Raw genomic sequence first — 55843 nt, 5'->3', positions numbered from 1 at the left:
AGGCCAAGACCTTGTCCGACGATGGTGCCAAGAGCGGTCCGATCAAGTTCAGGGGTGCCGTAGGACCCGGTTCCGACGACGGCGAATGCGACGCCGAGGTAGAGGAAGGTAACGATCAGAATGGTCAGCAGGGTGGCCCGGGGGAGGGTGCGGCGCACGTCGCGGAACTCCGCCGAAAGGTGTGCGATGGCTTCCCAGCCAGCGAAAGCGAAGAATAATACGATGACCGCCTGGCCGATGCCCTGCAGCCCGCCCGGAGCGAAGGGAGTCAGATTCTCGAAACGAATCTGCGGAATCGCGACGATGATCACGGTCAGCAGGATCAACGCGACGCCGCTGGCGAGAGCGATCTGCACGCGCGCGCCGAGCTTGAGGCCGACAAGGTTCGCGGCGACTGCGGCGATCAGTACGACGGCCGCAATTGCTGGTGCCCAATGCTGTCCGATACCCAGTGCGGCGGCTACGTAGTAGCCGGCGGTGAGTGGAACAATTGTTTGCCCGATCGATCCAGCAATGAAAAACCACCATCCAGCGATACCTCCCGCTGAGGGTCCAAAGGCTCTTGCTGCGAAGGTCGCCACTCCGCCGGCATCAGGAAAGCGTGACGCAAGTGCAGCGAAGGTAAACGCGATCGGAATACCGAGTAGAGCACTGAACCCCCAAGCGACCAACGACGCCGGACCTGCAAGGGATGCCGCTTGTCCGGGGAACACCAGCACTCCAGCGCCGAGAATCGCGCACACATACAGTGCGACGCCCTGAAGGACCCCGATTGATCGCGGATGAACGTGCTGAAGGGTCTGGAGTTTGCTCACTAACTCATTTCACTAGCACTCCTGGCAACTCACCAGTGGCATGATGGACAACATGCGCAACAGAACAGACATGCACCAGGTAGCAGTTGCGGTGATGCCGGGAGCCCCGATCTTCGAACTCGCCGTGCCCTGCGAGATCTTCGGGATTCCACGGCCTGAGCTCGATGGGTCGTGGTACGACTTCCAGTTATGCGCCACCGAGCCCGGCGCTACGATCGCTGGTGGGTTTGCCTCCACTACACCGTTCGGGCTCGACGAACTCGTTCAAGCAGACACGGTGATCGTGCCCGCCTGCAGCGACATTCACGCGGTGCAGCCAGCCAACCTCGTGGAAGCGGTCCGGGAGGCGCACAGGCGAGGTGCTCGGATCGCCGCGATCTGCTCTGGCTCGTTTGTGCTCGCCCAAGCCGGGATCCTCGATGGACGCCGCGCGACTACGCATTGGATGCACGCGGATGAACTACGCCGCCGCTTCCCCCTGATTAAGCTGGATGAAGCCGTCATCTATGCTCAAGACGATCGGATTCACACCTCCGCCGGTACCGCCGCGGGCATCGATCTCTGCATCGAACTCGTACGCCAAGACCATGGCACAGCCGTTGCCAATGAACTCGCCCGCCGCATGGTCACCCCGCCGCACCGCACTGCTGACCAAGCGCAATATGTGCTTCGGCCCGTCCCCGGGCCACACCCACCAGCGGTTGCGGAGGCTGCGGCGTGGGCCATCGCTCACCTGGATCAGCCAATCCTCATCCGGGACCTCGCCTCGCGCGCGCATCTCAGTGAACGACAGCTAACCAGGCGTTTCCTCGAAACGTATGGGCGGACGCCAGGTGACTGGCTGGTACGAGAACGCGTCCGACGTGCACAGGAACTGTTGGAACGAACTGACCTGTCTATCGACGGCATCGCAAGTCAAAGTGGGTTCGGCACTGCCGCAGGACTGCGTGCCGCCTTCGGCCGGCACCTACGTATTTCGCCCAGCAACTATCGCTCCACCTGGGCAGCCTGAAAGACCCCGATGCAGTATCAACAACCCGCCATATGACACACCTAAGCTCGTAGACACGAGACTCTGATCGGCTAGCGGGAGGTGTTTCGTTGCAGTCTCGTCGTGTGCTTCACTGTCGAGGCCAAGGACTTCAAGTCGGTGAAGCGGGTCAGGCAGGGGTGATGTGTCGGGCCAAGATGGGGCTCGAGTAAACGACGCCGGCGGTGATGCCGCCGAGAATGACGAGCCGACCGGTGATGCGCTCAAGGTCGCTCACGGATCGGGCGAGGACTGTGATGGTGAAGCAGTCCGCGCCGGTTCTCCCTCTCCAACTCCCTGATCCGGGTCTGATCGGCACTGCTGACACCGGGGCGTTCGTCCGCGTCACTAAGGTGGTCCAGGACCATCCGCCCGGAACGCTCATGTTGATCTGGGGGGTATCGCGTGGGCATAATCGCTATCTTCACAACAAGAGAGCGGCATCAAACCTGATACGGTGCACGGTGTGACAGCCCCGACATCAATTACGAAGGTGGCCACGATCGAGGAGTGCGACGCGATTCGCGCCCTGGTGGAGGCCCACATCGACTATGAGCGAAGCAACGTCATCCTTCCGGTGGATTGGGCGGACAAAACCGTACAGTTCATTGGCGCGGGAAGGATGACCATTTTCGTTGCTCACGCCGGGAGTGGACCTGTCGGGTACGCGTCGATCACCACGGACGTCGCTACCTGGAAGGGCGAGCCCTTCGCGCACCTTGACTGTCTCTACGTCTCGGGTACTTACCGCGGCGCCGGAATCGGCCGCCTACTCCTAGACTCAGTCGCGACCGACGCGCGGGCACGGGGTTATGGAGAGTTGCAGTGGCAGACACCAGCATGGAATACACGAGCAATTCAATTCTATGAACGGGTCGGAGCCACCCATCAACCCAAGGAGCGTTTCACGCTCGAACTGCCGCTTGCCTAGGAACTGCAAGCGAACCAGAACTGCCGGGTCATCGCCGCCCTTTGCTGGCTACAGCATGAGCTGACGTCACCGCATGCGGCGACCGATAACTTGCGGAACGATTGCCAAAGAAGTAACGACAACCTTCACTGCCATCTTCACCAGGAAGACCACGGCGGGGGATCGGAGTGCTCCCGTGACCGCAATGTTGTCAGCGTGGGGAGCCTTCGTGGTGCGGGGCTCGATGATAGGGTCTTGTGCTTTGGGGGCCATATGAAGATTGGCCGTGGATGAATGGGGATGCACGGTGCAGCGGTTGTTTTCCTACGGAACGCTTCGGCTGCCGAGTGTCCAGATCGAGCACTTCGGGCGCCTTTTGGTAGGCACCGAGGACCGGTTGCCCGGATATCGGGTCTTTCCGCTGCGCATCACTGACTCCGCGGTGATTGCCGCCAGCGGGGCCGACGTCCACCCGATCCTGCGTGCTTCGCCGGAGGCCTCGGATGTGGTCGAAGGAACCGTGTTCGAGCTCTCCGATAAGGAACTCGCGGCGGCCGACCGATACGAGGTCGGGGACTACGTTCGGGTGCTGGTGCGGCTGGAATCCGGACTCCCTGCCTGGGTCTACGCCGAAGCAGCAGCTCCGGGGGACACTGCCGGTCCCGGGTCCGGCCGGGACACCGGAGTGACCGGCTCAGAAAAGCGCGTGGAGCGCATTGTCGTGGTCGGGGACAGCATCGCCTAGGGAGGTTTTCTCGAAGAGCAATCCCGGGATTAGAGTGGCTAGATGCTTGAGATCCGGCCCAATTGCGAATGTTGCGATCGCGACATTGCTCCCTTCGAGGAGGCATACATCTGCACATTTGAATGCACTTGGTGCCCCGATTGCGTTGAACGCTTCCAGGACCGAGCTTGTCCCAACTGCGGCGGCGATCTTCAACGGCGGCCTGTCCGTCCGGCTGCGGCGCTAGCGACCAACCCCTCGAGCGCCATGAGGGTTGTCTCTCCCAGTTGCCGAGAGCATCGCGCCGGAATTTAGTGGCGCGTCTTGAGGATGCGCTGAGGGATCGCTCAGCAGGCCCTTCTCGGGTGGGTCTACCGCAATCACCGAGGTCGTTTACACCGGAAGCTGAGGCCTTGGGCTCAGCGGTGTTAGACCCAAAAGCCTGATTCGCTGTACATGCCTTGGCCCTTTTCGATGTTTGTAGAAAGGGCGAAGAGGCCCCCGTCAATGACGTAGGTGCCGGTTTTGGGGAAGTCCAGTCCCGTCCAGACCTGTCACTCGGCGACCGTTCCGGTCCTGGTTTGGGACACCCCGATGGGACAAAGCACTGTCGCTCCCACTCGTAGATGAGTCTATGATCCTGCCCAGATCAAGTGTCGTTGCAAGGGGACAGGATCAAGAGCGAGTGCAGCTTCCGGGGTTCAAATCAGCATGGGCACCGTCCCACAGAACCATCCCTCACCGTTCATTGAACGGGTGACGGTTACAATCGAGCTAGAGCTGGTTGGTGCGGCCAAGTGCTCGCAGGCCGACAACGGTGACGAGGGCGGCCAGTATCGCGCCGGCAGTTCCTAGGACCAGCGCGGCCGTACTGTCGAACTGAGAGACGAGAGCTCCACCGCCGCTTGCACCGAGAGCTATGCCGAGGGTTATAGCGCTTGATAGCCAGGCAAGGCTTTCCGTCAGTGAGCGCTCTGTCACCAGGTCACCGACAAGGGAGCTGGCAGATATGAGTACCGGAGCCAATCCCAAACCGGCGATGACGACAGTCACTGCCATCACGGTGAGTGATTGCGCGGCCAGAAGGGGCAGTGACCCCACGGCCAGGGCGACGACGGCGATCAGCAACTGAATGGGCAGGGTTATTGGCCAACGTCGAGCACCGTAGACGAAGCCGGAGACGGCACTCCCTGCCGCAAGTAGGCCAAGGAGGACGCCCGCACTGACGGGGGATTCTTGTTCTTCGGCGAAGGCGATGATTCCGATGTCGAGGGTTCCAAGGTAGAGGCCCGCAAGGAGGAACACCCCCATCAGTACAGCCATGCCGGCGGGGATCGATCTGGTGCGAGGCGTGGTTGCACTGGTGGCTTGGATCGGGGGTTCGGTTCGTCGTAGCGATGAGAAGACAAGGCTGCCCAGAACGTACAAGGCCAGAGCCCCAAGAAGACCTGCTGCAGGGTTGACTCCCACGGCAAGGGCAGTGACGACGACGGGCCCGACAATGTAGATCAACTCATCCAGTACGCTTTCTAGCGCGTAGGCGGTGGGCCTGTATCCGGTGTCCGCGGTTGCGCCGATCCAGCGGGTGCGAACGAGGGAGCCGATCGGAACGGTGGCCAGCCCTGCCAGCGCCGCCGCGGGAAAGAACGTCCATATCGGGGCTTGCTGCGATACAAGGAGCACCAGGGCCACGGTGGCGAGGGCGTGAACGGGCAGGGTCCAGTAGATGAGGGTTGATTGCCTGTGCTTGCCGGTCAGTCTCCCGATTGCTGGTGCTGCGACAGCGGTAGCGATCGTCAGGGTGGCTGCAACGGCACCTGCAACAGCGAACGACCCGGTGAAAGCCGCCACGAGGAGGATCGTCCCAACTGCACGCATGCCAATAGGGACTCGTGCCACCAGGCCGGCTGACATGAACTGGGCAGCACCTGGAAGACTTAGGACAGCCGCATAAGCTCGCATCAAACCCCTCTGCCAATCCGCTAATTCGGGGCCAATAAGCCCCGTCGAAATTGTACTGGCATCATCTACGCCTACAACGGTGCCCCTGTCCGTTCGAGGATCCCTCACCGGGTCGGTTCGGACCCAGGTTGTGTCAGGGAGGCCCCGCGCTGTCCCATCGAGAACCGACCGAAGGAAGCCGCGCATGGTGATTATGTTCGCGCGGATGCCTCCCGCGGGGGCGACGGCTTCACCAACCCATGCGGGCAGGGCTTGTCCGAAGCGACTGGATCCTGTCAAGTCCGCCTCCCCGAGGTCCTCCGCGCGGAAGGGGGTTGAAAACCCGGGCCCAAAGATGTCCTGCAGAAGCTGTTCGTAACTGCTTCCGGTGGCTCAAGGTGAGCTGAAGCACGTGCCCCGCTTGTGCAGTTCTCATGTCCTCCGGGTTGGACCTCCTGGAGACCTTCAGAGCTTCCTTTGGCGTCGATTGCTGGGCCGTTACCAGTTCTACGGAGCCCTCACCCCTTTCCACCCGAACTCCGCCGAGACGACGGACTCTCGGGATGCCGCTTCCGACTCACATGGCCGAACAATGCCCGTTTGCGAGGGACCCCTATGATCAGCAGCGCACCGCGCCTACGAGGGGACATGGTTGAGGTGAGAACCAGGCGGTGATCATCCGGCGGGGCTATAGTGAATTGCTCATCCTGCCGCCCATAGACCAGGGGTGCGGTCAGACATCCACGGGCTATGGGGTTCCCCATTGTTGGACCGGCCCGGGGAGCTTTGGCCAGCGGCGGGTCGTTTTAGAGCCGGTGTTGGGCGTAAGTGGTGATGGCCGGGACGAGGAATTCGACCAGGTCCTGGTGGTAGCCGTTGTGGAACATGCGCATGTCCTCGTTCTCCCGATAGAACAGCGCCATGCCGATGTAGGCCTCCTTGCTGGGGGTGTAGAACCGGCAGGCGATTTGGTAGTGCCGGTGGATCAGGTCCTGGGTGGCGTCGTTCTGGGGGTTGCGCTGTTCGAGGTCCTGGGCGAGTTCGCGGTAGATCTCGTCCCAGTCGGCGTGGACCTGGTCCCGGTCGACGTGTTCCCATCCGTTGGTCGCGGCGAGGCTTGCGGCCTGTTCCTGGGCGAGGGCGTCACGGCAGGTTTGAAGGTAAGCGGGGGAGAGGCTGTTGGTTTCGGTCATGGTGGTCCTTTCGGGGACTGTGGGGTTGTTTGATTGTGGATCGGGAAGCGTATCCGGATGCATCATTCGTACCGGAGGGCGTCGATGGGGTTCTGGCGTGCTGCCTTGCGGGCAGAGAGGGGACCCAAGGCCCAGCGCTGCGGCTGGTCCGTGAACCTCACCGACAGCACAGCTACCAGGGCCCATCCCACCGCGAAGCCCAGCAGGATCCCCCCGGTCACACCGCTCTCCGTCGCCGGGATGAAGGGAGCCGCAGCCAGCAGGAGAGCGGCGACGACCCCGACCATCAGGGCGCCGGCTACCAGCCAGCCAATGTGGCCCTTGCCCAAGGGAACAGAGCCGAGGGGACGACCGGGCCCCCTCGGAGCGGCCGCTGTCGTCTTCTGCGCCCCGGAAATCATCATGCGATCATGCTGTCATTCGCCGGTAGTGAAAGTGCACCGCAAAAACACCTTGTATGAAAAGGATTCTGCCAAATCCCGGCCAGCCGGACGACGACGGGAGTCTCATGTAGCGGCCGGATGCCCTGAGGGTCGATGACTTAGAAGAAGTTGTTCCCGACGACAGACTTGTTTCGCCGCCCTTGAAGTCCTGCGCGAGGACCGAAGCGCTCGAAGCAGTGAGGTCCTTGATGAAATCACCTGAAGCTCATGAGTGCCCTACGGGATATGGTAAAAAATTACAAAAGGCCCCGGATTGGGTATCAAAAAGGACTTTGGACGACGAGGTTCGCGCCGTCAGCGCCTATCGTAGGCACCCTCCTTCAGCAACAAAGCACCCAACCATCGGAGTTTGAGATGTCAGACTTAGCTGCACCGTCGGCCTCGCACAGCTGGCTCGCGCTTGTACATAAACTTATCGCGACAGCACAGTTCATAGTGGTTATGGATACACAGATATATGGATTATCTGTGTCGCTTTGCTGGGGAATGCATCTACCCCGACGGACGGCTTCTCAGCCGCCTTTATATACGACGGAACTATCGCACTCTTGGGCGCACTCGCAGCCCTTCTAATACAAGGAAAGGCGCGACTACATTTTCTGACTCCGCGGGTGATAAATGCGTCCTACAAGAGTATGCGGATTCGTGACGATCTGGAAGCCACTTTGATTACCCGCAGACCGATGCAACCACAACTTCTGTAACGGGATCAACCATACTTCAGCACGGCCACGTGATGGGGTGGCTCGGCTTTGCCGGCTCCCAGCCCAGCCGTACTTCCGGCAATCCGATTGCTTGCTCTACCAGCTCCGAAGCAAGTGAGTAGTGGACTCACCCGGTGACAGTACGCGCACATCTCGCCTCGCAACAGTAGGTGCATGTCGCTTTGCGACGGAACGTACACATCGATTTTAGTGGCCGTACATATACATTTATTTGGGGATAGCGATGATCGCGCGCCTGCAAGAGCCCGTGAATGGTGGCAAGCATGTCATCGAGGGATGTGTGCATCCAAAGGAGTGCAGTTTGGTCGTCCCCGTGTAGTTCATCGTGAGGGATCTGTTCGAGCGCCTCGGTGCTAGTACTAAGGCAGAGTGCCACCGACTGGAGTACCCGAAAATACTGAATTTCCTGGTCGGTGTGAGTCATTTTCTGGGCATATCCATGTTCTTTTCTCTCATCAGTGCAGAAGAAATACTGGTTTAAGGACGTCATGGTAGGGTGCTCAATTCTGTTGAGTCTCATCTCTGGTGCTGCTTGATCTAACTTGCTGATCTTTAGCCCACTGTGACTGCGCGTGCTTATCCCCTTCCCATTTCAGCTCGCACCGACGAAACCGACGGTGAAGGGTGCTGCCACGGCGAGCAGGCACGCAAGCGAAGCCTGAGTCGTGACAAGGACGAGCACGCGAAGTGCTGCGACGAGCTGCACCCCTTCGGGGCGATGATGAGACGTCCCAATTGCGCCGGTTCTTGGAGATTGCAGTCCTGTCTCCTGCGGACTACACAGGATCACGCATTGGTATTCACTACCTAAGGAGAAGTACTGCAAGAATCGTCGCGGCGACGAAGTCGACAGTGGCGCAGAACGGTGGCCACCACCGTGTGTTACGTACGAACTGCGTGCGATGTTGCCACAGGTCTTTCAGTCCGTGCGCGGTCAGCGAGGCGACTATGGTCCATGCTGATCCCGTGATCCCGTGATCCCGTGATCCCGTGATCCCGTGATCCCGTGATCGCTGTTGCAGCGACCACGACGAAGGCTGCGGCGACGCCGATTTCGACTAAGAGCACACGGATACGCCCGTCGGCCACAGCGAATCCGATATAGGCCGAGACGATCACGGCAAGACCCAAAGCATAGACAGCGGACGGTGGGAGCCACCATGCCACCAGCGGTGAGGCGGCTTGCCCTGTTCCGACGACCGCTCCCCACACCATGGCGGCCGTTGGCACGTCTGTCGGTGAGCGGATCGGTCGTGGCGTGGCTCGAACTTCATGGGGTGGCATTTGGCTCTTCCCTATTGGTGCGGTGTGGGTCAAGGTCGTTGAGCCCATCGGCGAGCAAGTTAGCCATCATAGGGTGATGCGTGTAGGTGGTGGTGCTACAGAGGCGCCGGCACTGGTTGCCCCGCCGTTGCCGGGCATTTCAGAGCGCGCCTGCGTTGATGCAGGCGCAGCACCCGAGTGCTCAGAACGGTGAGCGCAGCCAGTCCTGTTGTGAGGACGAAGATCACCAGGGCTGGCCAGCCGTAGGCGGCGGCGACCCAGGTCACTTCCCGGCCGTAAGCCAGCTGGGCTATGCGCGGAAACGCCGCGCATAGCCCCAGCACCGCAACATATGGGACAGTGCTTAGCGCCAAGTGTGTCTGGGATGCACCGCTCCGACTGGCCCAGCGCCGAGAAAGCATCGTAAGACGAGTTCCTAGAGCCACGGCGCCGACGGTGAGCAGGGCAAGAATTGCATTCGTAACGTCGGTGCGTGTCAACGTATCGCTCGGTGGGACGTCAGCGCCTTCAATAAGGTCGATGACGCGGGAGATGATGGTTGATTGCTCGTCCAGGAATGCAGTGCTGCTATTGAACAGCACCGCGACACCGATGTCGTCGGAAGGCAACAGCACCTGAAAAGCGCTAAACGTGAGCAAGTTGCCGCTGTGTTCCAGACGAGTCGGTGCCGCGACTGGTCCGTCCGTATCCCATCCGAGCGCGTACCCGTTTGGTGCGCTCGGGGTGTGCATCGAAATCAGCCCTTGCTTAGATAAAATGCGGCTGCCGTCGGCAGTCATCCCGTAATTCGTGTGCACAGCAAGCCACCGAGCCATGTCGGAGGCCGTACTGACCACGCCCCCGGACCCCGCAGCAAATAGGCCCGGCCCCCGCGTCCCGACTGGCGTCCCGTACAGTACGACATGCCCGTCTGCGAGCCCTTCGACTCGTTCGTTGTCCGTTCTCGTCGTGACACTCGAGATCATTCCGAGGGGTTGGAAAACGTGGCGTTGAAGATAGTGCTCGAATGTCTCTCCACTGACGACTTCCACGAGGCGTGCGGCGATTTCATAGTTCGGGTTGTGATAGTTCCACTGGGCGCCGGGCGTGGCGACGAGTTCCACAGCGGTGAGGGCTGCAGTTGCCTCGGCGAGAGAGTCCGGCTGGTTACGACTGAGGTCGGGACTGGTGCCGTCGGCAAGTCCTGTCGTGTGGTTGAGCAGTTGCCGGACGGTGATGTCGGACCCGCGTGGGTCGTTCAAGCGGAACTCAGGGAGATGTGCGACAACAGGGTCGTCCAGCGAGACCAAACCGGCGTCGACGAGCTGGAGTACCGCCAGTGATGTGAACGACTTGCTCAACGAAGCGATCCGGAACGGGGTGTCGCCCGTCACCGGCCGTCCCAGCGAGTCATGGCCGAACCCGCGGACGTGCACTACCTGATCGCCCTGCGTGATTGCCACGGCAAGACCCGGAATCGCTGCTGCGCCCATCTGGTTCTCGAGGAACCCGTCGATCGCCGCAATGTCCAGGGTGTCCGGCCCGCCCGCGTGAGCTCTGGTGGTCGACAGCGTCAGTGCAACGCAGATCAGGACGCCGATTACGACCAGCCACATCCCCGCTCTTTGCCCGCCGGCGCCGGGCAAACGGTAATCCTTTACTCGTACATGACCGCCCGACTCGGAAACTCGTTCGCGTTCTCTGTCATCCCTATGGGAGTAGGTCCAATGAGCTGGGTATGGCGGAGCGCACGCTGGCGCCGTTCGATTCACTCTCACTTGATGAGCGACCGAGCGGGCACGGTGGCGGGAGCGGTGAAGTCCTCCGCCGTGATGATGTTGCGAGGACTCCGGTTCGGTTCGTCGACGATGGCGGGTTGGCGTTGTTGCCGTTTGTGATCAAGCAAGTCCCGTCCCGCTCGTGTCGTGTAGACCCGACTTAGTCTTGTTTGGCGAGCAAGGGTGTATGTGTTGAGGCCATTCACTGCAAACCCGCTTCATTCCGTACTGCGGTGACGGCGTCGAGGATCCCCCGGGCGGTCTCGGCGGCGTCCTGTTCATCGCCGATCAAGGAACCGTGGGTGGCTCCGTCGACGACGCGGTGCAGCGTGTTGGTCGACAGGGTGGCGAGGGCGTCCTGCGATTCGGCCCATCCGGATCTGGTGCCGCTGCCGGCCGTCAGGACGACCAGGGGCTTGTCCGTGAAGGTCCTCAGCGCGGCAGCCTGATCCATGGACGACCCCGCGAGGAGGTACTCGTCCACCGCGCTCTTCAGGTGATCGCCCGACTCCACTCCGAGGAGCGGGCCGATGCCGAACCGCCCTGCGGCGCCGACCAGTGCCGACAGCCGGCTCGTGGTGTCATCGGGAAGCGCGGGCTCCGCCGCGTCGGGCGCCGGCGCCGGCGCCGGTGCGGTCGAGTCCACCAGCACCAATCCGGCGACCTGTTCGGGATAGCGGGCAGCGAAGGTGAGGGCGTACAGGCCACCGAAGGAATGACCGGCCAGTACGAAAGGTCCGGGCTCGTTCCCGCGCTGCAGCAGCGTGTGCAGGTCGGTGGCGATCTGCGCGCCGTCCTGCACGACGTTCGCCGGATCGCTCGACCCGCGCCCCGCCCGGTCGTAGACGCATACCCGGGTCTCACGGGCGACGGTCGGCGCGATCAGGGTGAGGTCCGACGACGTCAGGCCTGCGCCCGGTTCGATCACCACCGTGGGGCTGCCCGAGCCGGTGCAGTTCAGGTACAGGCGGTGGCCGCCGACGTCGATCAACTGCCCCTGCCCCGGAGGACTCGCCGCCGGAACGGCTCCGCGCACTGTTTCCAGGCCCCCGCCCAGCGACGCCAGGACCAGCAGCACGGCCACCGGGTAGAGCAGCAGGCGGCCGGTCCGGCTGGGCAGCTGCCGACTGACTTGGATAAACATCCAGACCGCCAACACCAGCAAGACCGGCGGCCCCACCCAGGCGAGCACTGCCTGCATCGGGGCACCGAAAACCAGCAGAAGGAGACCGCCCATTCCCATCACGAGGGCCGGGACGAGAGCCCACCGTTGTGGCTGATCAGTGAACCTCACCGAGAGCGCCGCCAGCGTTGCCCATCCCAGCGCCAGACCCACCAGAATACCGCCGGCCACCCCGCTCTCGGTCGGCGGGATGAAGGGAGCCACCGCCAGCAGGAGTGCGGCGACGACCCCGGTGATCAGCGCGCCGGCCACCAGCCAGCCCATGTGGCCCTTGCGCAAGGGATCAGAGCCGAGGGGACGACCGGGCCCCCTCGGAGCGGCCGCTGTCGTCTTCTGCGTCCCGGAAATCATCATGCGGCCATGCTGTCATGCGCCGGTAGTGGAAGTGCTCGGCAAAAACGCCCTGTATGGAAAGGATTCTGCTCACTCGGTGCGTTGGTTAGTACAGTGGCCCTATGCACCGAGTTGTCGCTTTGGCACTGCCGGGTGTAGTCGCCTTTGACCTTGCGATTCCAGCGCAGGTTTTCGGCCACATGGATGAACGGAAACGGTACTCCTTCCGGGTCTGCGCAACCCAGCCTGGACTGGTGCTCACCACATCCGGGTATTCTATTTTGGCCCTGATGGCCTGGACGCACTCCTGTCCGCGGACACGGTCGTGGTGCCCGGATACGAACCGCTCGACGATCCGCCCGCCGGGGTCAGTGAGGCTCTGAACCAGGCCGCAGCCAACGGCGCCCGCGTGGTATCGGTATGCACAGGTGCCTTCGCCCTTGCAGCCGCAGGCCTCCTGGACGGAAAGCGGGCGACCACCCATTGGCGAAACGCTGCCCGCCTTCAAACCCTGTACCCGGAGATTGCCGTCGATGCGGACGTCCTGTACATCGACCAAGGCAGCGTCAGCACCAGCGCCGGGGTCGCGGCGGGCATCGACCTCTGCCTGCACCTGGTCCGGAAGGACTATGGAACCGAAGCTGCCAACAGCATCGCACGACGGATGGTCGTGGCCCCGCACCGGGAGGGGGGCCAAGTCCAGTTCATGGAACGTGTGGTTGCCTCACCCCTGACTACCTTCGCTGACACCTGCGCCTGGGCCAGACAGAACCTGGCTGAAGCGCTCACCGTTGAGGAGATGGCCGTCCACGCCGGATGGGCCCGCGGAAGTTTCACGCGGAAATTCACCGCTGAAGCAGGAATGACACCGTTGAGGTGGCTGAACGATCAACGCATCGCCGAAGCATGCCGGCTCCTGGAAACCACTGACCTGACAGTACAGGCGATTGCCTCCCGGACTGGGTTGGGAACGACCGCGAATTTCCGGCTCCACTTCAGCCGGAAACTCAACACCACACCCTCAAGCTACCGCCGCCTCTACCAAGGCCGGAACCGACAAGCCACGCCAACCCGAGCGGTTGCATCACTGTAGACCAGCTGCCAACCGAGACGGCACCACTTATGACGGAGAAGTTTGCACCTTTGCAGCAGCCGCAGCCGACGAAGCACTCTCCCGCAATACCTTTTCATTCGCCGATAACCTAGCTGATGACGTTTCGATATCTCCGGACGCCGTCGGCTGAACTCGCAGATGAAGTTGCGCTTACTCTACTGGTGAGCCCTAGATGGCGCTTCTGGGATACCTCGTTGGTTCTACGAGCGAGGTCCAATGCCGTTCACGCCACGGGCATCCTCGGCGGACTTCCTGCAGTCGCCCGGTCACGCTGCTGCTTAGCGCTTGCGAGTTTTTGGTACCCCTGCTTAGTGAAGCGGATACAGCTTGAGCGGCAGGAATTCGGACCCATGTCCCGGGAACCGAGGACGACATCCACCAGGTCGTCTTGGGCGGCCCTATTGTTCTGTCAGCAAAAATGAGCACCTCTCACAACCGCATAGGGGCCGATTCGTCCGCGCCCTGGGCGATTTCGGTCCCGAGCGAGGGAACGGGTACTTGCAAAGCCCAGTGGTTCATCTCCTCGAGAACGCTGCGTCGGTCGTGGCCGAGTGGGGTGAGCGCGTACACCACCCGCGGCGGGACCTCCGCGTATGCGGAGCGAGTCACGAGACCGAAGGTCTCGAACTTCCGGAATCCACTGGTGAGGGTGTGGGCACTCATTCGTGGCAGAACCGTGCGCAGCTCCGTAAAGCGGTGCGGTCCGCGGAGGAGTTCTCTGATGATCAGAGTAGCCCACGGGCCCTCAAGGAGGGTAAGAAACGGGCTACACCGCATTCTGGGAGCGGATAGTGGTCGTCTTTCATCGCGCGCGCCCGTTTCGTAGGTCCTCGAGATGCTGATTGTAGGTGCGGAGGGCCGCGTCGTCGTTCCTGTCCGCGGCTCTGTCCTCGCGGAGCGCCCGGCGCTGGTCATCTTTTCGCCAGGCGACGGCGACGGCCAGGGCGAGCAGCAGGGTGGGTAGCTCACCGACGCCCCAGGCAATGGCTCCGCCTCGTTGCTGGTCCGCGAGGAGCGCTCCCTGGTTGGTGAGTTGCAGGTCGTCCCACCATCCCGGTGCCAGCACTTCGGTGCCGTTGAGCAGGGACAACCCAAAGAAGGCATGAAAAGCCATGGTGGCGAGCAGAATGATGAGGCGGAAGGGGAACGGGACGCGGGCCGGCCCGGGGTCGATGCCGATGAGCAACCGCTTCGGCGAGGCCGGGTCCCGTACCGGACTCGGGGTGGTTGCAGTGGGCGATGATGATATCGCCGGGTCCTGCAGCGGCGGCTTCCGCTGCTACGGACGCCGCGGTGTAGGTGGATCCTCCGTCGCCGTTGATGCTGAATCCGGCGGGAATCAGGTTCAGGGCCAGACAGATCTCCGCGGCCACGTCGTCGAGGTAGGCCGTGCCCGGCCGGAAGAAGCGCGGCCGCTTGCCAGCCAGGTCCGTCAGCACGGCGTCGTTGGCCATAATTTCGTCGAAGACGCTGCCCGGGCCTTCAGTTCCGAAAATCCCATACGCCGAGGCGCCGCTGACACTCAGGGGGTAGTGGTTCGTCCCATAATTGGCGAGTTCGAACAGCGGGTCCGCCGCCAAGTCCCGCGCAAGGTCCGGGTTGGCGGTGATCCAGCGCCCGTTCAGGAGCAGGGTCGCCGGAACCCGGAACCGGCGCAGCATGTCGATCAGTGCCCCGTCGATGCTGCTGCCTCCGGGGCCTCCGCAGAAGTCAAGGGTCAGGGCGGTCCCGACCGAGCCGGCCGGCAGTGTGGTGAGGACCTGCGGTGCTTCCAGTCCCCAGTAGGAAGGGGTCCTCCCCGAAAACCCGGCGATGACCTGCCCGCGGGTGAGTGCGGTGGGTTCCGGTGCGCGGGTGGAGCGCTGCCGCAGGGAATCTGAGGCGGATGCCCGGGGTGCCTTGCCCGGGGCACCGGTTGCGGCGGGGATTGAACGATCGACGGACGGAACGGCCGGGCCGGCCGTAGCGGGCACGCATCCGGCCAACGCCAGCGCAGCACCGGCCATCAAAAAGGCACGGCGGTCCGGACTCTCCAACATTATTTCCCCCACTGCTTCCCCCAACGTCCTGTTTGTGCGTGAGACCGGCGCCGAAAGCCAGCGTAGGGCACCGCCGGGTTCTGGTCCCGGAAACAGTGCCGGGCGCGCCGTGTGCCCGGAAAGATCCTGCGGCCTCCCAGGGCAGCGGCTTCCCCAAGCCCCTCCCCGAAAATTCGCAGGGACCGGTTCCAGGGATGGGCCTGCCCGACCGGGTTCCCCGACGGATTTCCTGACCTGTTTCCCGGTGCAGGGTGATGAGGTGGCTCCCCGGGCCGGTGCGCCCGGGATTGTTCCCCCACTACCGCCCGGGCCGCGGGGGTCAGGTGCAGCTGTGCCGGTCGATAGTAATTTTCAGCGGGTGCGCCAGGGAGTAGCTGACATCAATGGGTCCTCACGTCGGGGTAAGAGGGGCATCCCAAGGTAGAGCCAAGATAGTTGTGTCCGGCTCACGAATCGGGTAGCTATGGGCCCCGTTCGTTGAACTCGGAGTAGGTCGGTAGGTCCTCTAGGATTTCGAGGTGAGTGGCTTGAAGGTTTTGCACGGCGGTTCCGATGGAGCTGAGAGCAATCCGAAACAGAAGCGAACCGGTGCTGATTCTTGCTACCCCATCATTGGTAAGTTCGGCAAGGGTCGGCCCGCCCGGTTGGATCAGTACGTTCAACGGCGCCGGTATGGCGGACACCAGAGATCTGATCGTGCTCCTGTCGTTGACCCCGGGTACGAAAATCCCATGTGCACCGGCGTCGACATAGGCTTGTGCCCTCGCTACCGCGATGTCGTATTTTGTCTGGTCCGGGAGGTTGTCTGTAACCCAGTAGGCGTCTGTGCGTGCGTTGATGGATAGCTCAGGAAGGCTTTGGGAGATGACCTTAATCTTCTCCGCTGCCAGTTCTGTAGGGCTGAGGCTTTGATCGGGGCGGCCGTCCTCAATGTTGATTCCAATTGCTCCCGCCTCATGGAGTTCACGGACCCGACCTAAGACTTCGCGCGGGTCGTCGCTGAACCCGTTCTCAATGTCGGCTGTTACGGGAATATGGAGGTGTGCACAGCGTTTGACGAGGGCGAGAACGTCGGCGAATGTTCGTCCATGCCCGTCAGGGTGTCCGGCTGCGTAGGCGGACCCAAGGCTTGTTGTGCCGATCACGCCGTGACCGAGGGAGTGCAGGTAGCGTGCCGATGCTCCGTCCCACGCGTTGACTATGAGAAGAGGGTCGCCAGCGGTGTGGGATGCGGCGAAGTGGTGGAAATCCAAAGCGCAGGACCTTTCCGTGTCGGACTACCGGGGTGGGGGTGAGGTGATCGCTTTTGGTAGGTCTGCCTGTTTGGGTCGCTCTCGAGGGGCAGATTCCCGCCTGGTGATTGCTACACCGAGCAGGCAGACTCCGCCGCCGAGCAGCGCCCACAGGGAGGGTGTCTCGCGAAGAACTATCCAGGACAGCAGGATGGCGACGGCGGGAACAAGGAAAGTTGTCGCCCCGAGCTTGCCAGCCGTCGTATGTTGCAGGGCGTACGCCCAGGTTGTGAATGCGATTGCGGTCGGAAACACGCCAAGGTAGATCACTCCCCAAGCAGCCGCTGGGCTGGCTTCCGGAATCTCGGCGACCAGTGATACAGCGAATGGTGCGGTCACTACTGTTCCCACCAGGCAACCCAACCACGTTGCCATCACCGAATCCACCCGTCCCACGACGGGTTTTTGAACCACGACACCTACCGCGTAGAGCACTGCAGCCAATAATGCGAGGAATACTCCTGCTGGGTCGATCCGATCACCCGAGCCGGCTGTCACCGCCACCAACGCAACGCCCGCGAACGCTACCAACGTCCCCCACATTAAAAGCCTGGGGAAACCCTCTTTCAGGACAACCGCAGACAACACAGCAATGAGGATCGGGCCGATGTTCACTAGAAGTGCTGTAGTGCCCGCATCCAGCAACTGCTCTGCTGCGTTGAGCGCGTAGTTATAGCCCGCGAACCACGCTACGCCGAACCCGACGATGAACAGCCGATCTCTTCGTTGAGGAAACACCGGCTTCCTGAGGAACACAAGAACGGTCAAGCAGACACTTGCAACGAGGAGCCTGAACAGAGTCAAAGACCCCGGCGAGAACGACTCGCCTACCATCCGGATCCCGACGAACGCTGAGGCCCACAAGATGACGGTGGCACCTGCTGCAAAAAATACCCGGTGCTGCACGGAACTGTGGGACAAGAGGATTCTTTGCATACGTTCACAGTAGGGGCGCTACACTTCGGTCCAGCCCTAAATATGTGCGGCATATCATGAGAGGCATGGACGGCGACACGAACATCAGTCAACCCGCCAAACTCATGTCCGAGCCCACCCGGGCCAGCATGCTGATGGCACTCATCGGAGGAAAATCACTCCCTGCCTCCGAACTGGCTCGCATAGCGGGAGTATCAGCCCCCACAGCTAGTAGTCACCTTAACGCACTCGTGACCGGCGGATTTCTGGAGGTAAGGAACCTTGGTCGACACCGGTACTTCGAACTAGCTAACGACGATGTCGCTCATGCCATAGAGGCTCTTCAAGCCATCGCGCCCCGCAACACCATCACCAGCTACAACCAATCAGCGACCGCGCAGCGACTGGCGACCGCGCGCACGTGTTACGACCACCTCGCTGGCGCGCTTGCCGTGACACTCAGTGACAGCTTCACCAGCACAGGCACCATCGACGCTTTGATCGCCGGGAAAGTAGGGCACCTCCGCGCCCCGGTGCTCACACCCGTAGCGCAAGCACTCAATATCAATGCCTTCCGACCTCATGGACGGCGACCTGTTGTAAGGGGTTGCCTTGACTGGACAGAACGCCGCCCCCATATTGCAGGGCAGCTCGGAGCACACGTCCTTCAGGTTCTCCTTCTCAAGAAATGGCTCACCGCTGTCACTGGTGAGCGAGGACTGAACGTTTCAAGTGAAGGAAGAGAAGGACTTGCAGTTCTTGGCCTGCACGTGCGCCTTGAGTAATGAAGGGTAGCAAGACTCTCCCAAGCCGCCGTTAGACGAGGTCTTCGCTGTGGGGGAGTACTGGGAGCATATTTCGATGACCACCGAAGCATTCTTCGTGCAGAGTGGCTATATGCAGAGATTAGAGTCCACGGTGTTGGAGGACCCCCGCTACTCAGTTCCCGCTCCTGTCCCCGGTGATACCGGGATGGCGTGGCTGCGCGGCCAGATTGTCCGGTTCAGTGAGGGAACCGACCACCAGCGTCGCCGGCTGTTAACGCAGGAAGTCTTGGACGCCCTAGAGGTCAGCGTGGTCCCCGGACGTGATCCTGTTATTTCCATGCTTCAGGCTATGGGGCTTCCCCCACACTTGCTGGAGGACATCGTGGTGATTGCAGGCGCGTATCATCCGCATCTTCCGCAGACTTCGACGGCGGACGACGCGGTTGAATGTCTCGTTCGGATATTGGGCAGCCGGGACGAGATCACGGCCGCGCATATATGCCTATTGGTGCAGACTCATGCCGGGGTGAGCGCCTTGATCGCCACGCTGCAGAATGGTTTGAACGGGCCTCCGTTCTCTGTCACCCGGCGGATACACCCAGAGGGTCGTGAGGTGGAGGTGGATCTTTCCATGGCACATTTCGGGAGGGGTCGCCATGCCTGCCCTGGGGAGCAGCTCGGACGCAGCTTGGCGGCGGCGGCGCACCATGAGTTACCTTCGAGGACTGGCGTCACGGGCTCCAAGGGCTCTGGCAACTCATTGCAGACGTTGAGGCCCTGAGCCCGGTTAGCGGGTAGACCAGCACTTCATCCAATCTCTTCACCTGCCCGTAAGCCGTTGCCTAAGTGCAGCGGTGCATCCTGGAGGGTGATGCGAAGGAGTGCATATCCCTGTGTACCCGGATTGCCTCGTAGTGAGGAACCGAGAGTGGCGCGTATGAGCATCCTCCTGCTGGAACCTACGTCTTGAGCTTCAAGCAGGAGGATGCGCCCGTACGGGGAATTGCGCGATGAGGCTCTATAGTTTCTTTCGGCGCCGGGAAACCCGAATCGGGTACCAGGCCGCGCCGACATCGTTGATCTCATCAATAATCGTCCTCGGCAGGTCTTGAATTGGGCCAGCTCCAACGACCACTACCAAGCCCATATCACCACCACGAACCAGCCCGCGATACCCTCGGAATCACAGGTGGTGCATTGACCGGTTGAGATCGCCTTTGTTTTCCGAGACAACCTTCAAGGATCACAAAGGGCGCCGTAGTTGTCGACAACAAGCTTGCCGGGGTCGATGCCTCCGGCCTCGTTGCCCACGGGATACCGGAGCGCGCACCCTCCACAGCGGAGCCGGTTGGAGACGCCCGGTGGGCGTCCCCAACCGCACCTACAGAAGGGAGTCGAAGTACTGCGCGGCCGATTGAGCGCGCGAAAGCGGCGCTGCCTGGCCGGCCCACAGGTTGAGGTAATCGCTGTTGCCGAGCCGGGCTGCTGCCTGTCGCAGTGGCTGCATCAGGGCGTTCTGCACCGGGTAATGAGGCACTGCGTTCTCCTCCGGGCCGAGCTCCCGAATGAGGGCATTAACAATGCCCCGGGCGTGCCGCCCGGAGAACAGACGAGTCAGGACCGTCGTCTCCGCATCCGGGCTGGCCAGCTTCTCCCGGTGCACATCACTGGCGCCGGACTCTGTTGTGGCAAGGAACCCGGTGCCGATCTGCACACCCTCCGCCCCCAGCGCCTGGGCCGCAAGAACACCCCGTCGATCCGTGATCCCGCCGGCAGCAATCACCGGTATGCGGACAGCATCCACCACCTGGGGTACGAGTGAGAACGTGCCCACCAGTGATTCCTGGACCGGGCGAAGGAACGCTCCCCGGTGGCCGCCGGCATCACTACCCGATGCCACGACGGCATCCAGGCCCGCAGCTTCAACGGCCCGCGCTTCAGCGACAGTCGTGGCAGTGCCGACCAGCAGCATGCCTTCTTTCTTGGCGCGGTCAATAGCCCACTGCGGCGGAAGTCCCATAACAAAACTGAGAACCGGAGGTGCGGCATCGAGAAGCGCTTCGAGCTGCTCCTCGAAGTCCGGGGCCTCGGCAGTTTCGCCGGACCATTCGACCCCCAGCCGGGCATACAGAGGAGCCAACCGCTCGATATGTGGCTCGAGATCGATGACATCCTTCTCACCAGGCTGCGGAACCCACAGGTTGACCTGAAAAGGCGACCCGGTCCGGGAGCGAATCGACTCCACCAAGCCCCGGATCTCGCCGGCGGGAAGGATATGGGCGCCGTAAGCACCCAGTCCGCCGGCATTCGATACGGCCGCAGCGAGTTCGACCGTGGAAATTCCGCCCCCAAAGGGGCCCTGAATGATGGGGTGAATAATTCCTAGAAGGTCGGTGAGTCGGTTCACTGTTGTACCAGTTCTGCTGCTCCATGACGCAGCTGAACAGTGACCTCGGCTACACGGCGGCCCAGGTGCTCGGCGGTCCGCAGATCCGCGTCCGACGGTGCGACATCCGGGCCAGCATCCGAGGGGGACTGTCCCATGGCACCCAGGAAACCGCCCAGGCGATTGAGATCCTCCACGCTGCCGGCTGAGGAGTACAGCCATCCGGGAGGCAGGCCGAGGGAGACCCAGTGCATGCCGTGCTGTGCGGCCAGCACCGACAGGGAGGTCAGGGCGTTGAGCTTGTCGCCATTGACTCCGGCGGAGTTGGTGAAGCCGGCCGCGACCTTGTCTTTCCACCCCTGTGCCGCCCACACCGATCCGCTGGCTTCTGCAAACGCCTGGAAGACCGAGGACTGACTGCCCATGTAGGTGGGGGTTCCGAAGATGATCGCGTCGGCCTCAGCCAGACCCTCCCACAGCTCATCACTGAGCTCGGCCACGTTATACAGGACAGCGGTGCTGCCGACCGCCTGCCGGGCGCCCTCAGCAACCGCCTGCGCCTGACGCTCCGTATGTCCATATCCACTGTGATACGCCACGGCTACCGTGACGCCTGCTTCTGCATGCATGACTGTCCTTCTTTCCATGTTGGTTGGGTTCCCCAAACATAGATGACTGGTCAACTGACGTCAATACTTGACCGGTTGTATACTGGAGTCATGGGCAGAACAAGCGATGCACCTCAAAACCTTATGGAGGCCGCGCGCACGCTGATGCATGACCGCGGATACAGTGCGATCGGAGTGGCGGAAATCTGTGATCGGGCGGATGTCCGAAAGGGAAGCTTCTACTACTTCTTCGAGTCGAAGCAGGCGCTGACGGTGGCGACCCTGCGGGCAACATGGGCCTTGGAACGCGCCCGCTGGGTTGAGATCCTCGGCCGGGGAACCGGCCTGGAGGGGCTCGAGGCGCTGATCCAGGAACAGGTTCAGGGCCAGTACGACCGGCAACGCTCGTCGGGGTCGGTCGTGGGCTGTCTCTACGGCAACCTGGCTGTTGAGACCACCACCTCCGAGCAGGATCTGCGTGATTGCCTCCGGGAAATCTTCGATGATCAGAGCCAGCTCATCTTCGAGAATCTGCGCAGGGCAACGCTCGACGGACCGCTCGATGACGACAAAGCCACCATCGTTAATGCCAGGGCGCTCATCGCTCAGCCGGAGGGCAACGTCCTGCTCGCGAAGCTGTACAACGACCCCGCACTGCTCGGCCCGCTCTGGGCGCAGATCACAGGGCTCCTTGGCATAACAGCCGTCGCAAGCGACGCCTGACACCGGAGGCTGACACCGGAGGCCTCGACGGGCCGGAGATCCAGGACGCCCCGGCCAGCTGATGGCTGCACCCCGTTCGACAGGTCCACCAGGGGATCGCGGGCGGTTCTGCGTTGCTGCCCCGCCGCCCGAGCCGCGATCCACCCGACATGCCCCCTGCGCAGGGGCCGCCACGTGCGGGCCCGCCGAGTACGTGCCGGACAGCGTCAGCGCTCAAGGGACTCCTGCCCGGCAATCCACGGAATGCTCAACTGACACCCTCGGACGGCAGAGCCTCTAGGCCACGGCGCACCAGCATGGGAACGGCCCTGACCGGACGAACCGGTGCGACAAAACCTCCTGCGCGTTTCCTGCCGGCGTTCCGCGGCCGGATATCCATGCAGCGCCCTGCCCCGCCCCGGCGGGCCGGCATGTGCTATAACTGACTATCAATAGTTGACCAATCATCTATAGAGAGTTGTGCACGATGAAATATCGCAGGGTCGCGGTCGTCACCGGGGGATCACAGGGCATCGGAGAAGGGCTCACGGCCGCGTTCCGCAATATCGGCTACGCCGTCGTTGCCAACTCGCGCTCCATCGCCCCAAACGAGGAGGTTGACTTCGTCACCGTCGCCGGGGACATTTCGGATCCCGCGGTGGCGCAGAAGGTCATCGCGACCGCCGTCGAAAAATTCGGGCGGATCGACACCCTCGTCAACAATGCCGGCATCTTTGTGGGCAAGCCCTTCACCGAGTACACGAAGGAGGATTACGAGCGGGTGGTCCAGGTAAACCTCGGCGGGTTCTTCCACATAACCCAGTACGCCATCTCCCGGATGCTTGAGCAAGGTGCAGGCCACGTCGTCAACGTCACCACCACCTTGGTCGAGTATGCGAATTCCAACGTTCCCTCGGCGCTTGCCAACCTCACCAAGGGTGGCTTGTCGTCGGTCACGAAATCCCTGGCCATCGAATACGCGGGCCGTGGAATCCGGGTCAATGCTGTCTCACCCGGGCACATCGAAACCCCGATGCACCCGCCCAGCACCCATGATTTCCTCGCCGACCAGCACCCGGTCGGGCGAATGGGCACAGTCGACGACATTGCCAAGGGAGTCCTCTACCTCGAGCAGGCCCCCTTCGTCACCGGCGAAGTCCTCCACGTTGACGGTGGCCAAAGCGCCGGCAGCTAGGTTCCGGAGGCGTCCCCATCACCACCAAAGGACACACAGCATGGAAGTTTTTGAAACCAAAGCAAGCCCTCAGTTTCCGTCCCACACCGACACATCCGGTATCGCCACCGCGGTCCTCACCTCGTGGTCCGAGGGGATCGCGGACCACCGGCCGGAGGCCGTGGCCTCCCACTTCACAGACAATGCGCTCTTTCAGGGACTCGACAAAAAACACGGCATCGGCCGGGCCGTCATCACTGCCTACTACGACAAACAGCCGGCCGGGCTTCGGGCCGAGTTCCGGATCCTCGAACACCGACGGCTCTCGCCCGACATTGTGCTGGCCTATGCCGGCGTAGACTTCACGTTCGCAGACGGCCGGGTCCTTCCGGTGCACCTGACGGTGGTGCTGCAGAGGAGCGGCAGGAACTGGCTGATCAGCCACTACCACGTCTCGAAAATCGAGTAGCACCCGCCCCGCCGTCCATAATGAGCTCCGGGCGGGAAGCGGCAGTCCTGGTCGCCGACAGCACGATCCCGGGGAACCGGCGGTCACAGGGGGCAAAGTCGTGCGGTGAGAAGCCGGTGTCGATGCGGTGGACGTTTTCGGTGACCGGCGTTCGAATTTGGATTGGTGGAACGACATATGGAAAAGACCATGGGTGGAAGACCACAACCGGTGCCGGCTCCCGACTCCTACCAGGTGCTGATTGAAGGCTCCCCGGATGCACTGCTGGCCCTTTCACAGCAAGGACAGGTGGTGCTGATCAATGCCGCCGCCGAGGAAATGTTCGGCTATCAAAGATCGGTTCTGGTCGGACAGCATTACGGGATCGTCCTGCCCCCGCTCCCGGGGCAGGACGATCCGGATGATTCCCCGCCTTCCTCCGCACCCGGGGGCCTTCTCCTCGGGAAGGCCCTGCCGGTGTCAGGCCGGCACCGGGGCGGCCAGGTATTTCCGGTCGAAGTCAGAACCGCCAGACTGAGCGTCGGACAGGACGAGCAGATTGTCCTGTCCGTGCGGAATGTCAGTGAACAGCAACGACACGGCGCTGAACTGCGCGAGGCGCTGTCCCTGCTGAACGCCACCCTGGAATCCACCGCCGACGGAATCCTGGTGGTAAGCCATGAGGGCCGGATCGCCGGATCGAACGAACAATTCGCTGCCATGTGGGGGATACCGGCGCGGCTTCTCGGATCCGGCGACGACGGGCAGGTGATCGGATTCGTCCTGGGGCAGCTGATCGATCCCGGAGCTTTCGTGGCCAAGGTCGAGGAGCTGTATGCGGACCCCTCCGCCGAGAGCCACGACACGCTCGAGTTCCTGGACGGACGGACCTTTGAGCGGTATTCCAAGCCCCAACGCGTCGACGGTCAGGTCGTGGGCCGGGTCTGGAGTTTCCGCGACGCCACTCCCCGGCGCCGCGCCGAAGAGCAGGCACGCAAGGCACTGGCCGATCTGGCCGGACAGACCGAGGAGCTTCGCACCCTGGCGTTCCGGGACTCCCTGACCGGTCTCGCCAACCGCTTCCGGTTCCAGGACCGCCTCACGGATGCCCTCAGCGCACCGGGGAACCGTTCGGTGGACGTGCTTCTGCTGGACCTTGACGACTTCAAGGAGGTCAACGACATCCTCGGGCACCATGCAGGGGACCAGATGCTCGTGGAGATCGGCAACCGGCTCACCCAGTGCGTACGAGCCACCGATACGGTTGCACGGCTCGGTGGCGATGAGTTTGTCGCCCTTCTGGTGGACAGCGAGGATCCCGAAGCCGTCGCCGCTCGGATCCTGTCATCCGTAAACCGGCCCTTCCTGCTGGATGGCCGCGAGTTCCAGCCCAGCGTAAGCCTCGGTCTGGCGGGTGCCGAAGGCCACCCGGCACAGGCGCCGGACCTTCTTCGGCGCGCCGATGTCGCCATGTACGCGGCCAAGAGAGACGGCAAGAACCGGTACATGCGCTTCCATCCGAGCATGATGGAAGCCCTGCTGGCACACACCGAACTGGAAGCCGGACTCCGCAAGGCGGTCGAGCGCGATGAACTCGTGCTGCACTTTCAGCCGGTGGTATCGGCCGCGGACCGGGATGTCACTCAGGTGGAGGCCCTGGTTTACTGGAGGAGACCCGCCGGACTGGTGGAACTGAGCGAATTCATCGCCACCGCCGAGAGCGGCGGGCTTATCAACCGGATCGGCCGGGAAGTGCTGACCGCGGCATGTTCCCAGCTGCGCCCATGGCTCAGCGGGTCCGCCCGGAGGTCCTTGGCGGTGAAGGTCTCGACCGTTCAACTCCGCGAGCAGGACTTCGCCTCCGAGATTCTCGCCATCCTTGCCGCCTGCCAGATCAGTCCCCGCCAGGTGGTGCTGGAGGTAAGTGAGAATGCGTTCATGGAGGCCTCGCCTCAGATCACCGGACAACTCGGGCTATTACGCGGGCACGGAACCAGGGTGGCGCTGGACAATTTCGGAACAGGCTATTCCTCCCTTGGGCAACTGCAGGGGCTGCCCGTGGATTCCATCAAGATCGATCGCTCCTTCGTGTCCCAACTGCACTCCGACTCCGGGACCCTGCCGATCCTCACCTCGATGGTCCAGCTGGGCCGCAACCTTGGACTGCACATCACGGCCGAAGGAATCGATAACACCTCCCAAGCACGGCACCTGCTGGAACTGGGCTGTGAACACCTTCAGGGTTCCCTGTTCTCCTGCCCGCGCTCCAGCGAGGACCTGCCCGTCGTCATCGATCAGGCCGAAACCCTCATCCGCCGGCTCACAGCCGGCCAGAACACCGGCGCCGACCGAAAACGCTGATCAATGGAGGCCGGCATGAACAATAACCACGGGCACCGCGCCGCAGACAGCCCCTCCACCGGCAACACCGTGAGCCTCCCTGAGCAAAAGCCCGCCCCACTCGATGCCTTCCCTGGGTCCGACCAGCCCACCGGACACGCGGAAAACCTCCATGCACACTGCGGGCATGAAGGGGCATCAGGTCCACCTCCCGCTGCCCGCCAGCTCATCCAGCGGTACACAGACCGGTTCCACAACAGCCGCTTCAACACGATCATCGCCGTCAACGCGGCCGAGCTACCGCCGCGTACAGCCGGGGAACCTTCCTCGACTACACACCACCTCAGGTCCACGAAGTGCTTCCATGACGCTCCGTGCTGAAGCAAACGCGGACCACGCCATGAACCCCAGGGTTATCCGGCCTAAGGCCGGTGCCGCTATTCGGCAGCCTCACCCACCATCCACCCGGAGTGGATCGATCCGCTCACCCGTGGCATCCACCCTTATAAGGGGGCTCCGCCCTCGGAAGCGGCGCGGAATGGTACGGTTTCGGCATGTCCCGGAGAACCATCGATGCGGCGAACGCCCCCGACGCGATCGGGCCATATTCGCACGCCGCCACCGCGCCGGGTGCGGGACTGCTCTATCTTTCCGGACAGACCCCGATCGATCCCCGGACCGGGCAGCTCGTTGACGGTGACATCAAGAAGCAGACCCGCCAGGTATTCGCCAACCTGGAAGCAGTCCTCACCGCTGCGCACCGGACACCGGCCGATGTCATCAAGGTCAACGTGTATCTGATATCGATGGCCGACTTCGCGGCAGTCAACGACATCTACGCGGAAGTCTTCGAATCCCCGTATCCAGCGCGCACCACCGTCGCTGTGGCAGAACTTCCCCGCGGAGCAAGGGTCGAAATCGAAGCCATCGCCGCGCAGGACCAGGCACCACAGTAGAATCACTCTCCCGCCCATCGCCAGCATGGCCGCGGCGCCCTACCGGCACCGCCAACCCTCAGTCATCAATGGGAGGACGAGGGAAGGCGCCGGATTCACTCCGCGATGCCGGCTGAGATCACGATTCTTTGTCACCGTAGGGTTTCCTCCTGTTGGGCGGCCTCGATCACCCTCATGGCGGCGGCCCTGCTTCACTGTCCGTATCCGGCAGTGGCGCCGGAACGTCCCCGGACATGGTCTATTCAAAGGTGCCCGGTGGGCCCGATCAGTAGTCAGGATCACCGGAACGGCCGTGAGCCGTTCCGGTTGGGAAGCCGACCGTGATCAGCTGCGGAGCCGAGCAGCAGCCGGCGGCAGCGGCACCGTTCGCAGGGCCCGCAGTGGCGGGCCCGCAGCCCGACCCTCCTGCAGCGCCGCTGTCCGCTACCGCCGCCGGCGGGGTGTCGCCGGAGCTGCCAAGGTCGGTCCGGCAGGCCCCTGTCTCGGGCAGCTGAAGCTGCAGGCGGGATGCGGCTTCGGTGTCACCGGCAATCGCCGCGGTGACCGACCGGACCTGCTCATACCCGGTGGCCAGCAGGAAGGTAGGGGCCCGACCGTAGGACTTCATCCCGACCAGGTAGAAATCCTTCTCGGGGTGCGCCAGGATGTCCGCGCCGTGGGCCGGAACCGTTCCACAGGAATGAAACTCCGGGTCGATCAGTGGGCCCAGAGCGCGCGGTGCTTCGACCGCAGGATCCAGTTCCAGGCGCAGCTCGCGCAGCATGTCCAGGTTCGGCCGGAACCCGGTGGCCGGCACGAGGACGTCAACCTCGATCGTGCGGGCGCCGTCCGGCGTCGACGCTCCCACGGAAAGGCGGGACTCGTTCCGCGCGAGGGATGTAATGGTGAAGTTTGTGACAAGTTCGACCACGCCATCGGCGACCAGGGTCCGCAAGCGGCTGCCAAGGGCGCCGCGGGCGGGCAGGCCATCGAGGTCCCCGCCGCCATAAAGGCGCTGCGTTGATCCGCCGCTGCGGACCGCCCACAGAATGCGGGTGCCGGGCCCGGTCTGGGCGACAACGCCAAGGTTGATCAATGTATTGACGGCGGAGTGGCCGGCACCGACGACCATGACCGTCTTGCCGGCGAAACGCTCACGTTCCGTTCCAACAACATCGGGCAGAGCCGTCGTAATGAAACCGGATACCGCGTCTTCGCCCGGTGCCAGCAGTCCCGCCTGTCCAAGGGGATTGGGCTGGCTCCAGGTGCCGGACGCGTCGATGACCGCGCGCACGAGGTGATCCACGGTCCCCCCGGGGCCGGTCACGCGGACCAGGAATGGCTGGGTGTCGCGGTTCTTGGTCCGTGTTTTGTCCATGCCCGAGCGGGTGACCGCCGTGACAGTGCTGTTAAAGTGCAGGGCCTTGGCGATGGCCGGAACGGCGGCAAGGGGCTCGAGGTAGGACGCGACGAGCTCGCCGCCGTAGGGCAGCGTATCCTGGCTGGGTTCGGTCCAGCCGGTCGGTTCGAGCAGACGGCGTGACACGGGATCGATGTTGTACTGCCAGGGCGAGAACAAGCGGATGTGCGCCCACTGCCGGATCGCGGCGCCGACGCTCTCGCCCTGCTCAAAAACGATCGGGGTCAGGCCGCGCTCGAGAAGGTTCGCTGCAGCTGCGAGACCGGTCGGCCCGGCCCCGATGACCGCGACCGGCAGGGTCGACGGACTCGTCTCCCCGGTGGTCCTTTTGGCCCCGAAGGCCGTGCCGGGTGCAGTAGGGGAAGTCGCCTCGATGCTCATAAAGATCCTTTGTTCATCGCCCGATGCCGGCGGACCGGGGAGGCGCATGGATGGAGAGAAATTGATCGCCGGGCCCATGCCATACCCATATATCGATCAACTTCGATATTGAGTATTCAGCAACATATCGATGGTTGTCAATGCCGAGTATGCTGGATACATGACAACGATCCCTCAGTCCGGACCAGCGGACCTGGCAGCGAACGAAGCGACGGGTCCTGCCCAGAATGGCGAGCTCGAAGAGGCCCGCTGCTGCGTGGCGTCCGGGTCTCCTGCGCTGACGCCAGGCCGGGCCGAGGAGCTGGCCAAACAGTTCAAGGCAATCGCTGACCCCCACCGGCTGCGCCTGGTATCCCTGATCTCCTCCAGCACCGCACACGAAGCCTGTGTGTGCGACCTGACCGAACCGCTGGACCTGGGGCAGCCGACGGTGTCCCACCACCTGAAGATCCTCGTCGACGCGGGTATCCTTCGCCGCGAGAAGCGCGGCGTCTGGGCGTACTATTCCGTTGTGCCCGGAGCCCTGGACTTCCTCGCCGGCGTCCTCACCGAAACCCGGTAGGGCACAGCCGCCTCTGCCCGCCGGCCCCGGCGCTCCGCGGGGTCCAGCCCGTACTTTCGCCCCCTTCAGCCGCTGTTCCTGCCTCCCGCCACTTACTGACCGGAGCGGCCCATGGTTGCCCCGGTGCGGGCAGCGGTGATGACACTGACCGTGGCGAGCACGGCCATCACCATCGCCATGACGGGGTAGCCCCCGAGCACGGATGCCAGGGCGGGGCCCGCGGCCGGAGCCAGCGCTCCGACCGCGGTCACCGGGGCCGCAAAGGCGCCCTGCAGGGCACCGAAGTTCCGTGTTCCCCACCGGTCTGACACCGCCGTGGCCTGCAGGAGCGTGTTGCACCCGCGCACCATCCCTGCCACCACAGCCACAACGACCAGCAGGGCCGGCGGACCCGGAACCAAGGCCAGTGCCCACACGCATCCAGCCCCGCCCGCTGCAAGAACTACGGTCCGCTGCACGGCGGTGGTGCTCAAGGGCAGGGCGGAATAGGCGACCCTGCCGATCACCTGGCCGACCCCGATAAGACCGAAGGCCACCGCCGCACTCTGGTAACTCACCCCGCGCTCGAGGAACAGTGCAATCAAATTGAACGTCACCGCATATAGGGCAAGCGTCGACAGGGCCATCGTGGTTTGAAGGAACCGGAACGGCCAGCTTCCGGACACCGTCCGGGCGTGCTGGGGCGGCTCCGTGCTGGCCGGGGAAACCGTCGCTGGGGACCAGCGGGCGTTGAGGAAAAACCAGTGCAGCGGAATCGTGACCACAGCCAGGATCCCGGCCAGAACAACATAGGCGCCGCGCCATCCCAGACCATCGACCAGGGCGGCGGTGACCGGGGCGAAGATCGTTGACGCAAACCCAGCCACTAAGGTCAGAACCGTCAATGCGCGCACCCGGTCCGGACCGTACCAGCGGGTAATGACCACGAACGCCGGCTGATAGAACACAGCAGCCTGGGCGAATCCCGCCACCAGCCACGCGGCCGCGAACACCGCAAAATTGGGGGCACCGCCCACCAGAAGCAACGCCACGACGCCGATGACGCTGCCGGTGCTCATGAGCAGCCTCGGCCCGGTGCGGTCAAGGGCGCGTCCCACCCGCACGCCGACAATCGCGGAAACGATCAGGCCCGCGGAGAACGCGGCCGTCATCGCGGCAACAGACCACCCCGTGTCCGCGCCAATCGGAACAAGGGCCACCGGCAACGAGTAATAGAGCAGGCCCCAGCTCGTCGTCTGCGCGACGCACATGGCCGCCAGCCCTCCACGGGGTCGGTCCCGATCAATACCGCTCACAGGCCCACCCCAGCCTCACCAGGGCTGCCGGCCCGGCTTACGGGAGCACCGGCAGCGTCGGTTCGCAGCTCTCCACCCGCCCCGCCGCACCCACGACCCTGCCCGGTGCTTCCAGTGGTACTCCCATCCGCCGGTATCGTCGACGCCGGCAGCGGCAGGCCGCGGCCGACGACGGTTACCGTGTCGGCGAAGCGCGCAGGAAACAGCGCTTCGTCCAGGACGGAGCCGCCACCCATGCCGACGCCCTGGTGCCTCCCATCGGGCAGACCGGGTTCCCCGTCTGCTGACTCGGGAGCGGGGACCGCGCCCGGTGCCTGATGGGTGTTCCCCTCGGGAGCGGCGGCCCTGGTTTTCCCCGGGAGCGCGTCGGCGGGAGCGTATTGGCCCTCGAAAACCGGGCCGAAGCGTGCCGCATGCCGGCGGCGGTTCTTCATTGACGGTCCCGGGCACCGTTGAGGAAGCCGGGTGTTCCCGGCCTGCGACGTGTTCGCCGGGGCACCGCCGGTGATGACCCGCGGTGCCGGGGGCGGCCCGGTGGCATGGATCCCCAGGTGTATCCGGCGGGGCCGGAGCCTGCGGGAATGATTCGTCCGCTGTGAATGTCCCTCATGTAGGTGCCCCTCGGGTCCTCGATTGTGCCGGTGAAGAGCAGGTTCAGCAGGTGTGCCGTGGTCGTGTGACGGCGATGCTATGTGGTGGCGGTGCCGGGTGGCGGTGTCGGATCTCATGAGCCGGAGCGTTCAAGAGCTGCCGGCTGCGGTCCGTGCTACCGAGTATGAAGACACATATCGATGGTTGTCAATGCGAGTGTATGCTGAGCGCTATGACAACAATTGAGATCTGGTCCGATGTGAAATGCCCTTGGTGTTACGTGGGCAAACGCCGTTTCGAGAAGGCCCTCGCGGACTTCCCCCACCGCGAGAGCGTGGAAGTCATATGGAAGAGCTACCAGCTCGATCCCAGCCTTCCCACCCACTACGACGGCACCTACGAGCAGTACCTCGCCAAGCGCAAGGGCATCTCTCCGGAGCAGGTAAGGCAGATGTGGGAGACCCTCCTGGCGCAGGCCAAGGGCGAGGGATTGAACTTCGACCTCGACCGCGCCGTTGTCGGCAACAGCTTCACCGCCCACCGCTTCCTCCACCTGGCCCGGTCCCACGGACACGGAGACGCTGCCAAGGAAGCTGTCCTGTCGGCGCACTTCGAGCAGGGACTGGACACCTCCAACGTGGACGTCCTCATCTCCATCGGCACCGGCACCGGCACCGGCATCAGCGAGGAAGAGATCCGCGAAACCGTCGCCGGGGACCGGTTCTCCGATGACGTCCGCCGTGACATCGAGGAAGCCCGCACCCTCGGAATCTCCGGTGTGCCCTTCTACGTCATCGACCGCAAGTACGGAATCTCCGGTGCACAGCCGACCGAGACCTTCCGCCAGGCCCTGGACCAAGCCTGGCAGGAATCACACCCCCTGGTGTCCGTGGTTCCATCCGCCGATGGTCCCGCCTGCGGCCCTGAGGGCTGCTGACCGGACCGGGCCAGGCCAAGGGTGACACGCCGGGCCTAAACTAAAGGAGGACCTCCGGGCTGCGCGGAACCATCCGGTTCCGCCACGCCCCGGAGGTCCTCATCACCGCCCTCCACCCCCGAACAGGGGAGGCCACGGCGCATCGAGGGACCCCGTGCGAATGATCAGTCGCCCACCGGAGGCTATGAAATCAACGCCCGCCATGGTCCTTGCCGGATTCGACAAGCGCATGACCCGCCAGACGTGGCGCTCACCGGAGGCGACCTCCCGGCACCACCTGACCCAGCCCGCCGCATGGGGCTCCAGCCTCGGCGAGGTGGAATAACTCATCACCGACGAGGCAACATCCGAAGCCCCGCCCGGGGCTGCGACAGTGGAGGCGGATCAGGCGGTGGAGACCTTCGGAGAAGCCCACGCAGAGGACAGGAGCGGCAGGGCACACGCCCTACCGCTCCTGCGCCGACCGACGCCCCTGCTGGAGGTTTATCGGCTCACGACTGGTCCCGGGTGGACGCCCCCGAGGCGGTGCTGGCCAAGGCCCTGACCTTCACACCCCGCAAAGTAACAGTCATCGCGATTGGGTGCCACCGGCTATTCAGGCGGAGAGGCCCGGATGGCTGCCGCGCCGAACCCGACGGTGGATCACGTACTCGGCGACACCGAGGTTGATAACCCAAGCCGAGGCGGTGAAAATGATCTGCGCTGTGTTATCCGGTGGGTTTGAGAGAATTTCGGGTCCGATGATCAGGAGGGCCTCAGTGCCGGCGGCTGCACCTATTGCATAAGCACGCGTCATCCAGGCGCTGTGCCGAAGGAAGTCCCGCATTCTCAGCACGTAGAACAACCCGAGGACGATGCTCACCACCATTGACAAGCCGATGATCAACCGCACGACAAGCAGAACGGCACCGTCAATTGCCAGGAAGTATGCGTATGCCAACCACAGGCCGGAGAAGGCTGCCAGCAAACCGGTGGGCACGAGGACTCGCCCGGCGATCCGGTGCCAGGCGCGACCTCGAAGCGAGGGAACGAACTGAAACGCGCCGAGCAAGGAGTACACACTGACGCTGACGATGTGAAGAAAAATCGGGACAGGCGATTCAAAGAACCGCTCGTTCTGCGGTGTGATCTCCGCACCACCCGTCAGTTCGGTGAGACGCACCCCGCCGCCCACGACGGGGAAGAGGCTGAGAAGGATCAACCCGGTTGGCACAAACCACGCGGATTGTCTCCGTTTGGTTTCCGTCGTCGTGGGATTCACCAGGAATGTCTTGCTGGGCATAGCGCTCCCACTTCCTAGGGTTGAAGTCGTACGGAGATCGGAAGGTGTTGCAGGTAGCGCCAATCTCAGGGGCCTCGCCGCCAGCGGTCACCGGGCGCTGTCACGTAGCGCTTCCACACGTAGTCCCACGGAGTAATTGCGACGATGAGAGCAACCAACAGGATGCCTCCTAAAAGCCTTTCGGTGTGCGCGTCCATGTCGTCCGCAAGCAGATGGGGCACCGCGACGGTGCCGAGCCAAATCAGCTTCCAGGCGACCTCGAACAGGAGAATCGGCAGCATCGCGATGGGCCGCCAGAGCCCGAGGAACGCCAGGAGGGACATGGCGACCAGCATGGAAACGACAACTCCTTCCATCGGCGGCAGCGAGGACGCTTTCAACAGGTCGGGCCACCGCACGATCACGAGCCCGACGCCCATCACGAGATAGCCGAATCGCATGAGGTTCATCCGATACGCGGGCAGGTGATAATGATCGGCGCGTTTATCCTTGGGAACGGGCGGGGTCTGGCTGGTCAACATGGGCTTGCTCCTCGTTCTGCGGTCGGAGTTTCGGCAGCCGCGTGGGTGATAGTCGTTGGGGGGCTGGTCAGGGATCGATACCCCGACATGTCCTTTCGGTTCGGCTCCTCCACTAGTAGAGTCGCACCCAGAGCGGGAGCGGCCCATGACCCCAGGAGACAGAAACCTGATCAAACGAGACAATCTCAGCCTGTCCCATGTCTGAAGCCACCGTCTCAGCTGGGAACGCGGCGAGCCTGATCGAGCTCGCTGTGCGCAAAGGCGCGAGCCGTGAAGCACTTCACCTGCGCTCCGGCATTCCGCGCGAGCGATTACGCGACAGGGACAGCCGTGTATTGATGTCGGAGTACTTCGACCTCATGCGGGCGAGCAAAGAGCTGACCGGAGATCCGGCTCTCGCCCTCGAGTTCGGCCGGACCGTGCATATGCAGGAGTTCTCGATTGTCGGCCTCATCTTCCATACGTGCGAGACCGTCCGGGACGCGATCGTGCAGGCCAACCGCTACGGGCAACTCGTCCTCGATGTGGATGTGGGGACCACTGATCGATTCCAGTGGCAACGGCGCAACGCGCAGTTGTGGCTGGTGGACACGCGGCCGCACCCCAACGACTTCCCGGAGCTCACCGAAGTCACCTTCGGCAGGTTCATGCGGCTGACGCGCTCCTTTTGGGACACCCCCCTGGTCAGAGAGGTTCACGTCACGCACAGCGCCCCGGGCTACCAGGCGGAGTACGAGCAGTTCTTCGAGGTCCCGACGACGTTCGAGAGCAACTGGAACGCCATGCGAGTCGAGGAGGCTCGGCTTACAGAACGGATCGCGGTGCAACCGCGCTTCGCCTTCGGCATTCTAAGCGAGCATGCGGAGCGCCTGCTGCAGACCTTGGAGGGGTCCAAGTCGACACGTGGGCGGGTTGAGAGTCTGCTCATGCCGATCCTGCACACGGGCGATGCGTCTATGGAGCTGATCGCCGAGAAGATGGCGCTCAGTCGCCAGACCCTCTACCGCAGACTGCGGGAGGAAGGGGTCACCTTCCAGGTGGTGCTCGACGAGCTGCGCCATAACCTCGCCCTGCACTACCTAAATGGTCAAAAGACCTCGGTCAACGAGACGGCGTATCTCGTCGGATTCTCTGAACCTGCCGCCTTTTCCCGCGCCTTCAAACGATGGACGGGCCATACCCCGGGGTCCTCGCGCCCCCACGCAGTCGCCGCTCCCCACAGCGTGAAGCCAGGACGGCACCTGCACTCCGCACCGTTCGTCACCAACCTCTGAGTCAGCGGATGACCTTGAACGCTAATTCCCCGTAAGCATCACGTGCATGGGTGCCAGGTGAAGGACGGCTGCCCCATGCTCAGAGCGCCGCATCAGCTGACGATCCGAGTGGTCTGCACCCACCCGAGCGCAGGCTCTTGAGGGGGCTCCGGCTTGCGTGTTCCACGTCCAAGCCGGATCCTTTTCACCGCCCGTCAGCAGGAATCAGCCATAACCGCGGCTACCGATCTTCGCATCGGGGCAGCTCGTGAAAGGCACGGAGAAGCGGCAGTTCTCCGCGCACTCACACGACGTGAACGGGACAACGTGGAAGTGCTTCGTGTCTTGTGAGATCTTGCCGGGTTAAGCACATCACCCATTTTCAAGCCGGTCCGGATTGTCTCCGACGGTGACCAGGAGCTGGTTGACTCCCTCCGTTCGGACAGTCACAGAGCTCGTTCTGGGTTCCGCTACACTGCTCCCAGAGAAGGGCCGTCAGCTGCCCTCCCGCCTGCTTGGGTCCAGGGCGTACCATCGCACCCAGTAGCATGGATGCATGCATGCCTCATCGGTCGACACTGCACGAATGCGGTTTGGGACAAGCAGAGCCGTGCGTGCCGCGGCCACCCGGCCCGGGATCCGTTTCGTCCCGACTGATGCAGGTCTGGTCCGGGTACGCGACAGCGGCGGTACCGGTCCGGTCCTGCTACTGGTCTGCGACCCGCCGAACGTCATCGAGCACTACGACGCCGTGGTCGAGCTGCTCGCCCCGACGCATCGGGTCGTGTGCGGGGAACTGCCTGGGTTCGGGTTCTCTCGCCCGAGCCGCGGCTTCGGCTTTACCCTGCCGGAGTACGAGTCCGTCACTGAGCAATTGCTCGAGAACCTGAACCTGACCAGGGTTACGTTGGCGTTCCCATGCGTGTGGGGCTACGTCGCGCTGCGGGTTGCAGCACGTCGTGCCGACCTGGTCGAAGGACTAGTGCTGGCACAGATCCCTGAATGGAGCCAAGAGGTGGCCTGGGCCCGACGAATTGACTCAACCGGGATTATCCGGACACCGCTGATTGGGCAGGTGCTCATGGCTGTTGTTCCTAGCTGGGTGGCCGATCGGTGGTACCAGACCGCCCTTCCTCCCGGACAATCCAGTGAGCCGTTCGTTGAACCGGTAACGACAGCGCTGCGCTCCGGGGCAGTCTTCTGCTTGGCCTCGCTCACCCAGGCATGGTTTGCCCGTCCCGCCCCTGTGCTGCCAGTAGTTACGCAGCCGGTCAGGCTTCTCTGGGGCCGAGCCGACCGCAGTCACCGACGCAGCGATCCCGAGTCCCTTTTGCCCTACCTGCCACACGGTCGTGTCGTGGCCTATGAGGGCGCTGGTCACTTCCCTGAACTTGAGCACCCCGACCGGCTACGCCAAGCCCTAACCGCACTTGGCTCGATCTAAAGCCACCGGCTGTCACCCGAGACACTTCAACGCTCAGACGCCCTAATTCGTACAAGCGAACCGAACCCGCAACCGCCCCTACCGGCTCTGGCTCCGGGCCCGCCGGCAATCGCGTAAAAAAACCGGCTGATCGAAGCGAACATCCTGTTCTGTCAGCTCCCACAACACGTCATCGGCGCCCTGCTCAGCGGGGGCTACCAGTTCTACCACGACCGCTTGGAACCCGGAGTGGTCCGCTTCGTCACTTCCTTCACCACCACCTCGAGCGACGTCGACGGACTCATCTCCACCGTCCGCCGCGTCACCAGCACACTTGCCCTGCGCGACACGCGCACCACCTAAGCCACGTCCACTGCGTACTGCTCCTTCGAGGGCGGAGTCCATGTCCCCGGTTCTCCGGTCAGGCGGATTTGTTCCCCTAGACTGACCTCAGTGCTTGCTCGAGTTGGCCAGACATCAACGCCAGGTGAGCGTGAACCATGTTCGTGGACACGTGAACTAAGACAGGGCTTTTCACCTGCCTTAGTCCTTGGGCTTGAGGCTTGGGCGTGGAGTAGCCCGACGCAATTTGAGGGTGGTCTGCACAACTGTGCTGGATGCATGATCGAGGCCACGGCTCGATACCGAAATATGCGACAGGAAGATAAAACGATGCGACCCATGCAGTACTCGAGCAAGGTCAATAACGTTCGATACGAGCTCCGAGGACCGATCGCCCACGCTGCGAGGAAGATGGAAGCCGAAGGGCACCGCGTTCTCAAGATGAACCTCGGCGACCCCGCGCCGTTCGGACTGGAAGCCCCGGAGTCGATCGTCGTCGACATGATCCATCACCTCCGCGGGGCCCAGGGATACAGCGACAGCAAGGGCATCTTCTCGGCCCGCACCGCGATCTCGCAGTACTACCAGACGCGCGGGCTGATGCAGATCGGCGTCGAGGACATCTTCATCGGCAACGGCGTCAGCGAGATGATCTCCATGACGCTGCAGGCCTTCCTCGAGAACGGCGACGAGATACTCATCCCCACCCCCGACTACCCTCTGTGGACGGCGTCCGTCACCCTCAGCGGTGGGACGCCCGTCCACTATTTGTGCGACGAGTCCGAGAACTGGTGGCCCGACATAGACGACGTACGAGCCAAAATCACCGAGCGCACCCGTGGACTCGTCATCATCAACCCGAACAACCCCACCGGTTCCGTCTACCCGCGGCGGATCATCGAGGAGTTCGTGGAACTGGCACGGCAACACGACTTGGTGCTCTTCTCCGACGAAATTTACGAAAAGATCATCTACGACGACGTACCGCACATCCACACCGCTGCCATCGCCGACGACGTCTGCGTGCTGACCTTCAGCGGTCTTTCAAAGGCGTACCGGATGCCCGGATACAGAGCCGGATGGGTGGCGATCACAGGCCCCCGGGTCGCGACCCAGGCCTACCGCGAGACCCTGGAACTACTCGTTTCGCTCCGGCTCTGCCCCAACGTCCCTGCCCAGCATGCCATCCAGACTTCCCTCGGCGGGTACCAGAGCATCGAGGACCTGATCCGGCCTGGTGGGCGGCTCCGCGAGCAACGCGACCTCGCCCACGAACTGCTCACCGCCATCCCAGGGGTGAGTTGCGTGCAGGCCGCCGGCGCCATGTATCTCTTCGTCCGCCTCGATCCGGCCATGTACTGCTTCACCAGCGACGAGCAGTTCGTCCTGGACCTGCTAGAGGAGCAAAAGATCCTCGTATCCCACGGCACCGCATTCAACTGGAACCAACCCGATCACTTTCGCTTCGTCATCCTGCCCACCACCGAGGACATCAAGGAAGCCGTCCGCCGGATCGCGACCTTCCTCAGCACCCGGAGGATGACCCTGCAGCCAACAGAAGTAGATGACGTAAGGAATGCGACCAGTGGGCTGACGTTCGGCTAACTACTGATTCCTCTTTATAGTTGACCGGTCGTACGATGTCACCATGGAAAGAACATCAGATGGACGAGAGCGACTGCTTGCGGCTGCCTCGGCCCTGCTCAGTCAGCGGTCGTTCAGCTCGATCGGGATTGCCGAGATTTGCGCGACCGCCGACGTGCAGAAGGGCAGCTTCTACTACCACTTCCAGTCCAAGCAGGCACTAGCCCTTGCTGTGATCGAAGAACACTGGGTCTGGCAGGGCACCGAGTGGGCCAAGATCTTCGACGCGAAGGCTCCGCTTCTAGAGCGCCTCCGTGACCTGTTCGGCCTCACTGCCGACATCCAGGTCGCCTCGCTGGCGGGCGCCGGCTCGGTAATGGGTTGCCTGTTCGGCAACCTCGCGTTGGAGATGAGCAGGCAGGATGACCCGATTCGGGAGCGACTGCAGGGCATCTTCGACGAGCAGATCGACATGGTCGAGCGCGCCGTGCAAGAAGCGATGGATGACGCCCAGGTACTTTCCGGGAACGCGAGGGAGACGGCGAAGTCGATCGTCGCCCAGCTTGAAGGTCTGGTCCTGTTTGCGAAGCTCTTCAACGATCCGACCCAGCTGGATCAGCTCTGGGAGAACAGCATGAGCCTTCTGCGCCTGGGAGAACCGACTCGAGCTACTCGGGCGTAGGCTCCCGCAGCTGTCGCGGCGCTCAGAGCGTCCAGGTTCCTGCCGGCTTCATGTGCAGTCTCTGCTTGATGCCTGCTTCGTCGAAGGCGCGCACGATGTCGTCAGCGTTCTCGCTGTACATCGACCACCCCTGGTAGTGCGCGGGCACGACATGAGGCGCACCTATGAACACGGCGGCGTCAGCGGCGCGCTGCGATGTCAGGGTCAGTGGGCGCCCGTCGTTCTTACTCGGCAGACGCGCGGCTCCCGTGAAGAGGATGGCGACGTCGATCTGCGGGAACCGGGACGTAATCGCGGCAAGAGGTGCCATTGAAGCGTTGTCGCCACTGATGTAGACCGTGGGCTGCCCTGGGGTGCGCAAGACAAAGCCGATCACCTCTGCGTTCACGTTGCCAGTCGCATCCTGTGCCCCATCGAGGGGACCGTGCACTGCCTCAACTGCCGTGATCTCGACCGGCACTGACTGGTCATCTGTGGAGAAGTACACGGACTCGCCGGCCGTCAGCCCGACAGCAGGAGCACCCAGGCGTCTCGCGGCACCCATCCCGGTAACGATCGCCTTCGTTGTCATCGCCAGCGCGCGGCCCGAGGAGTCGAAATTGTCACTGTGTTCGTCATGACTCAAAAGCACGACATCGACAGAGCCTAGGTCCTCCAGCGGGATCGCGGGCGCCACGATCCGCTCCATCACGCCATGGACGCCCGGCGGGTCGAAGGTCGGATCGGTGACGAACCGGGCTCCCGCGTAGTCGATGACCACGGTTGAGCCTCCGACAACGCCGACACCGAAGGGCCTGCGTGCGGGGGTGATCTTCTGTCCGGGGAGTGATTCTTGTTCGCTCACGTTGACATTGTATGACCGGTCAACTATAGATTGAGATGTCGGTAGTTGACCGATCATCTCCTAAGATAGGAAGCGTCATGACCAAAGTTCTCATCGCCCTAACCGGTGTCACAATCTGGAACCTCAAGGGCGGAGAAAAGCACCCCACCGGCTTCTGGGTCGAGGAGTTCGCTGTGCCGGATCGGATCTTCCGTGAGGCCGGCTTCGACATCACGATCGCCACCCCCGGCGGCGTGACCCCGACCGGCGACGAGCTCAGCCTCGCCGTCGCCATGAACAACAACGACGAGGCGAAGGTCGCCGAGCTGCGCGCCTACCTCAACTCCTCCAAGGACAACCTCACCGCCGCCATCCCGCTGGAGAGCGTCAACTCGGCCGACTACGACGTGATCTTCGTTCCCGGCGGCCACGGCCCGATGGAAGACCTCGCCACCAACGACGACATCGCCCGGATCTACGCCGAGACCCTCGATGACTCCAGCAAGGTCGTCGCCTCCCTGTGCCACGGACCCGCCAGCTTCTCTTCCGCGACGCGCGACGGCGAGTGGCTGTTCAAGGGCCGCCGCATCACCGCGTTCCTCGACGAGGAAGAGGACCAGGCCGGCTTCGCCGACCGCGCACCCTGGCTGCTCGAGTCCCGCCTGCGCGAGTACGGCGCGGACTTCGTCGCCGGTCCCGCCTGGGGCTCGCACGTCGTCGTCGACGGCAATCTCGTGACCGGCCAGAACCCGGCCTCCGCTGAGGAAGCCGCCAACGAGGTCCTCAAGCTGGTCGCACAGCTCGCCTGAGAAAATTGATGTGGTGAAGCGGGGCGATCTCTTCGCGAGGCCGCCCCGCTTTGCGATTCCCATCGAGTCAACAACGACGCATCGATGAGGAGCAGAGCATGTCAGCACCAAGAATCTTTGAACTACGGACCGACCATCCCGCCCCCGGAAAAATAGGCGCCTTCGCACGCCGTTTCAAAGACCACACGACGCGGATCTTCACCCGGATGGGCATGGAACTCGTCGCCCTGTTCCTACCCACCGCCGACGGCGATCCGCTGGTCGACCTGCTTGCCTTCGAGTCCTGAGAGGACGCCGACGAGCGGTGGAAGAAGTTCAAAGCTGATCCAGCATGGATCACGGTGAAGACGGCGTCCGAGGAGGACGGCCCCCTACTCGTCGGTCAGGAATCGCAGTTCCTCACCGTCGCCCCATACTCGCCACTGCACTAGCCTTCGGGGCTTCGAGTTGCACCAACGGACGGAATCGACCCGTGCGGTCAGCGAACTCACGACAACCAGCACGCGGCTGGCTGTATGTCGCGTCCGCAGTCATCGCGGCGGCATGGGGCGGGAACCAGTTCGTGCCACTCCTGCTGTTCTATCGCGGCTTCTACGGGTACTCGTCCGTCGAAGTCGCCCTGTTTCTGGCGTTCTACATCGTCGGGATCGTTCCCGGTTTCGCGCTGGCAGGCCCCTGGTCGGATCGATACGGGCGCAAGCCCGTCCTGCTGGCCGGCATGCTCCTGGGCATCCTGGGCAGCCTGATTCTGGCTTTTGCCAGCAGCACCGCGATTGGCATGTGCGCCGGCAGGGTCATCGGCGGGCTCAGCGTGGCAGCAGGAATGGTCGCCGGCAGCAGCTGGATCAAGGAACTCTCGACCATCGAAGGACGCCCCGATCTGGGGGCGAGGCGAGCATCACTTGCGCTGAGCGTGGGGTTCGGCGGCGGAGCGGGCATTGCCGGGATCTTGGCCCAATGGGGACCCGCCCCGACCTTGGTCCCGTACGGCGTGCACATCATTGCCAGCCTTGCCGCAACCCCGCTCCTTCTCAAAGCAGCAGAAACTAGGGCCTTCGACCCCCGCGTGACCTCGTTACGCGGAGACCTACGCATCCCCAAAGCCGCTCGCAAGAAGTTCTGGGGAGTGATCGCCCCGCTCGCTCCCTGGGTCTTCGCCGCCCCAGTGCTCGCCTTCGCCGTCGGCCCCAGCCTCGTCGCCGACCAGCTCGGCGACCAACAGGTAGCGTTCGCGACCCTTGTGACGGTCCTCGTACTCGGCGTCGGAACTCTCACGCAGTTGTTCTCCCGCCCCCTCATTCGCGCTCTTCACGGGCACGCGATGAGTGCCGCAGTGGTCATCGCCGCTATCGGCGCGATTGTCCTCAGCACAACCATCCCCATGGGAGCGATCTGGCCGGTACTGGCGGCCGCCCCCTTCTTCGGCATCGGATACGGGTTGGCGATGGTCGCCGGCCTCAGCAGCGTCCAAGCACTCTCATCCGCAGACGACCTCGCCGGCTCCACCGCCGTTTTCTACGGCATGACATACGCAGGCTTCCTCCTGCCCGCCGCCCTCGCCGCCCTCAACCCCATCGTCCCCTACCCTTCGCTCCTGCTCGGGTGCGCCGCCGTGTGCATCGCCACGGCCGCATGGTCGTCTATCCGGCTACGAAAACATTGAGCGTGACTCCAAAAAGAACAATTCTGAGGTCGCGTTCGAGCGCCGCGCCATTGATGAACATGAGCTTGACGTGGCCAGCGAAACCGCCGCAACTGAAGCACCACCCGTCGCCGACGCCGTAGTACGCCATGCCCCACTTCACGGAGCGCTGGAGGTCGGGCAGCGTCTTGGCCGCCAGAGCATCGCCTGCTTCGACGATGCCGCGCTGCGGCTGCGGGAGGCCGGCGATGTAGGCGAAGATCGGCTTGTCGCCGACCGGCCTGTCACCGCTTTCCGTCAGTGTCCGGGCGGCGTCGTCTGGCGCCGTAACGTCCCGTGGCCGGTCTCTGGACGTCGCTCTTGCCGGTCTCCCTGCTGTCCAAGGCGAAATCCTATTCCGCACGCATCGTGAGTGAGTGCTCCCAGCTCGCCCATGGCAGCCCAAAGTGACGATTCCGCAGGCTCAAACTTCGGTGTACAAAGGAAGCTACTTACAGTTCTCAGCCAGCCCACTCCTGCAGTGACGACCTCGTTTCACAGGTTGCGGCAACATCCCTGATCGCGGTGCCGCCACCGTGGCAGCACCTCGTTCAATCTTCATCCTTCGCGAACGCTCGGTCGAGTCGCGCGGCAGTGGCCGGGTTAACCAGCTCGCTGCGCTGGATGTAGTGCTGCGCCGTGATCTTCGTGTCCATGTGGCCGAGCAGTTCTGCGGCGAGTTCGATGCTGGCGTTGGTGTTGACCGCGGTCGCGACCGTGCGGCGGAACATGTGCGGGGTCACACCGTCGATCCCCGCTCCCCGAGCACGTGACGCAATTGTCGGCGCACGTTCGCGGTCGTCAGCGGCGTGCCGTCCCTCGACTGGAACAGCAATGCATCCAGGCCCAGACTCCCGACCTTGGCGAGCCGCCGGCGGACCGCGTCGGCGGTGAAGGTGGGGATGGCAACAACGCGGGTGGACCTGGCAGTTTTGGAGTGGTCCTGCCGGAAGGTCTGCTCGCCGTTTCGACTAATGATGGTGCCGACGATGCGTATGGAGGGCACGGGGCTGGTGATGTCGATGATGCGGCGGCGGATGGCCAGTACCTCTCCGATCCGGGCCGAGGTGCCGAGCATCACCCCGATGATCGCGCCGAGCTGGCCGTCGGGCTTCGGGCCGGAGATGTGGTCGGCGGCGCTCTCTCATTGGGTGATCGCGGCACGGATCACGTTCACCTCGGGGGCCATGAGCGCATCCGGGACGTGCGGCTCGCGGCGCAGGCGGCCAACGTGGTCCATCGGGTTGCGTGGAAGGACCTCGTGCCGCACCGCCAGTTCCAGGGCGAGCCGCAGCACCACCCGAGCCTGTGGTTGGGTCCCCGAGCAGCCGGACTGCTAACGGGGGCCCAACCAGTGGTGCTGCGCGCCAACCGCGCGTCGAAGCAATAGCTGCTAGAAGCGCGTCGAACTACCGTGAATCATTCATGAGACAACCCGTCTCGTCGTTACGTCTCTTTTGTAAATGTTGAGGTGGGAGGCGGTTGCAGGTTCCAGACACTACAAGACTTCACACCGTCATCGAGCCCACCTGACTACTTTTTCCCAGCGGGAAACCGTGCCGACAGCCAGGCGGGTTGTAGGCGGAGGTGATGGCCCTTCATCTGATCCGCACAGAAGGAAGCGGCCCTTCAAACAATCATTAGTCTCAACTTTGGCGTCGATGTGAGGCCGGCTCGGTGTCCGTGCTTGCGGTAGGCGTAGCAGGCGCAGGAGCAGGAAGGACGGGAAGTGTTGTGGCACCCAGCGTGACTGCGAGCACCGCAAGCCCAACCCGGAGACCGTTAAAGGGGGATGCCTTAGGTTGGGTCATTTGAGGATTCCCATGCTCGTGGGCGTGAAGGCGGTTCCTGCGTTCTGGAACTGCTGTGGGGTGAGGACCCCTTGGGCGATGACCGGGCTGACGATCTGGCCGATGAACGGTGCGGTATCGCAGGGTTCCCGGAACCCAAGATGGCGGGACTTGCTCCGCTTGCCGCGGGGTGGTTCGCGGAAGTGGTGGCCACGATCCAGGTGGTGACAAGAAGGTCCTTCGTCACGGACAGACGCAGTTGCTGATTGGTCCTGTCGAAAGTGGCATTGAGGTAATACCAGCCGTTTCCGGCGGCCGGATTCCCGTCGCTGACTGTCTCTAGTGTAGCGTGTCGTTGGTTCCTTTGTGTCTGATCTTTGTCAGACTTGATCCATGGTTTATCTGGCGAGGGCTTTGGAATTGCGTGACGGGGACCGGGGCGCCTTGGAAGTGCTGACGCGTGGGAATTCTTCCTCGGCGACGTTAGCGTTGCGGGCACGCACAGTTTTGTTGGCTTCCGCCGGGATGCCGAATATCCAGATCGAGCAGATCACGGGGTTTTCAGCGCCCACGGTTTTGAAGTGGCGCAACCGCTATGCCGAGGGCGGGATCGAGGCCCTGTCCGATGTCCAGCGTCCGGGCCGGGAGCGAGAAATCGATGAACTTGCCTTGATCGCGGACACCCTGACCAATGACGGGAAACCGCCGGCCGAATTGGGGATCTCGCACTGGTCCGCCCGCATCATGGCCGAACGCCACGGAGTCTCCTTTTCCTCTGTGGCCCGGATTTGGCGTCGTTGGAAAATCCAGCCGCACCGGATCGAGACCTTCAAGTTCTCCACCGATCCCGCCCTGGAGTTCAAGCTCCGGGACGTGGTGGGCCTGTATATGTCTCCGCCGGAAAACGCGGTGGTGGTCAGTGTCGATGAGAAGACCCAAATCCAGGCATTGTCCCGTACCGGCCCGGATCAGCCGTTGTCTCCGACGCACCCGCTGCAGCAGACCCATGACTACAAGCGCAACGGCACCACGACCCTATTCGCCGCTCTGGAGGTCCTCACGGGCAAACTCAGCGCGAACGCCTTCTACCCAAAGCACACCAACATCGAGTTCGTCGATTTCCTGGGCCGCGTAGCGGACGCCCACCCCGGGATCGAGCTGCATGTCATCTGCGACAACTACGCGACCCATAAACACCAGAACGTCTTGGACTGGCTGGACGCCAATCCGCGGGTCACCCTCCACTTCACCCCGACCAGCTGTTCCTGGCTGAACATGGTGGAGATCTTCTTCGGGATCATCACCCGCCAATGCCTCAAACGTGGCACATTCAGCTCCGTCAAAGACCTGGAACAAACCATGCAACGCTACATCGAGAACTACAACCAGGACGCCAAACCATTCACCTGGACCAAATCAGCGGAGTACCTCCTAGGCAAGATGAAACGCAAACAAACCATTAACACGGAGCACTAGGACCGGCTGACCTCAGGGATGCCCGGCTCAACAAGGCTGACCTCTCCCAAGCGCTGTATTTGACCCAAGCCCAGCTCAACGCCGCCAAGGGCAGCCGCACCACCGCCCTGCCGGCGGACGTGGAAAGGCCCGCTCACTGGCTGGAGAACTAAGACGCCACCCGATACTTGAGGAGACAGCGACTTCGAGCATATGTCGATCCCTAACCGGGACTGCTCGATCCGGTGCTTACGTCGTCTTGGCTGGTTTACCTGTGGGGCGTTTGTAGTAGGCCCAGGGAAACCACATGGAGCCGATTCGCTGCCAGCCCCCCTGCAGTAGATCCTTGTGTCTGGCGCCGAAAGCTCCAACGCGAAGGTGTTCCCACTGTTCGTCCGAGTGAACAAGATCGTGGAAGTACGTGCCGAATCCGACCGAATGCCATCCCTGACGTCCGGCCTCGGCCAGGGCTTCCATCTCATCGAACGCGGTCACTGGTCTGAGGCGGCGAGTGGCTTTCGTGCTCGCTTCACCTATGGCTCGACGGGGGATAGCCTTCTGTTGTGCGTCGATGGGCAGCTTCCCGGGTTGCTGTCCGGCCGCAACCATCTCGATTTCCACCCGGGCGCCCTTGGGCAGGGCGGCGACGGCGTAGGCGGCGCGGGCGGGTAGAACAGTGCCCGTGAAGAACTGGGCGTAGATCTTATTGACCGCGTCGAAATCGCCGATGTCGGCGAGGAGCACCGTGGTCTTGACCACTCGGTCTATGGTTGTGCCGGCGGCCTCGAGGATGGCCGCGGCATTACGAAGCGACTGGGTGGCCTCGTCTTCAACGCCGGGCCCTGCGAGTTGCCCCGTCGATGGGTCGATGGCGATCTGTCCGGAGACGAATACAAGGTCACCTACGCGCACTGCCTGGGAGTATGCGCCTATTGCCGCGGGGGCTTCCGGTGTGTTGATGGCCGTGATCGATGTGTTGCTGATGTCGGTCATGACAGTCCTTTCAAAATACTTGACGCTTCGTCAATGGCAGTGTCGGTCGTAGTGGCGTGCAGTGACAGTCGGATGCGGTCAGGTGCGTGCAGGGTGGTGGTGATTCCGGCTGCGGCGAGCTGTCCGTGCACACGCCCGGCCGGAGCGCCGGTCGATCGTGCGACAACGATCCCCGCGCGCCGGTTCGGTTCCGGAGGAGAACCCAGAGCCACCCCTGAGCTGCGCAGGCTTTCGATCAGCCGGGTTGTCCGATCTGCAATCCGCTTCTCCAAGGAGGGCACGCCCACCGATTCGACAAGCTCGAGTCCGCTGGCGAGGCCACCAGATGCGAAGGGGGAGCCATTGGTGATTGAGAACCGACGCGCGCCGTCGGCAGGCGCATGCTCGAGGCCGTCGTATTGCGTCGGCGAATGAACGCCTGTCCAGCCGCCCAGCGTGTTTTCGAGGCGCTCCAGGCCGCGGTCGGACAGAGCGAGGAATCCGCATCCCCATCCCGCGCGTAACCATTTCTGGCCGCCCACGACCAAGGCATCGGCGGCCGTCCATGGCATATCAGCGACTCCGAATCCCTGGATTCCGTCGACGATCAGCAAGCGGTCGCCGATGACCTCCCGGATCGCGGGGAGATCGGCGCGGAACCCGGTGCGGAAGTCCACCGCGCTCACGGACACGGCGGTGATGGCGTCAGTCAGGTGTGCTCGGATCAGTTCGGGTGTCACGAAGGGCCAGCCCGACGCTGCGTGCTGCCCCGCGTCCATCAGACGCACCGTGATCCGGCCCGCCTCCTGCGCACGCCACCAGGGGTAGAGATTGGCCGGAAATTCAGCGGCTCCCACGAGCACCTCGCCGCCGGTTAGGCCGAAGGCGAATTGGAACAACCCGTGCGAGGTGCTGGGCACAAGACTGATGGAGCTGTGCGCGAAGCCGCTTAGCCTGGAGGCAGCGGCGATTGCACGATTGTCCATCGAATGCAGCTGTGTGGTTGAGTCCGCTCCGACAGCCGCGAGCTCCATTAGGCGTTGAGATTCACCAACGACCTGCCGGGATGGGGTGCCGTAGCTGGCGAAGTTGAGGTATCCGGGATCTTCGCTGAACTGTGCCAGATACCCGCTCATCGCCTGAGGCGAGACCGCGCCTTCTGCCCGCACGTCCACCGGGGTCCTGCTCACGCGAGAACCCGCTGCAGGAACTGCTGGGTCCGCGGTTCCCGGGGTGTTTCGAGCACCTGGGGGACCGGACCTTGGGAGACCCAGTGCATGCTGTGCTGTGCGGCCAGCACCGATAGGGAGGTCAGGGCGTTGGCTGCGACCTTGTCTTTCCACCCCTGCGCCGCCCACACCGATCCGCTGGCTTCTGCAAACGCCTGGAAGACCGAGGACTGACTGCCCATGTAAGTGGGGGTTCCGAAGATGATCGCGTCGGCCTCAGCCAGACCCTCCCACAGCTCATCACTGAGCTCGGCCACGTTATACAGGACAGCGGTGCTGCCGACCGCCTGCCGGGCGCCCTCAGCAACCGCCTGCGCCTGACGCTCCGTATGTCCATATCCACTGTGATACGCCACGGCTACCGTAACGCCTGCTTCTGCATGCATGACTGACCCTCTTTCCATGTTGGCTGGGTTCCCCAAACATAGATGACTGGTCAACTGACGTCAATACTTGACCGGTTGTATACTGGAGTCATGGGCAGAACAAGCGATGCACCTCAAAACCTTATGGAGGCCGCGCGCACGCTGATGCATGACCGCGGATACAGTGCGATCGGAGTGGCGGAAATCTGTGATCGGGCGGACGTCCGAAAGGGAAGCTTCTACTACTTCTTCGAGTCGAAGCAGGCGCTGACGGTGGCGACCCTGCGGGCAACATGGGCCTTGGAACGCGCCCGCTGGGTTGAGATCCTCGGCCGGGGAACCGGCCTGGAGGGGCTCGAGGCGCTGATCCAGGAACAGGTTCAGGGCCAGTACGACCGGCAACGCTCGACGGGGTCGGTCGTGGGCTGTCTCTACGGCAACCTGGCTGTTGAGACCACCACCTCCGAGCAGGATCTGCGTGATTGCCTCCGGGAAATCTTCGATGATCAGAGCCAGCTCATCTTCGAGAATCTGCGCAGGGCAACGCTCGACGGACCGCTCGATGACGACAAAGCCACCATCGTTAATGCCAGAGCGCTCATCGCTCAGCTGGAGGGCAACGTCCTGCTCGCGAAGCTGTACAACGACCCCGCACTGCTCGGCCCGCTCTGGTCACACATTGAAGGGTTCCTCGGCATAACGGTCCTCACCAGCGACGTCTGAAAGCATGCCGGCCCTTCCGGCGAGCCAAAGGTTCAGGGCTGTCTACTTCGCGGACGGTTGCGCCCAGGGGTGTTCAGCACATTCAGCGCGGACGCTCCAGGGTAATTCCGCGACGCTGACCCGCGGCTTGAACCCCAGTTCACCCGAACTTCTCCGCCCTGCGAAAATGCAGGCAACCTGCGGTATTGCTGAACGCGCACCAGCCGGCGTCAGTGCCAGCGTGCTCCCTCCCTGGGAATACACGGAACTTGCAACCGCCAGATCGCCGGGCGACTCGGGCCACCGAGCTGCAGCGCGATGCAAGAACGGCTCTCACCGGATGCGGTGGCATGACACGACGTCATCCGCGTTCTCTGCCACCACTCCACCCTGTGGCCGGCGCCGCCCCGGCGCGGTTTGTCAGGTGCTGCTTGCGGAGGTTCACGCGCGGTGCATCATTTATGTCGGCCACAGTATCCACCGATTCGCTCCGACAAAGGTGCGGTACGGCGTAGCTACCCGCCCATGCCGGTCACCAACCCTTCAACACCCCGGACGCGCGTATTGTCACTCGTGAGTACTGTCCCATCACCTGCCATAGGGATGAGCTGTGGTACCTGAATGCCGTTGTCGCCCACCAGCCATGAATGTTCTTCCCCGGCACGGAACGCGTGACGCTCCCCCCATTGACGCAGTGCAACAATCACTGGAAAGAAGTCCCTGCCAGCGTCGGTGAGCTCATACAGTTTGCGCTTACCGGACGGCGCGTCGACCCGAGCGAGAAGGCCATGGGTGGTGAGGCTTCGCAGCCGCTCTGTGAGGATATTACGGGCGATGCCGGTGCGGTGCAGGAAATCAGTGAAAGACCGGGCGCCATCCATCGCATCGCGTATGACCAGCAAGCTCCAACGGTCTCCCACCACATCGGCTGTCCGCGCGACGGGGCAATCCGGATCTGTCCACACGACGTTCACAGTCAAAGCCGGTTCAAACCTCCATAAGTTGCATATCGCTACCATTTTGACTTACGTTTCAATCAGTTGCAAATCGATACTGATTGGATGGTTGATTGGCGTGAATCGGCGAACGAGAACGCTCCTGGTTCTGATCTGCGGCGTCGCGGTTGCGAGCGTGTATGCAAGCCAGCCGGTCATCGGTCAGATGGGCGTTGACCTGGGAGTGCCGGCTGGGTCGGTGGGATGGTTCGTGGCCGTCGGTCAACTCGGTTATCTCCTAGGCCTGATCTTTCTTGTGCCATTAGGCGATCTGATCGATCGAAGACAGTTGATCGTTGCCCACCTCATTGCAGTAGCTGCGGGCCTGGTCCTTGTGGCAGCCGCACCCGCAGCGTGGGTCGCCTTCGCTGGCATCGCGATAACGGGCGTGTTCGCCGTGGTCGTGCAGACCGCGGTTGCCTACGCTGCGGCGGTTTCTGCGCCGGCCGAGCGTGGACACAATCTGGGAATCGTGACCTCAGGTGTCGTAGTGGGCATCCTTGGTGGGCGCATCCTCGCTGGGTTTCTTGCTGACGTGTGGGGATGGCGCAGCGTCTTCATTGTGTTAGCAGTATTTGCGGCGACTCTAGTGTTGTTGATGCTGCTTCTGCTTCCTGATGATGCCAGGCCGAGGGATGTCCGGTATGGGGCATTGATCCGCTCTTTCGCGGGCATGTTCTTTCAACCGGTTTTTTTCAGTCGGGGGGTAATCGCCTTCTTCTTATTCGCTTCCTTCGGCGCCCTGTGGAGCGGCATGACCCTGCCCTTGACCGCTTCGCCGTGGCACCTCAACGAAACACAGGTGGGATTGTTCGGCATCGCTGGACTTGCTGGTGCAATCGGCGCCGCCCGTGCTGGTAGTTGGGCAGACGCCGGAAGCGCGAACCGCCTCACAGGTATCGCACTGGTGATCTTGCTGATCTCATGGCTCGCGATCGGGCAGCTTCCTTCGTCACTCATACTTCTCATCGTTGGAGTCATCCTGCTCGATTTCGCTGTCCAGGCAACCCACGTCAGCAACCAGCACCTTCTGACCAGCGTCTACGCTGACCGCACGAGCACCACCATCGGCGCCTACATGGTCTTCTACTCTCTAGGCTCCGCGCTCGGCGCCGCGACTACAACGGCTCTATATGACACCGCCGGCTGGGCGGGGTCGGCTCTGCTGGGCGCAGCCTTCGCCGTCGGTGGACTCAGCACGTGGGCCCTGAATCGGCGAACGATGAATAGGGTTAGACCTACGGTCCGCTAGCGGACTGCCCGGCGCCGACCGAGTGAGCAAACTCTTGTTTTCAATGACGGTGAAATCCGGGACATTTGGCCGAGGTGGAACGGAACTGGCGGACCTGGCTCAGTACGGGTGCACCGCTTCCGAAGCATTACGGTGCGCGTGACGCAGACTGTGAAGTAGCGCCGGCGGATGAAGCGGTGGTAGGTGAGGCGCGTACTGCCCTCGCCCGTGAGCAGGAACTGACTGCCGCCGCCCTAGCCCTTCACGCAGACCTAGACGATATGTAGTGGCCGGGTTCGGGGCTGGAACCTCCTTTTCAAAGCAGTTCGTGGGTTGCCTGCCACACTTGGCGGACAGGTAGAGCCACATTTGAAAATTGGAGGTTCCAGCTATGTTCGAGCGTACAAGCGTCGGCTTGGATGTCCATGCCCGTTCCGTGGCCGGGTGCGCCCTGGATGGGCAGACCGGTGAGGTTTTCCAGCGCCGGATGACACCGGACCGGGATGAGATCCTGGCCTGGATTGTCTCTCTTCCGCCGCCGGTGAGGGTCGTCTACGAGGCCGGTCCGACCGGTTTCGGTCTGGCCCGGTTCCTGCTTGGTGCCGGCATCGATACGGTGGTCGCGGCCCCGTCGAAGCTTCAGCGCCCCTCCGGTGACCGGGTCAAGACCGATGCGAGGGATGCCCTGCATCTGGCCCGGCTGCTGAAACTCGGTGAGATCACGGTCGTGCGGATCCCCTCGGCGGATCAGGAAGCGGCCCGGGATCTGGTGCGTTCCCGCGAGGATGTCCGCGGGGATCTGATGCGCTGCCGGCACCGGATTTCCAAGTTCCTGTTGCGCCAGGGCATCGTGTATTCCGGCGGGCAGGCCTGGACCGGGACCCACGAACTTTGGCTGGCCCGCCAGCATTTCCCGGCCCCGGCCCGGCAGCTGACGTATGAATCATCCCTGGAGGCCATGCACGAGACCCTGGACCGCCGGGAGCGCCTCGATGAGGCCATCGCCTCAATGGCCTACGGAAGCGAATACACCCCGGTGGTCCGGGCACTGCAGTGCCTGCGCGGCATTTCCACGCTGAGCGCGTTCGGGTTGGCCGTGGAGATCGGGGACTGGAACCGGTTCAGCGGCGCCACCATCGGGGCCTACCTGGGGCTGGTGCCCACCGAACATTCCTCGGGTGCCTCCCGGTCACAGGGATCGATCACGAAGACCGGAAACACCCACGCCCGCCGGCTCCTGGTCGAGGCCGCCTGGCACCACCGCCGCCCGTATAACAACCCCTCACGAATGATGCGCGCCCGGTGGGAGGAAGCCAGCTCCGAGGCCCGGACCCGCGGGCATGCCGGGAACCGCCGCCTGCACCACCGGTGGATCACCTACCTGGAACGCCGCAAACGCCCCGTCATCGCCAACGTGGCCATCGCCCGGGAACTGGCTGGCTGGTGCTGGTCCCTGGCCGTCACCGCCGAAGCCCCACCCGGGCCGGTACCGGTCAGATAACCGTCCCCTGACATCCGTCGAAGGATGCCAGGGGCCTGCCGGAACAGTCCCTGCGGAGTGCTTCCTTGCAGCGCGTGGAGTAAACCCGCGATACACCTATGGGCAACCGCCCCGGCGGCCACGCCCGATCTTGCTAGACCAGCGGTAACCTCCAGCCGAACACTTCGTCCTGCGGTAACCAACCCGCGCATATCAGTCTGACCGCGCCGTCGCCTTTGACACGCTGAACACCCCGCCAGACCAACCGGCAACCAGAAGAAAGCGGTCCCGGACACGCCAGCCCGGGACCGCTTTCCCCTGCCCCTTGACAAGACAGACCTACATATCAGGTGTACTGAGTCAGGACGTTGTTGACGCTAGGGCTTGAAAATGAGGAGGACCTCCGGGCTTAGTGGAGCTGTCTAGTTCCCGCACGTTCCACTCGGAGGTCCTCGTGTCCCACGTTAATGCCCGGTTGACGGTTCATGGAAGACGCTTGATTGTTGACCGGGTGGCCGCCCGCCGCCCGGTGGCCCATATCGCCGCCGAGTTGGGTGCTCCTGTACACAGGCCTTGCCCCGGTCGTGCAAATTTCCGCGGGGCCGTACGGTCGATCAAGGGCAGCTGCCACAGGGAACCGCCTGCACTGGCAGCGGGCTCACCGCGCCCTCAGCTTCCGTGCCGCCGTCAGCGACTTCAGGAATCCCTTCCGTCGGGTGAGAACGGGGCGCTCAGGGACCGGGTCCGTGCCACCTGCCAACCGGCGTTCGACGTTCCGGCGGTGCTCGGCGGCCGCAAGGAACCTGGCCAACTCGGCATCGTGGAGGATCATTATGTATTCGGGCGGATAGTTCAGCATCGGTATTTCCTGCATGTTTGATGGTTGGAAGCGGTGCCGGGCATGGGCTAGGAAGGACCCGCGGGCGTCCTTGAGGTCTCGGGTGGATCCGGTCTGACGGGACGGAGGATTTGAACACAGCACCGGGCCCCGATGGGCATGAGTGAAAAGATCGAGAGCCCTCCGCTGGGTGAAGGGCAACCGATCCCGGATGGACCGCGATTCCCACCCACGCGGCAATTCCTCAATTCAGCTGGACCGCAGCGGCGAGGTGTCTGATGGGATGGGTGCCCACACCCCTTTGATCAGCAGATACAGCACCCTCCAGACCTGGGCCGGGGAGAGCCAGGCTGCGGGCTATCGGTGGTCTGTTGAGACTTGCTCCTTCTCCGGGGCTATCCGGTGGCGGCACTGGACTGCTGACGGCTGCCGGTCGTGCGGGACCGGTCCACTCTGGTGCGGTGGCCGTCGGCGAGCCTGAGTCCTTGGATGGTGGCAGACAGATCATTGAGCGACCTGCACATCCAGTCGAGTGCCTCAAGGTCCTCCCTGTCGAAGGAGGGGTTCGTGCGGGCCCGTTTGAAAGCAGCTGCGGCGTCGTCGAGGCAGTCGGCTACTGACTGAAGAACGCGACGGTACCGGTCATCATCGTTGTCCTGCATCATGCGGGTGCCTTCCTTAACCCGAACGGGTTCGTAATTCGCGGCCGGCCTGAGTGCACTGGAAGTGGGCGGCGGCGAAATTCCAATCATTAATTTCCACGACGGAGAAATTCCTGGCTCCCCCACCAGAGGTCGTCAGTGGGTGCCGGCCGGGGCAGAAACGTCCAATGTGGGGGGCGCCGGGGGCCCTTTCGGTGCTTTGTAGGATCCGGGCCGGTCCCGTTCCTTTCGCAGGGCGCTGACGGTCATCCGACAGATGGCCTCTTTGATCCAAGCCCCGGTACGCCCGCGAGACCACAGGGGTCGAGGCGTGTCGTCAGAGCCCACCATCTGGATGAAACCGTCCAGCCGCCCAAGACTCAGGCACTGCAGGACGTATCCAATTGAGGCCGGTTCCGGTTCGACTCCTCTGAGCTGGGCAAGGATTGTCCTAGCGGCGAAACTCCCCATCGGAAGTGCCGCCGCGCACCCCATACGAAGGTGGCTTCCCAGCCCTGCCGGCATGACGGTGGCATCACCGGCGCCAATGATATTCGGGTAATCCCAGGCCCTCAGGCACGCGTCGACCTGAAGCCGGCCGGAGGAATCGGTGGCCAGACCGCTCGTTTCCGCAAGCTTCGGAACGGCAAAGGAAGCAGCCCAGATACAAACATCAGCAACAATCTGTTCGCCGGAATTTGTGGTCACTCCCTGCTGCGTCACTGAACTGATGCGGACGCCCGACCTGACGACGACATTCAGGCGTTCCAGTGACTTTCGGATGCTCGCCCTGGCGCGGGCCGTCATCGATTCTGCAAGTTCTCCACCGCAGAGGAGGGTGACGACTGCGTCCGGGTGTTGCTCAGCGATCTCAGAAGCGGCCTCGATAGAGGTGTATCCGCCCCCCACGACGATGATGCGCTTGCCGGACGGGGCGATCTTGATCGCGGTCTGGGCTCGGAGGGCCCCGTCAGCATCGGCGATGGTATGAGCGTAAGTGCTTGCCCCGGGAACCGTGCTGGAGGCCAGACTTCCAACGGTGTATGCCAATACATCGTAGTGCAGTGTTTGTGCGCCGGTTGCGGTTTCGGCCGTGATGACCTGGCTCCGGGGATTGATATGAACGGCGCTTCCTTCCAAGAGTTGGACGTCGGAGTGCAGGACATCGCCAAGCGGGAAGGAAGCGGTCGGGGTCGTGCCGGCAGCGACCTCGTGAAGCCGGATTCTCTCAACGAACGATCCCGTCGGGTTGATGATGACGATCCGGATCTGCTCAGCTTCTTCATCTGTCAGTGAGGAGCGCAGCCTGTTGGCGGTCATTACGCCGGCGTAACCGGCCCCGATGATTGCCACCGACCGTTCAGCCGGCCAGATGCTGGTACTGCGGGAATTATGCGTCATGGTGTCGTCTCTCAGGATTGCTTTAGCTCGGTGTTTGATGGTTTGTTCCGGCATTTATGGCGCGGGTCAATCGGGGTGCGTTCGTGATTTGAGCAGTTCC

Annotated in this window: 58 protein-coding genes and 3 pseudogenes (1 of these 61 running past the window's edge); 30 read left to right on the top strand and 31 right to left on the bottom strand. The window is 63.0% G+C overall.

The window, feature by feature from the left end; all coding sequences use genetic code 11:
* Positions 1-815 carry the 5' portion of an amino acid permease gene (locus H4V95_RS10800; RefSeq protein WP_209730426.1) on the bottom strand. 436 nt of this gene lie to the left of the window's left edge, so only the first 815 of its 1251 coding nucleotides appear in the window; its start codon is at positions 813-815; its stop codon lies off the left edge, out of view.
* A 52-nt stretch (positions 816-867) separates the two neighbouring features.
* On the opposite strand from H4V95_RS10800, the gene H4V95_RS10795 reads away from it, so the two are divergent.
* The 4 genes from H4V95_RS10795 to H4V95_RS10780 all read left to right on the top strand — a co-directional run bounded on the left by H4V95_RS10795 (position 868) and on the right by H4V95_RS10780 (position 3794).
* The gene (locus tag H4V95_RS10795) at positions 868-1827 is read left to right on the top strand and encodes a helix-turn-helix domain-containing protein (RefSeq protein WP_245345666.1); all 960 of its coding nucleotides are present in this window, start codon (positions 868-870) and stop codon (positions 1825-1827) included.
* A 484-nt stretch (positions 1828-2311) separates the two neighbouring features.
* Complete coding sequence (locus H4V95_RS10790) at positions 2312-2776, top strand: GNAT family N-acetyltransferase (protein WP_209730425.1); 465 nt, start codon at positions 2312-2314, stop codon at positions 2774-2776.
* A 265-nt stretch (positions 2777-3041) separates the two neighbouring features.
* A complete protein-coding gene (locus H4V95_RS10785) occupies positions 3042-3500 on the top strand; it encodes a gamma-glutamylcyclotransferase family protein (protein ID WP_312884010.1) in 459 nt (152 codons plus the stop codon).
* A gap of 42 nt (positions 3501-3542) precedes the next feature.
* Positions 3543-3794 (top strand): DUF1272 domain-containing protein, encoded by a 252-nt coding sequence (locus H4V95_RS10780; RefSeq protein WP_209730423.1) that lies wholly within the window; start codon positions 3543-3545, stop codon positions 3792-3794.
* Between the two features lie 459 nt (positions 3795-4253).
* Here H4V95_RS10780 and H4V95_RS10775 read toward each other — a convergent pair whose 3' ends face one another.
* The 6 genes from H4V95_RS10775 to H4V95_RS10755 all read right to left on the bottom strand — a co-directional run bounded on the left by H4V95_RS10775 (position 4254) and on the right by H4V95_RS10755 (position 12359).
* The gene (locus H4V95_RS10775) at positions 4254-5357 is read right to left on the bottom strand and encodes an MFS transporter (protein WP_209730422.1); all 1104 of its coding nucleotides are present in this window, start codon (positions 5355-5357) and stop codon (positions 4254-4256) included.
* An 869-nt stretch (positions 5358-6226) separates the two neighbouring features.
* Positions 6227-6613, bottom strand: a complete 387-nt coding sequence (locus H4V95_RS10770) for a TipAS antibiotic-recognition domain-containing protein (protein WP_209730421.1) — start codon at positions 6611-6613, stop codon at positions 6227-6229.
* Between the two features lie 62 nt (positions 6614-6675).
* A complete protein-coding gene (locus tag H4V95_RS10765) occupies positions 6676-7017 on the bottom strand; it encodes a hypothetical protein (protein WP_209730420.1) in 342 nt (113 codons plus the stop codon).
* 2143 nt (positions 7018-9160) lie between these two features.
* Complete coding sequence (locus tag H4V95_RS10760; RefSeq protein WP_209730419.1) at positions 9161-10660, bottom strand: serine hydrolase; 1500 nt, start codon at positions 10658-10660, stop codon at positions 9161-9163.
* Positions 10661-10818: 158 nt separating this feature from the next.
* A complete protein-coding gene (locus tag H4V95_RS18670) occupies positions 10819-10950 on the bottom strand; it encodes a hypothetical protein (protein ID WP_281064532.1) in 132 nt (43 codons plus the stop codon).
* A gap of 74 nt (positions 10951-11024) precedes the next feature.
* Positions 11025-12359 carry an alpha/beta hydrolase gene (locus H4V95_RS10755; protein ID WP_209730417.1) on the bottom strand — a complete coding sequence of 445 codons (1335 nt, stop codon included), beginning with the start codon at positions 12357-12359 and terminating at the stop codon, positions 11025-11027.
* A gap of 307 nt (positions 12360-12666) precedes the next feature.
* On the opposite strand from H4V95_RS10755, the gene H4V95_RS10750 reads away from it, so the two are divergent.
* Positions 12667-13431 (top strand): helix-turn-helix domain-containing protein, encoded by a 765-nt coding sequence (locus H4V95_RS10750; RefSeq protein ID WP_312884009.1) that lies wholly within the window; start codon positions 12667-12669, stop codon positions 13429-13431.
* A 450-nt stretch (positions 13432-13881) separates the two neighbouring features.
* On the opposite strand, the gene H4V95_RS10745 is transcribed toward H4V95_RS10750, so the two are convergent.
* On the bottom strand, positions 13882-14229 hold the full coding sequence (locus H4V95_RS10745; RefSeq protein WP_209730415.1) for a helix-turn-helix domain-containing protein: 348 nt from the start codon (positions 14227-14229) through the stop codon (positions 13882-13884).
* A 58-nt stretch (positions 14230-14287) separates the two neighbouring features.
* On the opposite strand from H4V95_RS10745, the gene H4V95_RS18665 reads away from it, so the two are divergent.
* Positions 14288-14416 carry a hypothetical protein gene (locus H4V95_RS18665; RefSeq protein WP_281064615.1) on the top strand — a complete coding sequence of 43 codons (129 nt, stop codon included), beginning with the start codon at positions 14288-14290 and terminating at the stop codon, positions 14414-14416.
* A 12-nt stretch (positions 14417-14428) separates the two neighbouring features.
* Here the strand turns inward: H4V95_RS18665 and H4V95_RS18390 are convergent.
* From H4V95_RS18390 to H4V95_RS10725, 4 genes and pseudogenes are all read right to left on the bottom strand, one after another.
* Positions 14429-14638: pseudogene (locus H4V95_RS18390) on the bottom strand (cytochrome c oxidase assembly protein); the annotation flags it as partial.
* Between the two features lie 187 nt (positions 14639-14825).
* Positions 14826-15458, bottom strand: a pseudogene (locus tag H4V95_RS18660) (polysaccharide deacetylase family protein); the annotation flags it as partial.
* A 494-nt stretch (positions 15459-15952) separates the two neighbouring features.
* Complete coding sequence (locus tag H4V95_RS10730) at positions 15953-16744, bottom strand: isocitrate lyase/phosphoenolpyruvate mutase family protein (RefSeq protein ID WP_209730413.1); 792 nt, start codon at positions 16742-16744, stop codon at positions 15953-15955.
* Between the two features lie 24 nt (positions 16745-16768).
* Positions 16769-17719: a DMT family transporter gene (locus tag H4V95_RS10725; RefSeq protein ID WP_209730411.1), complete on the bottom strand. Its 951-nt coding sequence runs from the start codon at positions 17717-17719 to the stop codon at positions 16769-16771.
* A 65-nt stretch (positions 17720-17784) separates the two neighbouring features.
* Here H4V95_RS10725 and H4V95_RS10720 point away from each other — a divergent pair, with 65 nt between their 5' ends.
* Positions 17785-18483, top strand: coding sequence for a helix-turn-helix transcriptional regulator (locus H4V95_RS10720; protein ID WP_209730409.1), 699 nt, complete (start codon positions 17785-17787; stop codon positions 18481-18483).
* Between the two features lie 76 nt (positions 18484-18559).
* On the top strand, positions 18560-19246 hold the full coding sequence (locus H4V95_RS10715) for a hypothetical protein (RefSeq protein ID WP_209730407.1): 687 nt from the start codon (positions 18560-18562) through the stop codon (positions 19244-19246).
* 600 nt (positions 19247-19846) lie between these two features.
* Here the strand turns inward: H4V95_RS10715 and H4V95_RS10710 are convergent.
* Positions 19847-20872 carry a nitronate monooxygenase gene (locus H4V95_RS10710; RefSeq protein WP_209730406.1) on the bottom strand — a complete coding sequence of 342 codons (1026 nt, stop codon included), beginning with the start codon at positions 20870-20872 and terminating at the stop codon, positions 19847-19849.
* On the bottom strand, positions 20869-21480 hold the full coding sequence (locus H4V95_RS10705) for a flavodoxin family protein (protein ID WP_209730404.1): 612 nt from the start codon (positions 21478-21480) through the stop codon (positions 20869-20871). Before H4V95_RS10705 ends, H4V95_RS10710 begins: the two co-directional genes overlap by 4 nt.
* Before the next feature lie 90 nt (positions 21481-21570).
* Between H4V95_RS10705 and H4V95_RS10700 the strand changes: the two genes are divergently transcribed.
* The 6 genes from H4V95_RS10700 (at position 21571) to H4V95_RS10675 (ending at position 27079) form a co-directional block, all read left to right on the top strand.
* Positions 21571-22182 carry a TetR/AcrR family transcriptional regulator gene (locus H4V95_RS10700; RefSeq protein WP_209730402.1) on the top strand — a complete coding sequence of 204 codons (612 nt, stop codon included), beginning with the start codon at positions 21571-21573 and terminating at the stop codon, positions 22180-22182.
* A 466-nt stretch (positions 22183-22648) separates the two neighbouring features.
* Positions 22649-23356: an SDR family NAD(P)-dependent oxidoreductase gene (locus H4V95_RS10695; RefSeq protein ID WP_209730400.1), complete on the top strand. Its 708-nt coding sequence runs from the start codon at positions 22649-22651 to the stop codon at positions 23354-23356.
* 40 nt (positions 23357-23396) lie between these two features.
* Positions 23397-23804, top strand: coding sequence for an SgcJ/EcaC family oxidoreductase (locus H4V95_RS10690; protein WP_209730398.1), 408 nt, complete (start codon positions 23397-23399; stop codon positions 23802-23804).
* 177 nt (positions 23805-23981) lie between these two features.
* On the top strand, positions 23982-26144 hold the full coding sequence (locus H4V95_RS10685) for a bifunctional diguanylate cyclase/phosphodiesterase (RefSeq protein ID WP_209730396.1): 2163 nt from the start codon (positions 23982-23984) through the stop codon (positions 26142-26144).
* 15 nt (positions 26145-26159) lie between these two features.
* Positions 26160-26504 carry a hypothetical protein gene (locus tag H4V95_RS10680; protein ID WP_209730394.1) on the top strand — a complete coding sequence of 115 codons (345 nt, stop codon included), beginning with the start codon at positions 26160-26162 and terminating at the stop codon, positions 26502-26504.
* 173 nt (positions 26505-26677) lie between these two features.
* Entirely contained in the window at positions 26678-27079 is a 402-nt protein-coding gene (locus H4V95_RS10675) for a Rid family detoxifying hydrolase (RefSeq protein ID WP_209730392.1), read from the top strand.
* Between the two features lie 265 nt (positions 27080-27344).
* Here H4V95_RS10675 and H4V95_RS10670 read toward each other — a convergent pair whose 3' ends face one another.
* Entirely contained in the window at positions 27345-28859 is a 1515-nt protein-coding gene (locus tag H4V95_RS10670; protein ID WP_209730389.1) for an NAD(P)-binding domain-containing protein, read from the bottom strand.
* A gap of 160 nt (positions 28860-29019) precedes the next feature.
* Here H4V95_RS10670 and H4V95_RS10665 point away from each other — a divergent pair, with 160 nt between their 5' ends.
* A complete protein-coding gene (locus H4V95_RS10665; RefSeq protein ID WP_209730387.1) occupies positions 29020-29421 on the top strand; it encodes a helix-turn-helix transcriptional regulator in 402 nt (133 codons plus the stop codon).
* 92 nt (positions 29422-29513) lie between these two features.
* Here the strand turns inward: H4V95_RS10665 and H4V95_RS10660 are convergent, their stop codons facing one another.
* Together H4V95_RS10660 and H4V95_RS10655 are read right to left on the bottom strand one after the other, a co-directional pair.
* Complete coding sequence (locus H4V95_RS10660) at positions 29514-30716, bottom strand: MFS transporter (protein WP_312884008.1); 1203 nt, start codon at positions 30714-30716, stop codon at positions 29514-29516.
* On the bottom strand, positions 30713-31150 hold the full coding sequence (locus H4V95_RS10655; RefSeq protein ID WP_209730385.1) for a hypothetical protein: 438 nt from the start codon (positions 31148-31150) through the stop codon (positions 30713-30715). Before H4V95_RS10655 ends, H4V95_RS10660 begins: the two co-directional genes overlap by 4 nt.
* Positions 31151-31539: 389 nt before the next feature.
* Here H4V95_RS10655 and H4V95_RS10650 point away from each other — a divergent pair, with 389 nt between their 5' ends.
* Together H4V95_RS10650 and H4V95_RS10645 are read left to right on the top strand one after the other, a co-directional pair.
* Positions 31540-32244 (top strand): DsbA family protein, encoded by a 705-nt coding sequence (locus H4V95_RS10650; RefSeq protein WP_209730383.1) that lies wholly within the window; start codon positions 31540-31542, stop codon positions 32242-32244.
* Positions 32245-32428: 184 nt separating this feature from the next.
* Positions 32429-32569, top strand: coding sequence for a hypothetical protein (locus H4V95_RS10645; RefSeq protein ID WP_209730381.1), 141 nt, complete (start codon positions 32429-32431; stop codon positions 32567-32569).
* Positions 32570-32839: 270 nt separating this feature from the next.
* On the opposite strand, the gene H4V95_RS10640 is transcribed toward H4V95_RS10645, so the two are convergent.
* On the bottom strand, positions 32840-33526 hold the full coding sequence (locus H4V95_RS10640; RefSeq protein WP_209730379.1) for a DUF2306 domain-containing protein: 687 nt from the start codon (positions 33524-33526) through the stop codon (positions 32840-32842).
* Positions 33527-33591: 65 nt separating this feature from the next.
* Positions 33592-34047 carry a hypothetical protein gene (locus H4V95_RS10635; RefSeq protein ID WP_209730377.1) on the bottom strand — a complete coding sequence of 152 codons (456 nt, stop codon included), beginning with the start codon at positions 34045-34047 and terminating at the stop codon, positions 33592-33594.
* Positions 34048-34244: 197 nt separating this feature from the next.
* On the opposite strand from H4V95_RS10635, the gene H4V95_RS10630 reads away from it, so the two are divergent.
* The 5 genes from H4V95_RS10630 to H4V95_RS10615 all read left to right on the top strand — a co-directional run bounded on the left by H4V95_RS10630 (position 34245) and on the right by H4V95_RS10615 (position 39331).
* Positions 34245-35321, top strand: coding sequence for an AraC family transcriptional regulator (locus tag H4V95_RS10630; protein ID WP_209730375.1), 1077 nt, complete (start codon positions 34245-34247; stop codon positions 35319-35321).
* Positions 35322-35856: 535 nt separating this feature from the next.
* Positions 35857-36744 carry an alpha/beta fold hydrolase gene (locus H4V95_RS10625; protein WP_209730373.1) on the top strand — a complete coding sequence of 296 codons (888 nt, stop codon included), beginning with the start codon at positions 35857-35859 and terminating at the stop codon, positions 36742-36744.
* 216 nt (positions 36745-36960) lie between these two features.
* Entirely contained in the window at positions 36961-37086 is a 126-nt protein-coding gene (locus H4V95_RS18655) for a hypothetical protein (RefSeq protein WP_281064531.1), read from the top strand.
* 309 nt (positions 37087-37395) lie between these two features.
* A complete protein-coding gene (locus H4V95_RS10620) occupies positions 37396-38670 on the top strand; it encodes a pyridoxal phosphate-dependent aminotransferase (RefSeq protein WP_209730371.1) in 1275 nt (424 codons plus the stop codon).
* Positions 38671-38713: 43 nt separating this feature from the next.
* Complete coding sequence (locus tag H4V95_RS10615) at positions 38714-39331, top strand: TetR/AcrR family transcriptional regulator (RefSeq protein WP_209730370.1); 618 nt, start codon at positions 38714-38716, stop codon at positions 39329-39331.
* Between the two features lie 22 nt (positions 39332-39353).
* On the opposite strand, the gene H4V95_RS10610 is transcribed toward H4V95_RS10615, so the two are convergent.
* Entirely contained in the window at positions 39354-40175 is an 822-nt protein-coding gene (locus tag H4V95_RS10610; protein WP_209730368.1) for an MBL fold metallo-hydrolase, read from the bottom strand.
* A gap of 77 nt (positions 40176-40252) precedes the next feature.
* Between H4V95_RS10610 and H4V95_RS10605 the strand changes: the two genes are divergently transcribed.
* The 3 genes from H4V95_RS10605 to H4V95_RS10595 all read left to right on the top strand — a co-directional run bounded on the left by H4V95_RS10605 (position 40253) and on the right by H4V95_RS10595 (position 42626).
* A complete protein-coding gene (locus tag H4V95_RS10605) occupies positions 40253-40963 on the top strand; it encodes a type 1 glutamine amidotransferase domain-containing protein (protein WP_209730366.1) in 711 nt (236 codons plus the stop codon).
* A 98-nt stretch (positions 40964-41061) separates the two neighbouring features.
* Positions 41062-41250 carry a hypothetical protein gene (locus H4V95_RS10600; protein WP_209730364.1) on the top strand — a complete coding sequence of 63 codons (189 nt, stop codon included), beginning with the start codon at positions 41062-41064 and terminating at the stop codon, positions 41248-41250.
* Between the two features lie 185 nt (positions 41251-41435).
* The gene (locus tag H4V95_RS10595) at positions 41436-42626 is read left to right on the top strand and encodes an MFS transporter (RefSeq protein ID WP_209730362.1); all 1191 of its coding nucleotides are present in this window, start codon (positions 41436-41438) and stop codon (positions 42624-42626) included.
* On the opposite strand, the gene H4V95_RS10590 is transcribed toward H4V95_RS10595, so the two are convergent.
* From H4V95_RS10590 to H4V95_RS18380, 4 genes are all read right to left on the bottom strand, one after another.
* Complete coding sequence (locus H4V95_RS10590; RefSeq protein WP_209730361.1) at positions 42604-43008, bottom strand: DUF1801 domain-containing protein; 405 nt, start codon at positions 43006-43008, stop codon at positions 42604-42606. The two genes, H4V95_RS10595 and H4V95_RS10590, sit on opposite strands and share 23 nt — an antisense overlap.
* 187 nt (positions 43009-43195) lie before the next feature.
* Positions 43196-43387, bottom strand: a complete 192-nt coding sequence (locus tag H4V95_RS18960; protein ID WP_395939837.1) for a tyrosine-type recombinase/integrase — start codon at positions 43385-43387, stop codon at positions 43196-43198.
* Complete coding sequence (locus H4V95_RS18955; RefSeq protein WP_395939836.1) at positions 43384-43722, bottom strand: hypothetical protein; 339 nt, start codon at positions 43720-43722, stop codon at positions 43384-43386. Before H4V95_RS18955 ends, H4V95_RS18960 begins: the two co-directional genes overlap by 4 nt.
* 66 nt (positions 43723-43788) lie before the next feature.
* A complete protein-coding gene (locus H4V95_RS18380; protein ID WP_245345662.1) occupies positions 43789-43941 on the bottom strand; it encodes a hypothetical protein in 153 nt (50 codons plus the stop codon).
* Positions 43942-44827: 886 nt separating this feature from the next.
* Here H4V95_RS18380 and H4V95_RS10580 point away from each other — a divergent pair.
* Complete coding sequence (locus H4V95_RS10580) at positions 44828-45910, top strand: IS630 family transposase (protein WP_395939835.1); 1083 nt, start codon at positions 44828-44830, stop codon at positions 45908-45910.
* A 228-nt stretch (positions 45911-46138) separates the two neighbouring features.
* On the opposite strand, the gene H4V95_RS18370 is transcribed toward H4V95_RS10580, so the two are convergent.
* From H4V95_RS18370 to H4V95_RS10565, 3 genes are read right to left on the bottom strand one after another with little or no spacing between them, the layout of a single operon-like run.
* Positions 46139-46882, bottom strand: a complete 744-nt coding sequence (locus tag H4V95_RS18370; protein WP_245345660.1) for a Rid family detoxifying hydrolase — start codon at positions 46880-46882, stop codon at positions 46139-46141.
* Positions 46879-48051 (bottom strand): aminotransferase class V-fold PLP-dependent enzyme, encoded by a 1173-nt coding sequence (locus tag H4V95_RS10570; protein WP_209730359.1) that lies wholly within the window; start codon positions 48049-48051, stop codon positions 46879-46881. Before H4V95_RS10570 ends, H4V95_RS18370 begins: the two co-directional genes overlap by 4 nt.
* A complete protein-coding gene (locus tag H4V95_RS10565; RefSeq protein WP_209730357.1) occupies positions 48048-48476 on the bottom strand; it encodes a flavodoxin family protein in 429 nt (142 codons plus the stop codon). The genes H4V95_RS10570 and H4V95_RS10565 overlap by 4 nt, the downstream gene beginning before the upstream one ends.
* A gap of 90 nt (positions 48477-48566) precedes the next feature.
* Between H4V95_RS10565 and H4V95_RS10560 the strand changes: the two genes are divergently transcribed.
* Positions 48567-49178 (top strand): TetR/AcrR family transcriptional regulator, encoded by a 612-nt coding sequence (locus H4V95_RS10560; RefSeq protein ID WP_209730354.1) that lies wholly within the window; start codon positions 48567-48569, stop codon positions 49176-49178.
* 494 nt (positions 49179-49672) lie between these two features.
* Here H4V95_RS10560 and H4V95_RS10555 read toward each other — a convergent pair whose 3' ends face one another.
* Positions 49673-50176 (bottom strand): helix-turn-helix domain-containing protein, encoded by a 504-nt coding sequence (locus H4V95_RS10555; RefSeq protein ID WP_209730352.1) that lies wholly within the window; start codon positions 50174-50176, stop codon positions 49673-49675.
* Between the two features lie 55 nt (positions 50177-50231).
* On the opposite strand from H4V95_RS10555, the gene H4V95_RS10550 reads away from it, so the two are divergent.
* The 3 genes and pseudogenes from H4V95_RS10550 to H4V95_RS10540 all read left to right on the top strand — a co-directional run.
* Positions 50232-51404, top strand: a complete 1173-nt coding sequence (locus H4V95_RS10550) for an MFS transporter (RefSeq protein WP_209730350.1) — start codon at positions 50232-50234, stop codon at positions 51402-51404.
* A gap of 370 nt (positions 51405-51774) precedes the next feature.
* Positions 51775-52884: an IS110 family transposase gene (locus H4V95_RS10545; protein ID WP_209730347.1), complete on the top strand. Its 1110-nt coding sequence runs from the start codon at positions 51775-51777 to the stop codon at positions 52882-52884.
* A gap of 433 nt (positions 52885-53317) precedes the next feature.
* Positions 53318-53419: pseudogene (locus H4V95_RS10540) on the top strand (IS481 family transposase); the annotation flags it as partial.
* A gap of 102 nt (positions 53420-53521) precedes the next feature.
* Here H4V95_RS10540 and H4V95_RS10535 read toward each other — a convergent pair.
* The 3 genes from H4V95_RS10535 to H4V95_RS10525 form a co-directional block, all read right to left on the bottom strand.
* On the bottom strand, positions 53522-53722 hold the full coding sequence (locus H4V95_RS10535; protein ID WP_209731425.1) for a hypothetical protein: 201 nt from the start codon (positions 53720-53722) through the stop codon (positions 53522-53524).
* A 374-nt stretch (positions 53723-54096) separates the two neighbouring features.
* The gene (locus H4V95_RS10530; RefSeq protein ID WP_209730345.1) at positions 54097-54366 is read right to left on the bottom strand and encodes a hypothetical protein; all 270 of its coding nucleotides are present in this window, start codon (positions 54364-54366) and stop codon (positions 54097-54099) included.
* A gap of 132 nt (positions 54367-54498) precedes the next feature.
* Entirely contained in the window at positions 54499-55743 is a 1245-nt protein-coding gene (locus H4V95_RS10525; RefSeq protein WP_209730343.1) for an NAD(P)/FAD-dependent oxidoreductase, read from the bottom strand.
* Positions 55744-55843: the final 100 nt, after the last annotated feature.

The organism is Arthrobacter sp. CAN_C5, assembly GCF_017875735.1.
Classification (GTDB): Bacteria; Actinomycetota; Actinomycetes; order Actinomycetales; family Micrococcaceae; genus Arthrobacter_D.
This window is presented reverse-complemented; position numbering and strand designations above follow the sequence as displayed.

Coding starts and splice junctions, on each gene's coding strand:
- H4V95_RS10795 (WP_245345666.1), top strand. CDS start 868: ATGCGCAACAGAACAGACATGCACCAGGTAGCAGTTGCGGTGATGCCG.
- H4V95_RS10780 (WP_209730423.1), top strand. CDS start 3,543: ATGCTTGAGATCCGGCCCAATTGCGAATGTTGCGATCGCGACATTGCT.
- H4V95_RS10775 (WP_209730422.1), bottom strand. CDS start 5,357: ATGCGTGCAGTTGGGACGATCCTCCTCGTGGCGGCTTTCACCGGGTCG.
- H4V95_RS10770 (WP_209730421.1), bottom strand. CDS start 6,613: ATGACCGAAACCAACAGCCTCTCCCCCGCTTACCTTCAAACCTGCCGT.
- H4V95_RS10765 (WP_209730420.1), bottom strand. CDS start 7,017: ATGATGATTTCCGGGGCGCAGAAGACGACAGCGGCCGCTCCGAGGGGG.
- H4V95_RS10760 (WP_209730419.1), bottom strand. CDS start 10,660: ATGTGGCTGGTCGTAATCGGCGTCCTGATCTGCGTTGCACTGACGCTG.
- H4V95_RS10755 (WP_209730417.1), bottom strand. CDS start 12,359: ATGATGATTTCCGGGACGCAGAAGACGACAGCGGCCGCTCCGAGGGGG.
- H4V95_RS10745 (WP_209730415.1), bottom strand. CDS start 14,229: ATGCGGTGTAGCCCGTTTCTTACCCTCCTTGAGGGCCCGTGGGCTACT.
- H4V95_RS18665 (WP_281064615.1), top strand. CDS start 14,288: ATGCTGATTGTAGGTGCGGAGGGCCGCGTCGTCGTTCCTGTCCGCGGC.
- H4V95_RS10725 (WP_209730411.1), bottom strand. CDS start 17,719: ATGCAAAGAATCCTCTTGTCCCACAGTTCCGTGCAGCACCGGGTATTT.
- H4V95_RS10720 (WP_209730409.1), top strand. CDS start 17,785: ATGGACGGCGACACGAACATCAGTCAACCCGCCAAACTCATGTCCGAG.
- H4V95_RS10715 (WP_209730407.1), top strand. CDS start 18,560: ATGACCACCGAAGCATTCTTCGTGCAGAGTGGCTATATGCAGAGATTA.
- H4V95_RS10705 (WP_209730404.1), bottom strand. CDS start 21,480: ATGCATGCAGAAGCAGGCGTCACGGTAGCCGTGGCGTATCACAGTGGA.
- H4V95_RS10700 (WP_209730402.1), top strand. CDS start 21,571: ATGGGCAGAACAAGCGATGCACCTCAAAACCTTATGGAGGCCGCGCGC.
- H4V95_RS10695 (WP_209730400.1), top strand. CDS start 22,649: ATGAAATATCGCAGGGTCGCGGTCGTCACCGGGGGATCACAGGGCATC.
- H4V95_RS10690 (WP_209730398.1), top strand. CDS start 23,397: ATGGAAGTTTTTGAAACCAAAGCAAGCCCTCAGTTTCCGTCCCACACC.
- H4V95_RS10685 (WP_209730396.1), top strand. CDS start 23,982: ATGGAAAAGACCATGGGTGGAAGACCACAACCGGTGCCGGCTCCCGAC.
- H4V95_RS10680 (WP_209730394.1), top strand. CDS start 26,160: ATGAACAATAACCACGGGCACCGCGCCGCAGACAGCCCCTCCACCGGC.
- H4V95_RS10675 (WP_209730392.1), top strand. CDS start 26,678: ATGTCCCGGAGAACCATCGATGCGGCGAACGCCCCCGACGCGATCGGG.
- H4V95_RS10670 (WP_209730389.1), bottom strand. CDS start 28,859: ATGAGCATCGAGGCGACTTCCCCTACTGCACCCGGCACGGCCTTCGGG.
- H4V95_RS10665 (WP_209730387.1), top strand. CDS start 29,020: ATGACAACGATCCCTCAGTCCGGACCAGCGGACCTGGCAGCGAACGAA.
- H4V95_RS10655 (WP_209730385.1), bottom strand. CDS start 31,150: ATGAAGAACCGCCGCCGGCATGCGGCACGCTTCGGCCCGGTTTTCGAG.
- H4V95_RS10650 (WP_209730383.1), top strand. CDS start 31,540: ATGACAACAATTGAGATCTGGTCCGATGTGAAATGCCCTTGGTGTTAC.
- H4V95_RS10645 (WP_209730381.1), top strand. CDS start 32,429: ATGAAATCAACGCCCGCCATGGTCCTTGCCGGATTCGACAAGCGCATG.
- H4V95_RS10640 (WP_209730379.1), bottom strand. CDS start 33,526: ATGCCCAGCAAGACATTCCTGGTGAATCCCACGACGACGGAAACCAAA.
- H4V95_RS10635 (WP_209730377.1), bottom strand. CDS start 34,047: ATGTTGACCAGCCAGACCCCGCCCGTTCCCAAGGATAAACGCGCCGAT.
- H4V95_RS10630 (WP_209730375.1), top strand. CDS start 34,245: ATGTCTGAAGCCACCGTCTCAGCTGGGAACGCGGCGAGCCTGATCGAG.
- H4V95_RS10625 (WP_209730373.1), top strand. CDS start 35,857: ATGCATGCCTCATCGGTCGACACTGCACGAATGCGGTTTGGGACAAGC.
- H4V95_RS10620 (WP_209730371.1), top strand. CDS start 37,396: ATGCGACCCATGCAGTACTCGAGCAAGGTCAATAACGTTCGATACGAG.
- H4V95_RS10615 (WP_209730370.1), top strand. CDS start 38,714: ATGGAAAGAACATCAGATGGACGAGAGCGACTGCTTGCGGCTGCCTCG.
- H4V95_RS10605 (WP_209730366.1), top strand. CDS start 40,253: ATGACCAAAGTTCTCATCGCCCTAACCGGTGTCACAATCTGGAACCTC.
- H4V95_RS10600 (WP_209730364.1), top strand. CDS start 41,062: ATGTCAGCACCAAGAATCTTTGAACTACGGACCGACCATCCCGCCCCC.
- H4V95_RS18955 (WP_395939836.1), bottom strand. CDS start 43,722: ATGCTCGGCACCTCGGCCCGGATCGGAGAGGTACTGGCCATCCGCCGC.
- H4V95_RS10580 (WP_395939835.1), top strand. CDS start 44,828: ATGGTTTATCTGGCGAGGGCTTTGGAATTGCGTGACGGGGACCGGGGC.
- H4V95_RS18370 (WP_245345660.1), bottom strand. CDS start 46,882: ATGACCGACATCAGCAACACATCGATCACGGCCATCAACACACCGGAA.
- H4V95_RS10565 (WP_209730357.1), bottom strand. CDS start 48,476: ATGCATGCAGAAGCAGGCGTTACGGTAGCCGTGGCGTATCACAGTGGA.
- H4V95_RS10560 (WP_209730354.1), top strand. CDS start 48,567: ATGGGCAGAACAAGCGATGCACCTCAAAACCTTATGGAGGCCGCGCGC.
- H4V95_RS10555 (WP_209730352.1), bottom strand. CDS start 50,176: ATGGTAGCGATATGCAACTTATGGAGGTTTGAACCGGCTTTGACTGTG.
- H4V95_RS10545 (WP_209730347.1), top strand. CDS start 51,775: ATGTTCGAGCGTACAAGCGTCGGCTTGGATGTCCATGCCCGTTCCGTG.
- H4V95_RS10535 (WP_209731425.1), bottom strand. CDS start 53,722: ATGCTGAACTATCCGCCCGAATACATAATGATCCTCCACGATGCCGAG.
- H4V95_RS10530 (WP_209730345.1), bottom strand. CDS start 54,366: ATGATGCAGGACAACGATGATGACCGGTACCGTCGCGTTCTTCAGTCA.
- H4V95_RS10525 (WP_209730343.1), bottom strand. CDS start 55,743: ATGACGCATAATTCCCGCAGTACCAGCATCTGGCCGGCTGAACGGTCG.